The organism is Enterobacter bugandensis (assembly GCF_900324475.1).
Taxonomy (GTDB): domain Bacteria; phylum Pseudomonadota; class Gammaproteobacteria; order Enterobacterales; family Enterobacteriaceae; genus Enterobacter; species Enterobacter bugandensis.
Window position 1 is genome coordinate 3440255 of record NZ_LT992502.1, and the last position, 57671, is coordinate 3497925.

General features: G+C 58.7%; 52 protein-coding genes and 1 pseudogene (2 of these 53 running past the window's edge). 24 read left to right on the plus strand and 29 right to left on the minus strand.

From position 1 onward, the window contains the following. Positions 1-568, plus strand: the end of a protein-coding gene (gene acrD / locus DG357_RS16600) for a multidrug efflux RND transporter permease AcrD (protein ID WP_088205028.1). 2546 nt of this gene lie to the left of the window's left edge; the window shows 568 of its 3114 coding nt (coding positions 2547-3114); its start codon lies beyond the left edge, outside the window; it ends in the stop codon at positions 566-568. 108 nt (positions 569-676) lie between these two features. Here acrD and ypfM read toward each other — a convergent pair whose 3' ends face one another. Next, on the minus strand, positions 677-736 hold the full coding sequence (ypfM, locus tag DG357_RS16605; protein ID WP_015572204.1) for a protein YpfM: 60 nt from the start codon (positions 734-736) through the stop codon (positions 677-679). 387 nt (positions 737-1123) lie between these two features. Here ypfM and DG357_RS16610 point away from each other — a divergent pair, with 387 nt between their 5' ends. The 3 genes from DG357_RS16610 to DG357_RS16620 are packed head-to-tail and all read left to right on the plus strand — an operon-like array spanning position 1124 to position 2833. Beyond that, a complete protein-coding gene (locus DG357_RS16610) occupies positions 1124-1480 on the plus strand; it encodes an ArsC family reductase (RefSeq protein WP_045261161.1) in 357 nt (118 codons plus the stop codon). Positions 1481-1483: 3 nt separating this feature from the next. Further along, positions 1484-2611, plus strand: a complete 1128-nt coding sequence (dapE, locus tag DG357_RS16615; RefSeq protein WP_028014016.1) for a succinyl-diaminopimelate desuccinylase — start codon at positions 1484-1486, stop codon at positions 2609-2611. A gap of 24 nt (positions 2612-2635) precedes the next feature. Continuing rightward, a complete protein-coding gene (locus DG357_RS16620) occupies positions 2636-2833 on the plus strand; it encodes a YpfN family protein (protein WP_013098222.1) in 198 nt (65 codons plus the stop codon). A gap of 38 nt (positions 2834-2871) precedes the next feature. On the opposite strand, the gene ypfH is transcribed toward DG357_RS16620, so the two are convergent. From ypfH to dapA, 6 genes are all read right to left on the minus strand, one after another. Further along, a complete protein-coding gene (gene ypfH / locus DG357_RS16625) occupies positions 2872-3567 on the minus strand; it encodes an esterase (protein ID WP_088205029.1) in 696 nt (231 codons plus the stop codon). 73 nt (positions 3568-3640) lie between these two features. Further along, on the minus strand, positions 3641-5587 hold the full coding sequence (locus DG357_RS16630; RefSeq protein ID WP_088205030.1) for a tRNA(Met) cytidine acetyltransferase TmcA: 1947 nt from the start codon (positions 5585-5587) through the stop codon (positions 3641-3643). After that, positions 5587-6456, minus strand: coding sequence for a KPN_02809 family neutral zinc metallopeptidase (gene ypfJ / locus DG357_RS16635; RefSeq protein WP_088205031.1), 870 nt, complete (start codon positions 6454-6456; stop codon positions 5587-5589). Before ypfJ ends, DG357_RS16630 begins: the two co-directional genes overlap by 1 nt. 120 nt (positions 6457-6576) lie before the next feature. Continuing rightward, the gene (gene purC / locus DG357_RS16640; RefSeq protein ID WP_023332985.1) at positions 6577-7290 is read right to left on the minus strand and encodes a phosphoribosylaminoimidazolesuccinocarboxamide synthase; all 714 of its coding nucleotides are present in this window, start codon (positions 7288-7290) and stop codon (positions 6577-6579) included. 109 nt (positions 7291-7399) lie between these two features. Then, positions 7400-8434 (minus strand): outer membrane protein assembly factor BamC, encoded by a 1035-nt coding sequence (bamC, locus tag DG357_RS16645; protein ID WP_028014020.1) that lies wholly within the window; start codon positions 8432-8434, stop codon positions 7400-7402. Between the two features lie 16 nt (positions 8435-8450). Then, entirely contained in the window at positions 8451-9329 is an 879-nt protein-coding gene (gene dapA / locus DG357_RS16650) for a 4-hydroxy-tetrahydrodipicolinate synthase (RefSeq protein ID WP_028014021.1), read from the minus strand. 145 nt (positions 9330-9474) lie between these two features. Here dapA and DG357_RS16655 point away from each other — a divergent pair, with 145 nt between their 5' ends. The 3 genes and pseudogenes from DG357_RS16655 (at position 9475) to DG357_RS16665 (ending at position 11805) form a co-directional block, all read left to right on the plus strand. Further along, a complete protein-coding gene (locus DG357_RS16655) occupies positions 9475-10044 on the plus strand; it encodes a glycine cleavage system transcriptional repressor (protein ID WP_028014022.1) in 570 nt (189 codons plus the stop codon). Beyond that, positions 10044-10514, plus strand: a complete 471-nt coding sequence (bcp, locus tag DG357_RS16660) for a thioredoxin-dependent thiol peroxidase (protein WP_014171119.1) — start codon at positions 10044-10046, stop codon at positions 10512-10514. Before DG357_RS16655 ends, bcp begins: the two co-directional genes overlap by 1 nt. A 150-nt stretch (positions 10515-10664) precedes the next feature. Beyond that, a pseudogene (locus tag DG357_RS16665) lies at positions 10665-11805 on the plus strand (IS481 family transposase). Positions 11806-11899: 94 nt separating this feature from the next. On the opposite strand, the gene DG357_RS16670 reads toward DG357_RS16665, so the two are convergent. After that, a complete protein-coding gene (locus DG357_RS16670; protein WP_028014023.1) occupies positions 11900-12964 on the minus strand; it encodes an AI-2E family transporter in 1065 nt (354 codons plus the stop codon). A 221-nt stretch (positions 12965-13185) separates the two neighbouring features. Between DG357_RS16670 and bepA the strand changes: the two genes are divergently transcribed. Together bepA and arsC are read left to right on the plus strand one after the other, a co-directional pair. Continuing rightward, on the plus strand, positions 13186-14649 hold the full coding sequence (bepA, locus tag DG357_RS16675; protein WP_041908772.1) for a beta-barrel assembly-enhancing protease: 1464 nt from the start codon (positions 13186-13188) through the stop codon (positions 14647-14649). A 13-nt stretch (positions 14650-14662) separates the two neighbouring features. Continuing rightward, a complete protein-coding gene (gene arsC, locus DG357_RS16680) occupies positions 14663-15019 on the plus strand; it encodes an arsenate reductase (glutaredoxin) (RefSeq protein ID WP_045261165.1) in 357 nt (118 codons plus the stop codon). On the opposite strand, the gene DG357_RS16685 is transcribed toward arsC, so the two are convergent. Next, a complete protein-coding gene (locus DG357_RS16685) occupies positions 15016-15840 on the minus strand; it encodes a hypothetical protein (protein ID WP_088204567.1) in 825 nt (274 codons plus the stop codon). The genes arsC and DG357_RS16685 overlap by 4 nt on opposite strands. Before the next feature lie 147 nt (positions 15841-15987). Between DG357_RS16685 and celB the strand changes: the two genes are divergently transcribed. Genes celB through DG357_RS16700 form a run of 3 tightly spaced genes read left to right on the plus strand, consistent with a single transcriptional unit; the run spans position 15988 to position 19685 of the window. Next, positions 15988-17307: a PTS cellobiose transporter subunit IIC gene (celB, locus tag DG357_RS16690; RefSeq protein ID WP_045261167.1), complete on the plus strand. Its 1320-nt coding sequence runs from the start codon at positions 15988-15990 to the stop codon at positions 17305-17307. A gap of 3 nt (positions 17308-17310) precedes the next feature. Beyond that, the gene (locus DG357_RS16695) at positions 17311-18267 is read left to right on the plus strand and encodes a N(4)-(beta-N-acetylglucosaminyl)-L-asparaginase (protein ID WP_045631012.1); all 957 of its coding nucleotides are present in this window, start codon (positions 17311-17313) and stop codon (positions 18265-18267) included. Further along, positions 18267-19685 carry a leucyl aminopeptidase family protein gene (locus tag DG357_RS16700; protein ID WP_108780340.1) on the plus strand — a complete coding sequence of 473 codons (1419 nt, stop codon included), beginning with the start codon at positions 18267-18269 and terminating at the stop codon, positions 19683-19685. Before DG357_RS16695 ends, DG357_RS16700 begins: the two co-directional genes overlap by 1 nt. A gap of 76 nt (positions 19686-19761) precedes the next feature. Here the strand turns inward: DG357_RS16700 and DG357_RS16705 are convergent, their stop codons facing one another. The 4 genes from DG357_RS16705 to DG357_RS16725 form a co-directional block, all read right to left on the minus strand. After that, the gene (locus tag DG357_RS16705) at positions 19762-20463 is read right to left on the minus strand and encodes a DnaA inactivator Hda (RefSeq protein ID WP_211438414.1); all 702 of its coding nucleotides are present in this window, start codon (positions 20461-20463) and stop codon (positions 19762-19764) included. A 96-nt stretch (positions 20464-20559) separates the two neighbouring features. Beyond that, a complete protein-coding gene (gene uraA / locus DG357_RS16710; protein ID WP_017692944.1) occupies positions 20560-21849 on the minus strand; it encodes a uracil permease in 1290 nt (429 codons plus the stop codon). A gap of 82 nt (positions 21850-21931) precedes the next feature. Further along, positions 21932-22558, minus strand: a complete 627-nt coding sequence (upp, locus tag DG357_RS16715; protein WP_088204565.1) for a uracil phosphoribosyltransferase — start codon at positions 22556-22558, stop codon at positions 21932-21934. A 217-nt stretch (positions 22559-22775) separates the two neighbouring features. Next, complete coding sequence (locus DG357_RS16725) at positions 22776-24206, minus strand: 6-phospho-beta-glucosidase (protein ID WP_041908761.1); 1431 nt, start codon at positions 24204-24206, stop codon at positions 22776-22778. Between the two features lie 266 nt (positions 24207-24472). On the opposite strand from DG357_RS16725, the gene purM reads away from it, so the two are divergent. The 4 genes from purM (at position 24473) to ppx (ending at position 29934) form a co-directional block, all read left to right on the plus strand. Further along, positions 24473-25510 (plus strand): phosphoribosylformylglycinamidine cyclo-ligase, encoded by a 1038-nt coding sequence (gene purM, locus DG357_RS16730; RefSeq protein ID WP_041908759.1) that lies wholly within the window; start codon positions 24473-24475, stop codon positions 25508-25510. Further along, the gene (purN, locus tag DG357_RS16735; protein WP_028014032.1) at positions 25507-26148 is read left to right on the plus strand and encodes a phosphoribosylglycinamide formyltransferase; all 642 of its coding nucleotides are present in this window, start codon (positions 25507-25509) and stop codon (positions 26146-26148) included. Before purM ends, purN begins: the two co-directional genes overlap by 4 nt. Before the next feature lie 183 nt (positions 26149-26331). Then, on the plus strand, positions 26332-28392 hold the full coding sequence (gene ppk1 / locus DG357_RS16740) for a polyphosphate kinase 1 (RefSeq protein WP_028014033.1): 2061 nt from the start codon (positions 26332-26334) through the stop codon (positions 28390-28392). 3 nt (positions 28393-28395) lie between these two features. Then, the gene (gene ppx, locus DG357_RS16745) at positions 28396-29934 is read left to right on the plus strand and encodes an exopolyphosphatase (protein ID WP_028014034.1); all 1539 of its coding nucleotides are present in this window, start codon (positions 28396-28398) and stop codon (positions 29932-29934) included. Between the two features lie 4 nt (positions 29935-29938). On the opposite strand, the gene DG357_RS16750 is transcribed toward ppx, so the two are convergent. Next, the gene (locus tag DG357_RS16750; RefSeq protein WP_088204564.1) at positions 29939-32179 is read right to left on the minus strand and encodes an EAL domain-containing protein; all 2241 of its coding nucleotides are present in this window, start codon (positions 32177-32179) and stop codon (positions 29939-29941) included. Between the two features lie 371 nt (positions 32180-32550). On the opposite strand from DG357_RS16750, the gene DG357_RS16755 reads away from it, so the two are divergent. Continuing rightward, positions 32551-32721 carry a YfgG family protein gene (locus DG357_RS16755; RefSeq protein WP_023337595.1) on the plus strand — a complete coding sequence of 57 codons (171 nt, stop codon included), beginning with the start codon at positions 32551-32553 and terminating at the stop codon, positions 32719-32721. Here DG357_RS16755 and DG357_RS16760 read toward each other — a convergent pair. Beyond that, entirely contained in the window at positions 32718-33608 is an 891-nt protein-coding gene (locus DG357_RS16760) for a LysR family transcriptional regulator (RefSeq protein ID WP_088204563.1), read from the minus strand. The genes DG357_RS16755 and DG357_RS16760 overlap by 4 nt on opposite strands. Positions 33609-33705: 97 nt before the next feature. Here DG357_RS16760 and DG357_RS16765 point away from each other — a divergent pair, with 97 nt between their 5' ends. From DG357_RS16765 to DG357_RS16775, 3 genes are read left to right on the plus strand one after another with little or no spacing between them, the layout of a single operon-like run. Continuing rightward, positions 33706-34935 (plus strand): MFS transporter, encoded by a 1230-nt coding sequence (locus DG357_RS16765; RefSeq protein WP_088204562.1) that lies wholly within the window; start codon positions 33706-33708, stop codon positions 34933-34935. 49 nt (positions 34936-34984) lie between these two features. After that, positions 34985-35452: a DUF6130 family protein gene (locus tag DG357_RS16770; RefSeq protein ID WP_088204561.1), complete on the plus strand. Its 468-nt coding sequence runs from the start codon at positions 34985-34987 to the stop codon at positions 35450-35452. An 11-nt stretch (positions 35453-35463) separates the two neighbouring features. Beyond that, positions 35464-36207: an alpha/beta fold hydrolase gene (locus DG357_RS16775; protein WP_049136743.1), complete on the plus strand. Its 744-nt coding sequence runs from the start codon at positions 35464-35466 to the stop codon at positions 36205-36207. An 89-nt stretch (positions 36208-36296) separates the two neighbouring features. On the opposite strand, the gene iolB is transcribed toward DG357_RS16775, so the two are convergent. The 10 genes from iolB to DG357_RS16825 all read right to left on the minus strand — a co-directional run bounded on the left by iolB (position 36297) and on the right by DG357_RS16825 (position 49418). Further along, positions 36297-37121, minus strand: coding sequence for a 5-deoxy-glucuronate isomerase (iolB, locus tag DG357_RS16780; RefSeq protein ID WP_088204560.1), 825 nt, complete (start codon positions 37119-37121; stop codon positions 36297-36299). 9 nt (positions 37122-37130) lie between these two features. Further along, positions 37131-38021, minus strand: a complete 891-nt coding sequence (gene iolE / locus DG357_RS16785) for a myo-inosose-2 dehydratase (protein WP_088204559.1) — start codon at positions 38019-38021, stop codon at positions 37131-37133. An 11-nt stretch (positions 38022-38032) separates the two neighbouring features. Then, complete coding sequence (locus tag DG357_RS16790) at positions 38033-39937, minus strand: bifunctional 5-dehydro-2-deoxygluconokinase/5-dehydro-2-deoxyphosphogluconate aldolase (RefSeq protein WP_108780342.1); 1905 nt, start codon at positions 39935-39937, stop codon at positions 38033-38035. A 12-nt stretch (positions 39938-39949) separates the two neighbouring features. Then, a complete protein-coding gene (locus DG357_RS16795) occupies positions 39950-41083 on the minus strand; it encodes a Gfo/Idh/MocA family protein (protein WP_088204557.1) in 1134 nt (377 codons plus the stop codon). Positions 41084-41091: 8 nt separating this feature from the next. After that, positions 41092-42120 carry an ABC transporter permease gene (locus DG357_RS16800; protein ID WP_028014045.1) on the minus strand — a complete coding sequence of 343 codons (1029 nt, stop codon included), beginning with the start codon at positions 42118-42120 and terminating at the stop codon, positions 41092-41094. An 11-nt stretch (positions 42121-42131) separates the two neighbouring features. Continuing rightward, on the minus strand, positions 42132-43679 hold the full coding sequence (locus tag DG357_RS16805; RefSeq protein WP_028014046.1) for a sugar ABC transporter ATP-binding protein: 1548 nt from the start codon (positions 43677-43679) through the stop codon (positions 42132-42134). 48 nt (positions 43680-43727) lie between these two features. After that, the gene (locus DG357_RS16810) at positions 43728-44657 is read right to left on the minus strand and encodes a sugar ABC transporter substrate-binding protein (RefSeq protein WP_041908742.1); all 930 of its coding nucleotides are present in this window, start codon (positions 44655-44657) and stop codon (positions 43728-43730) included. A gap of 31 nt (positions 44658-44688) precedes the next feature. Then, on the minus strand, positions 44689-45675 hold the full coding sequence (gene iolG / locus DG357_RS16815; RefSeq protein ID WP_088204556.1) for an inositol 2-dehydrogenase: 987 nt from the start codon (positions 45673-45675) through the stop codon (positions 44689-44691). 300 nt (positions 45676-45975) lie between these two features. Further along, a complete protein-coding gene (gene iolD, locus DG357_RS16820) occupies positions 45976-47901 on the minus strand; it encodes a 3D-(3,5/4)-trihydroxycyclohexane-1,2-dione acylhydrolase (decyclizing) (RefSeq protein ID WP_088204555.1) in 1926 nt (641 codons plus the stop codon). 11 nt (positions 47902-47912) lie between these two features. Continuing rightward, complete coding sequence (locus tag DG357_RS16825; protein ID WP_088204554.1) at positions 47913-49418, minus strand: CoA-acylating methylmalonate-semialdehyde dehydrogenase; 1506 nt, start codon at positions 49416-49418, stop codon at positions 47913-47915. 292 nt (positions 49419-49710) lie between these two features. On the opposite strand from DG357_RS16825, the gene DG357_RS16830 reads away from it, so the two are divergent. Further along, positions 49711-50541: a MurR/RpiR family transcriptional regulator gene (locus DG357_RS16830; RefSeq protein ID WP_008502123.1), complete on the plus strand. Its 831-nt coding sequence runs from the start codon at positions 49711-49713 to the stop codon at positions 50539-50541. A gap of 56 nt (positions 50542-50597) precedes the next feature. Here DG357_RS16830 and guaA read toward each other — a convergent pair whose 3' ends face one another. Then, positions 50598-52175: a glutamine-hydrolyzing GMP synthase gene (guaA, locus tag DG357_RS16835; protein ID WP_003860599.1), complete on the minus strand. Its 1578-nt coding sequence runs from the start codon at positions 52173-52175 to the stop codon at positions 50598-50600. A 66-nt stretch (positions 52176-52241) separates the two neighbouring features. After that, positions 52242-53708 carry an IMP dehydrogenase gene (gene guaB, locus DG357_RS16840; protein WP_014884799.1) on the minus strand — a complete coding sequence of 489 codons (1467 nt, stop codon included), beginning with the start codon at positions 53706-53708 and terminating at the stop codon, positions 52242-52244. 158 nt (positions 53709-53866) lie between these two features. On the opposite strand from guaB, the gene xseA reads away from it, so the two are divergent. The 3 genes from xseA to DG357_RS16855 are packed head-to-tail and all read left to right on the plus strand — an operon-like array spanning position 53867 to position 56669. Then, positions 53867-55240, plus strand: coding sequence for an exodeoxyribonuclease VII large subunit (gene xseA / locus DG357_RS16845; RefSeq protein WP_088204553.1), 1374 nt, complete (start codon positions 53867-53869; stop codon positions 55238-55240). A 58-nt stretch (positions 55241-55298) separates the two neighbouring features. Continuing rightward, positions 55299-56318, plus strand: coding sequence for a M4 family metallopeptidase (locus tag DG357_RS16850; RefSeq protein ID WP_028014052.1), 1020 nt, complete (start codon positions 55299-55301; stop codon positions 56316-56318). Next, positions 56319-56669, plus strand: coding sequence for a protealysin inhibitor emfourin (locus tag DG357_RS16855; protein ID WP_028014053.1), 351 nt, complete (start codon positions 56319-56321; stop codon positions 56667-56669). Here the strand turns inward: DG357_RS16855 and DG357_RS16860 are convergent. After that, positions 56666-56887, minus strand: a complete 222-nt coding sequence (locus DG357_RS16860; protein ID WP_028014054.1) for a zinc ribbon domain-containing protein — start codon at positions 56885-56887, stop codon at positions 56666-56668. The two genes, DG357_RS16855 and DG357_RS16860, sit on opposite strands and share 4 nt — an antisense overlap. A gap of 47 nt (positions 56888-56934) precedes the next feature. Then, positions 56935-57671: the 3' portion of a Gfo/Idh/MocA family oxidoreductase gene (locus DG357_RS16865; protein WP_088204552.1), read on the minus strand. 298 nt of this gene lie beyond the right edge of the window; the window shows 737 of its 1035 coding nt (coding positions 299-1035); its start codon lies beyond the right edge, outside the window; the stop codon is at positions 56935-56937.

Genomic DNA, 57671 nt, shown 5'->3' on the forward strand with positions numbered 1-57671 from the left:
GCCCGCCGGTTTTGGTCTGGAGTGGACGGCCATGTCTTACCAGGAGCGCCTCTCCGGGGCGCAGGCCCCTGCCCTCTATGCGCTTTCTTTGCTGGTGGTCTTCCTCTGCCTTGCCGCGCTGTATGAGAGCTGGTCGGTTCCGTTCTCGGTCATGCTGGTGGTGCCACTTGGGGTTATCGGTGCGCTGCTGGCGACCTGGATGCGCGGCCTGGAGAACGACGTTTACTTCCAGGTGGGGCTACTTACGGTGATCGGCTTGTCGGCGAAAAACGCCATTCTGATCGTTGAGTTTGCCAACGAGATGAATGCCAAAGGCCACGAGCTGATGGCCGCCACGCTGCACGCCTGCCGCCAGCGCCTACGTCCGATCCTGATGACCTCACTGGCGTTTATTTTTGGCGTACTGCCGATGGCAACCAGCACGGGTGCAGGCTCAAGCAGCCAGCATGCGGTGGGTACCGGCGTCATGGGTGGGATGATTGCGGCCACCATCCTGGCGATTTATTTTGTGCCGCTGTTCTTTGTGCTGGTGCGTCGTCGCTTCCCGCTCCGGGAGCGACAGGAATAACCCGCAGTCATAAAAAAGGCGGCTTAATCGGCCGCCTTTTTATTGTGTGATTAATTCACACTATGGTTATTTTACTTATTTTAGTGCTCTTGCAATTCTTACTGAATGTCATTTACGAAGCATGCCTTCGATAAAATCTTTCCAGTTCCCCAGTTCACGTTCAATCATAACAACCTCTCTTATTATTATGCGCATTCTACGAAAACGTATCACCATTGTGAAGACTGTTTAACCAATCGCTGTGATTGTACCCCGCCACCGTTGGGGATTTATGATAAATATGAATGGAGGAGTTTAAATTTTGTGTGACGGCCAGCAATATTTTGAAATAGCCCTACGAACGGGTGAGTTTTATTTTACGCGCTGAGTTTATTCAGAATTTAAACACGGTGGACATCTATGCTTAAATGGTGAAACTATATTCAGCGTACAAGTGTGAGTTGAATTAAGAAGAAGTGTAAATCCAGAGCATTCCTGAGTGTGTTATATTCCACCTAAAGATATATCTTCGAATTTACTGAACGTTTAATCGCCATAAGAGCAAAAGGATTCAACATGGTTGTGATGTACGGCATTAAAAATTGCGACACCATCAAAAAAGCACGCCGCTGGCTGGAAACTAATAACGTCGAGTACCGCTTCCACGATTATCGTGCCGACGGGCTTGATGCAGAATTTCTGCATACCGCCATTAACGAACTGGGATGGGAAGCGCTGCTGAACACCCGCGGCACCACCTGGCGTAAGCTGGACGAATCCGTGCGCGCCAGCATCGTTGACGCCGACAGCGCGGCAAAGTTAATGCTCGACATGCCGGCAATTATCAAACGCCCATTGCTCTGCAAGCCAGGTCAGCCTATGCTGCTGGGTTTCAGTGAAACCCTTTATTCTGACTTTTTCGTAGAGGTGTAGTGTATGTCATGCCCGGTCATTGAGCTGACTCAACAGCTTATTCGCCGTCCCTCCCTTAGCCCGGACGACGCAGGTTGTCAGGCATTAATGATTGAGCGCCTGCGCGCCATCGGTTTTACCGTTGAGCGCATGGATTTTGGCGATACCCAGAACTTCTGGGCGTGGCGTGGCCAGGGCGAAACGCTGGCCTTTGCCGGGCACACTGACGTCGTTCCCGCGGGTGACGCTGATCGCTGGATTAATCCGCCGTTTGAGCCGACCATCCGCGATGGCATGCTCTTCGGCCGCGGCGCGGCAGACATGAAAGGCTCGCTGGCGGCGATGGTTGTGGCGGCAGAGCGCTTTGTGGCTCAGCATCCGAACCACAAAAACCGTCTCGCGTTCTTGATCACCTCCGATGAAGAAGCCAGCGCCCATAACGGTACCGTGAAGGTCGTTGAGGCGCTGATGGCGCGCAATGAACGTCTTGACTACTGTCTGGTCGGCGAGCCGTCCAGTACCGAAGTGGTGGGTGATGTCGTCAAAAATGGTCGCCGCGGCTCGCTGACCTGTAACCTGACCATACATGGGGTTCAGGGGCATGTGGCCTACCCGCATCTGGCCGATAACCCGGTCCACCGCGCCGCGCCAATGCTGAACGAACTGGTAGGCATTGAGTGGGATAAAGGCAACGAGTTCTTCCCGCCGACCAGCATGCAGATCGCCAACGTCAAGGCCGGAACCGGCAGTAACAACGTCATCCCGGGAGATTTCTTCGTCCAGTTCAACTTTCGCTTCAGTACCGAACTGACCGACGAGACGATCAAAGCGCGCGTTGTCGCTCTGCTGGAAAAATACAACCTGCGCTACACCGTTGACTGGTGGCTTTCCGGCCAGCCGTTCCTGACGCAGCGCGGCAAGCTGGTGGATGCGGTGGTGAACGCCATTGAGCACTATAATGAAATTAAGCCGCAGCTGCTGACGACGGGCGGCACCTCAGACGGACGCTTTATCGCCCGCATGGGTGCACAGGTTGTCGAACTGGGTCCGGTTAACGCGACGATTCACAAAATCAACGAGTGTGTGAACGCAGCCGATTTACAACTACTGGCCCGCATGTATCAACGTATTATGGAGCAACTCGTCGCCTGACGAGCGCTCAGAGAGGAATAGCGAATGGATTGGCTTGCAAAGTACTGGTGGATTCTGGTGCTGGTGTTTCTGGTCGGCGTACTGCTGAACGTGATTAAAGACCTTAAGCGCGTTGACCACAAAAAGTTTCTCGCGAATAAGCCGGATCTCCCGCCGCACCGTGATTTTAACGATAAGTGGGACGATGACGACGACTGGCCGAAGAAAGACCAGAAGAAGTAATCGGTCTGTATCCCCTCTCCTGTGGAGAGGGGATAACCTCACATAAATTCAACAATATCATCATCATTCGGCTTACCGCCGCTGAGCGCTTCATCAAAGTAGTGCTTCGGCACGGTATAGCGCAGATGATCGAGCGCAAACTGCATGCTGCGGTCGTCGATCGCGTGGCCCAGATCGTCAACAATATCCAGCGTCACATCCCCGCCCTCACGCACCAGCGCTTCCTGGGCAGCTACCGCATGCGAAAGCTCAATCACCCGATCTTCACCACCGTGAATGAGATGGATGGTGGTCTGCGTGGTCGCGCTTGTCGGTAGCGTTGCATAACGCCCGTTAAAGGCGATGACGCGTGAAGCCAGGCCGGGCTGCGCTTTTACGCTTTCCAGCGACATGATTGACCCCTGCGAGAAGCCAATCAGCGCCGTTGCGTCAGCGCCTACGCCGCTCTGCTGCTGCCAGTAGCGCACGATGTCGATAAACGTGGGCATGATCGCATCAATGCACGCCTGACGGTTCTCCTCCGTCACGCCCTGAACCGGGAACCACTGCCGTCCGTCTGGACCGCACGGCTCCACGCCGCCGATGCTGACGATCAATGCTTCCGGAAAAACGGGCGCAAACCAGCGGCCAATCTGTCCCATATTGACGGCATTATCGCCCACGCCATGAAACAGGAGCAGTAACTGTTTAGCCGGTTTGTCAGGGCTTTGAACAACAAAATGGTCGTGTTTCATGGCGGTCTCCTTAATTGATGAGCAGGATTTTACGCCTCTGCGGGGTAATGACCATGCCACTTTACTGAAGAAGTCATTGAAAAAATTGCCATTGCAAAATGTCGGCTTTCAGCTGCTGGCAGCGGGAATAATCAAGGTTCTCAAGCGCTTGCGCGGTTTCACTCCGCAGTTTAGCCAGCAGCGCTTTTCGCCCTTTCTCCTCCGTCTTACCCTCTATTTTCCCGCGCAGCGCCGGAAGCGGCATGTCTGTAGCTAACACCAGCCGCGTCAGGGCAGCAACCGAGGTTGAAAACGCCCGGTGCGCAAAGGCAAACCCCGCCAGCTCCAGCCAGTCGTCACTATTAAGGGTAGCTTCCCAGGCATCGGTCACCGGGATCTTTTCGCCGTTCCAGGCCGAAAGAACGCGCATATCGCGACACAGGCGCTGGTGCTCCTGCGCGCACAGGCGGTGCCCGGCCTCGCTATGCGGCAGTAAGGCCATCGCCGTGTAGCACCCGCTGCTGGCTTCCCGATGGCTGCCCATTCGCACCAGCACAAAGCCGCACTGCCGCCAGAAACGCCACAGCTCGTCGGTATAGCCAAAGCTTACCGAGAGATAATCTTCACCGCTGGCGCTGCGAATAAGCCGCTGGCCGATGCCTTCCCGTTGACGGTGGGGATGCACCGCAATGCGGCTAATCCGCCGCCCCTTCAGCGTCGCCGCGAGAGGCGACCCGCCGTGCGCCGCCAGTGACTGCGCCACAAGGTTCCCGCGAGGACGACGAAAGCCCGCCCACACCGCGCGGCTCAGTTCGGGGGGCAATCCCCCCTCTTCCACCAGCCAGAGCGCGCCCGCCATATCCGCCCCCGCGTGTGCAACCGCAAAGTGCTGGCCGGGGGCGTCCATCATCCGGCGTAAATCGAGCGGGGACGTCCGGTAGTGCGCGGCACACAGCAGTTCATACACGCTTGCCACGCGCGCCGGGTCGCTCTCCCACATCCGCGGCTCCAGCGACCGTATACGCACGTCACCTTCCGGTTTGCGGTCAATAAGCGCGTCGTCAAACAGCAGCGTATTCGCCACTATCCGCTCAAGCGGACACCCGGCCGCCCAGCGAATGGGGGTGGATAAGGTATAGCGCCGCAGCCCGCTGAACCGGGCGCAGAACTTGAGCAGAAACCCCCTGCCCGTGCCTTCATAACCCTGGACCGTGGTGGTCAGCAACACGCGAGGAAAGCGCGACACCAGCTTGTCCAGCAGCGGGCCGGGGATGGCTGCGGCTTCATCAACAATCAGCCAGTCGGCTTCTGTCGTGGAGGCCAGCAGCGCATCCGGGGCCATAAAGTGAAAACGCTCGCCAGCGAAGCGCGCAATGACATCCGTTGCCCCTTTGGCCGGTGCAGTGACCACCGCACTCCCCTGAATGCTGTTGAGTAGCATCCCAGCGAGGGCTGACTTTCCGCGCCCCCGCGGTGCCGTCACGGCAGCAACGCCCGCAGGCATGGTCAGAAGCGCGTCGAGGATCTCCGCCTGCTCGCGCTGCGGCTCGCCGCTGGCTGGCTGCCAGGCGGGCGAATCCGGCGCAGCGGGAAGAGAGAGAGGACGATGCTGTTGCCAGACGATCGCATCCGCATCAGCGGCAAGCGTCCGGCAAAAATGGTGAACGAAGCGCGGGGTGGCGATGGGTTCCGCGCTGTCGCTCCAGCGCACGGAATCGCCGTCAGGCTTGTCGGCCCAGTCAGCGAGAGGCGGCACCAGCAGCACCAGCAGGCTTCCGGCGCGCAGCGTCCCGCTGAGTGCGGCAAAGGCTGAGACATCAAACCCGGCACGCGCGTCAAAAACGGCGTGCAGATATTCGCGTCCCAGCAGCCCGCTAACGGCTTTTGAGGGATTCTCCTCCAGCCACAGCCAGTCTCCCGGCAAGGCATCACGCAGGCCAGCCGCCTGGCTCAACGTCCATTGTTCATCGCCAGTGAGCACCACCAGACGGCGGTGCCCGGTACGCTCAAGCTCGCGCGTCAGATGTTCAAACGACACCATCACATGGCTTTGCCGAAGGTATTACACTGGGCCGGATCGCCGCTGTCAAAGCCGCGCTTGAACCAGCTGTAGCGCTGCTGTGACGTACCGTGAGTGAAACTGTCCGGCACGACATGACCCTGGCTCTGCTGCTGCAAACGGTCGTCGCCGATGGCCTCAGCCGCGTTTAATGCCTCTTCAAGATCCCCGGATTCCAGCACGCCCTGCTGCTGCATGCTGTGGCCCCAGACGCCCGCGAAGCAGTCCGCCTGCAGTTCCATTTTGACGGAAAGGCGGTTCACTTCGGCCTGAGACGCGTTCTGCTGAAGCTGGCGCACTTTGGGCTCAATCCCCAGCAGCTTTTGCACGTGATGGCCGACTTCATGCGCGATAACGTAGCCCTGGGCAAAATCACCGTCAGCGCCAAGCTTGCGTTTCATGTCATCGTAAAAAGAGAGATCGATATAGACGGTGCCGTCTGCCGGGCAATAGAACGGCCCCATAACAGATTGCCCGGTACCGCATCCGGTGCGGGTTGCGCCCCGGTACATCACCAGCTTTGGCTGCTGGTAGGTGCGCCCCATCTTCTCGAACTGCTGACTCCAGGTGTCTTCAGTTGTGGCGAGAATAACGGAGGTAAATTTGGCCGCTTCATCTTCATTCGGGCTGATGGAGCGCTGAGATTGCTGTTGCTGCTGCAGCGGCTGACCGGTCATCAGACCGGTGAGGTCGACCCCGTAGTAACCTGCGACCAGCACCACAATCAGCAGGATGATACCGCCCTTGCCGCTGGGTAAGCGGAAGCCGGGCCCGCCCATTGAAGGACCGCCGCCACCATCACTGCGTCTGTCTTCTACATTGTCACTTTCACGACGCCCTTGCCAGCGCATAACCACCTCGAACTATTCCATTAATAATAGCTATGATCGTAGGCGGTTAACGGCAAGATTACCATAGGAAACAAAGGTAAGACGCCAAAGGATGCGAACATCCTTTGGCAACTGAGGGACTTAGTCGAGCTTAACGCCTAAACGGTGAGCTACCGCCTCGTAGGCTTCAATCAGGCCACCCAGGCTCTGACGGAAACGGTCTTTGTCCATTTTATCCAGGGTTTCTTTATCCCACAGGCGGCTGCCGTCCGGGGAGAACTCGTCGCCCAGCACCACTTCACCTTTGAACAGACCAAACTCCAGCTTGAAGTCGACGAGGATCAGGCCCGCGTCATCAAACAGCTTTTTCAGCACGTCGTTGGCTTTGTAGGTCAGTTCCTGCATGCGCGCCAGGTTCTCTTTGCTCACCCAGCCGAAGGTTTCGCAGTAGGATTCGTTGACCATTGGGTCGTGCATGGCATCGTTTTTCAGGAACAGGTCGAACAGCGGTGGATTCAGCTCGATACCTTCTTCAATGCCCAGACGCTTCACCAGGGAGCCTGCCGCACGGTTACGAATCACGCACTCAACCGGAACCATATCCAGTTTTTTCACCAGACATTCCGTATCGGACAGCAACGCTTCCATCTGGGTCGGGATACCCGCTTCGGCCAGTTTGGTCATAATGAAGTGGTTGAACTTGTTGTTCACCATGCCTTTACGATCGAACTGCTCAATGCGGGCGCCATCCCCTGCTGACGTATCATTGCGGAACTCGAGCACCAACAGATCCGGGTTCTCCGTGCTGTATACGGTCTTCGCTTTGCCACGATACAACTCAGCTTGCTTCTGCATCTTCATTACTCCTGGTGTGATAATTTGCGTTCAAAACGGGGTATATTATGCCACGCACACGTTTGCGTAGCACGAAAATAAAAAGGGCGGGATTAACCCGCCCTCGTATTTATTTGCTGAATGCTGCCTGGAAGACAGCGACCAGCGCATCGTTCTGCGCCTGGGTCAGCGTGTGACCTTTTGGATCGATAAACTGCAGGCTGCTGCGGTTATCGAGATCACCTACCTGAATCTTGTAATCACCGGAGGCAAGCTGAGGATCTTTGGCGCCCAGCTCCTGCCACGCGCTGTCGGACAGCGGCTTATAGGTCGCCGTCATGCTGCCGGTTGAACGGGTGCTGTCGGTCACTTTCATGCCCACTTTTTCCAGCGTCGCTGGCAGGCGCTGCCAGGTCTGGTTAAACGGTGCACGCACCACCAGCATTGGCAGGCCGGTGTCATCCGCGCCGCTCTGAACGTCGTAAGTGACGCCGTTACGGTTCTGCGCGGCGTTGGCGGCATCGGTAGCAGTCTTATCCAGACCTGCGGCGATCACGTTCAGCATTTCAGTGCTGTAACGCTGCATAGAGGCGGCATCCGCAACCGGTTTACCCGCCTGCTCCAGGTTCAACAGCTTAACGTTAACTGCCTGCTGGTAACCCTGTGGTTTCACGGAGACCTGATAGCGTCCACGGTACTGCTGATCTTCATCAAGACGGTTCCACTCGATCCAGTCGGTGGTTAACGTCTGGCTGGCGTCATCGCGCTTATCAATGGTGTAATTCTTCGCCTGAATAACGCTGACGACCTGTGGCCACAGATTGCTTCCACGCGCGCTTTCAACCAGCAGAGACGCCGTGTCACCGGTGAACTGGGTACGCGCCCCGCTTACCAGCGCCAGAGGCTGTGCTGGCGGACGAATATCAAGCGCTTTACCAACCAGGCCGCTGCCGTTGGTCACGGGAATATTATAATCGCCGTTTTGAATCGGCAGGATCATACCAGCCGGTGCATGAAGTTCAGCAAGCGGGGTCGCATCCAGATAGGATTCATCACCGCTCACCTGGCGCTTGTAGCGCGAGTCTGAACTACAGGCAGCGAGCAGCATAACAAGCGAAACACTCGCAACCTTCGCCAGGCGCGACTTCTGTACTGAATAAGCCATCAAATCTCCCTAAACTTTACAGCAAACCGGCATGCTTCAGCGCTGCCCTGACGATGTCGCGACCGTGGTCGGTAATCGGTGTCATTGGCAAACGCAGCGTATCGGATGCTACAAGCCCCAATTCCTTACACGCCCATTTCACTGGGATCGGATTGGGTTCGACAAATAATTTATTGTGCAACGGCATCAGACGCTGATTAATGACACGCGCTTCATTATAGTGACCGGCTGCGGCCAGTTTGCACATTTCAGCCATATCGCGCGCCGCAACGTTCGCCGTTACGGAGATCACGCCATGACCACCAAGCTGCATAAAGTCCAGCGAGGTCGCATCATCACCACTCAACAGGATAAAGTCGTCTGAAACCAGCTCTTTGATCTGATGAACGCGGCTTAAGTTCCCTGTCGCCTCTTTAATACCGATAATATTTTTTACTTCCGAGAGACGACCAACGGTTTCCGGCAGCATATCGCAGCCGGTACGGGACGGCACATTATACAGAATTTGTGGCAAGTCAGTATGTTCAGCGATGGCTTTGAAGTGCTGGAACAAACCTTCCTGAGTAGGACGGTTGTAGTAAGGGGTGACCGTCAGACAACCCACGATGCCGCTGTCGTTAAAACGTTTGGTCAGGCTGATCGCTTCTGCGGTCGCATTAGCACCTGTCCCCGCAATGACCGGAATACGTCCGTCAGCCAGTTCCAGGGTCAGCATAACCACATCGCCGTGCTCTTCGTGGCTCAGCGTTGCAGATTCACCGGTAGTCCCTACCGAAACGATCGCCGAGGTTCCATTGGCGACATGGTAATCAATCAGCTTTTTCATGCTGGACCGGCAGACATTACCTTTTTCATCCATCGGTGTAACAAGCGCGACAATACTTCCCGTGAACATGAGCCATCCTCTGTGCGAACAAGAGCCTCAATGGTACGTTTGGAACTGTAATAAAAGCAAGCGACCTGAGGCCCTCTGGCGGTTGTATGCACGTTTTTTTTATGCTTTCCTTAGGAAGACTTAACCATGCAAAGGAAGAACAGGTTTGACAACCTCATCACAACATTACCTGGTTATCACCGCGCTGGGTGCCGACAGGCCGGGTATCGTGAACACCATCACCCGTCACGTGAGCAGCTGCGGCTGTAACATCGAAGACAGCCGCCTGGCGATGCTCGGCGAAGAGTTCACGTTTATCATGCTGCTGTCCGGAACATGGAATGCCATTACCCTTATCGAATCCACTTTGCCGCTGAAAGGCGCGGAGCTGGATTTGCTGATCGTCATGAAGCGCACCACCGCGCGCCCGCGTCCGGCCATGCCCGCGACCGTCTGGGTGCAGGTTGAAGTCCCTGATTCTCCGCATCTGATTGAGCGCTTTACCGCGCTGTTCGACAGCCATCAGATGAACATTGCCGAACTCGTCTCCCGCACGCAGCCGGGCGACGAAAGCACCGTTCCCACGCTCTTTATTCAAATTACCGCACACAGCCCTGCCTCGCAGGATGCGTCAAATATCGAGCAAGCGTTCAAAGCCCTCTGTACAGAATTAAACGCGCAGGGCAGTATAAGCGTCGTCAATTATTCGCAGCACGAACAGGATGGAGTTGAGTAATGAATCCACTGAAAGCCGGTGACATCGCACCGAAATTTAGCTTACCGGATCAAGACGGTGAGCAAGTAAATTTGACCGACTTCCAGGGACAGCGTGTTCTGGTCTATTTCTACCCGAAAGCCATGACCCCCGGCTGCACCGTACAGGCCTGCGGCTTACGCGACAACATGGACGAGTTGAAGAAAGTCGGCGTGGAAGTGCTGGGAATCAGCACGGATAAACCAGAAAAGCTGTCACGATTTGCGGAAAAAGAGCTGCTGAACTTCACGCTGCTTTCCGACGAAGACCACCAGGTCTGCGAGCAGTTCGGCGTCTGGGGTGAAAAGACCTTTATGGGTAAAACCTACGACGGCATTCACCGCATCAGCTTCCTGATTGACGCTGACGGTAAAGTTGAACATGTGTTTGACGACTTCAAAACCAGCAACCACCACGACGTGGTGTTGAACTGGCTGAAACAAAGCGCCTGATAAACACTAAAAACGGCAACCCAGGTTGCCGTTTTTAGTGTTTTCCCCCTCTCCCACGGGGTGTACGGTCCGGGGACATAGTGAACACTTGTTCGGGGACATGGTAGACACTTACAACTGAGGCATAAGAACCCGTTTATGGAGTCGCTTATGCCCTGGGATGCGAGAGATACCATGTCATTACGTACCGAGTTTGTACTGTTCGCCTCGCAGGACGGGGCGAACATCCGTTTCCTCTGCCGTCAGTTCGGCATTTCTCCTGCCACCGGCTACAAGTGGCTTCAGCGCTGGGCTGAGGAAGGTGCCTCCGGTCTTCAGGACCGCTCCCGCGCACCTCATCATTCCCCGAACCGCTCATCTGACGACATCACGGCCCTGCTGCGCATGGCGCATGACCGTCATCAACGCTGGGGCGCCCGCAAGATTAAGCGCTGGCTTGAAGACCAGGGGCACCGTATGCCCGCCTTCAGCACCGTCCATAATCTGATGGCCCGTCACGGTCTGCTGCCGGGCGCATCACCGGGCGTTCCGGCTACGGGACGCTTCGAACATGACGCGCCGAACCGGCTCTGGCAGATGGATTTTAAGGGTCACTTTCCCTTTGGCGGTGGCCGCTGCCATCCGCTCACCCTGCTGGACGACCACTCCCGTTTTTCCCTGTGCCTGGCGCACTGTACCGATGAACGGCGCGAGACCGTGCAGCAGCAGCTGGTCAGCGCGTTTGAACGCTACGGCCTGCCGGACAGGATGACGATGGACAACGGCTCACCGTGGGGCGACACCACCGGCACCTGGACGGCGCTGGAGCTGTGGCTGATGCGCCACGGTATCCGGGTGGGCACTCCCGGCCTTATCATCCGCAGACGCAGGGCAAGCTGGAGCGTTTTCACCGCAGCCTGAAGGCGGAAGTGCTGCAGGGAAAATGGTTCGCGGACAGCGGAGAGCTGCAACGCGCTTTCGATCACTGGCGCACGGTGTACAACCTTGAACCCCGCACGAGGCGCTGGATATGGCGGTACCGGCCTCGCGTTATCAGCCGTCTGCCCGGCAGTACAGCGGCAGCGTAACGCCACCTGAGTACGATGAAGGGGTGAAGGTCAGGAAAGTGGATGTCAGCGGAAAGCTGAGCATACAGGGTGTCAGTCTGAGCGCAGGCAAGGCGTTCAGGGGAGAACGGGTCGGGCTGAGGGAGACGCAGGATGACGGCTGCTATGAAGTGTGGTGGTACAGCACGAAAGTGGGGGTGATCGACCTGAAGAAAAAGTCGATCACCATGGGTAAAGGATGTTAAAAAGTGTTCACCATGTCCCCGAACACCTGTCTACCATGTCCCCGGACTGTACACGGGGAGAGGGTCGGGGTGAGGGCATCAGGCCGCACAAAAACTACTTCTCTTCCACCGCAGGCACATCCGGCCACGCGTGCACCACCGCTTTAATCAGCGTCGCCAGCGGAATGGCAAAGAACACGCCCCAGAACCCCCACAGCCCGCCGAAAATCACCACCGACAGGATAATCACCAGCGGATGCAGGTTCACGGCCTCGGAGAACAGCACCGGCACCAGCAGGTTACCGTCCAGCCCCTGAATGATGAGATATACCGCAAAGCAGCTCCAGAACTCGGTACCCAGCCCAAACTGGAACAGCGCAACGCCCACCACCGGAATGGTTACCACAAACGCGCCGATATACGGGATCAGAACCGAAAATCCGACCAGCACCGCCAGCAGCAGCGAGTAGTTCAGGCCGAAGATCAGGAAGCCAATCCAGGTGGCGACCCCCACGACTATCATCTCCAGCACCTTGCCGCGAATGTAGTTGGTGATCTGCTGGTTCATCTCCTGCCAGACCTGCCCGGCCAGCCCGCGATTGCGCGGCAGCACCCGGCGTACCGCGTTCAGCATCTGCTCTTTGTCCTTGACCAGGAAGAACACCATTAGCGGCACGAGCACAAGATAGACGGCCAGCGTCAGCAGACCCACCAGCGAGGCCAGAGAGTATTTCACCACCGAATCGCCCATCGTCATGATGCGGGCGCGCATGTTTTCGGCCATCGCATCTATGATCCCCGCATCCATCAGCGCGGGGTAACGACGCGGCAGCGTGGCGGCGAAATCAGACAGCTTATTCAACATGCCGGGCATATCGCGGATCAGGTAGATCCCCTGCTGCCAGGCAACCGGCATCACCACAAATGCCATCAGCAGCAGAATACCGACAAACAGCACCAGCACGATACTCGTTGCCCAGCGGCGCGAACAGCCGATATGTTCCAGGCGCGCCGTTGGCCACTCCAGCAGGTATGCGAGCACAATCGCCACCAGCAGAGGGGCGAGCAGGCCGCTGAAGAAGAACAGAATACCGAACCCGGCAACCAGAATAACCAGCAAAGCAATGGCTTCCGGGTCACTGAACCGACGCCGATACCACTGCATTAACATTTCGAGCATACAACCCTTCCCTGAATCGATTGGCGGGAGTGAGACGGTGAATTGTATCTAACTGTCACAAAAAAGACTTTCGCTTTTTGTATCCCTGTCACAATCCGCAAAAGCCTGATGAATGGGATTTTCTTCATGCGGTAACACGGCTACACTCGCAGGGCAGCAGAGATGAACGATATGCCGGTTCATCGGTCAAATTAGCACCTCCAACATACAGGACAGTGGTTATGTTCAGGCAGTTGAGAAAAACACTGGTTGCAACACTGATTGCCGCAGTGACGGTCGGTCAGGTGTTGCCCGCTTTCGCTGACTCGTCCGATTCATTGCCGGACATGGGCACCACGGCAGGAAGCACGCTCTCTATCGGGCAAGAGATGCAGATGGGTGATTACTATGTGCGCCAGCTGCGCGGCAGCGCCCCGCTGATCAACGACCCTTTGCTGGTGCAGTACATTAACGGGCTGGGGATGCGCCTGGTGGCGCACGCCGACTCGGTAAAAACGCCCTTCCACTTCTATTTGATTAATAACGACGAAATCAACGCCTTCGCCTTCTTCGGCGGAAACGTGGTGCTGCATTCGGCGTTATTCCGTTACTCAGACAACGAAAGCCAGCTGGCTTCGGTAATGGCGCACGAAATTTCGCACGTTACCCAGCGCCACCTCGCGCGTGCAATGGAAGACCAGAAACGTAACGCCCCGCTCACCTGGGTGGGCGCACTGGGCTCTATTCTGCTGGCGATGGCCAGCCCGCAGGCCGGGATGGCGGCCCTGACCGGTACGCTTGCGGGAACGCGTCAGGGGATGATCAGCTTCACCCAGCAAAACGAGCAGGAAGCTGACCGCATCGGCATTCAGGTTTTACAGCGCTCCGGCTTTGACCCGCAGGCCATGCCGAGCTTCCTGGAAAAACTGCTCGACCAGGCACGGTATTCTTCCCGTCCGCCGGAAATTTTGCTCACCCACCCGCTGCCGGAAAGCCGTCTCTCGGATGCACGCAACCGTGCCAACCAGATGCGCCCGGTGGTCGTGCAGTCTTCGCAGGACTTCTACATGGCGAAAGTAAGAACGCTCGGCATGTACAACTCCGGACGTAACCAGCTCACCAGCGATCTACTGGATACCCTGGCGAAAGGCAACGTGCGGGAAAAAAATGCCGCGCAGTATGGTCAGGCGCTACAGGCGATGGAAGCCAGTAAATACGACGAGGCGCGTAAAGCGCTGCAGCCGCTGCTGGCAGCCGACCCGAACAATCCGTGGTATCTCGATCTCTCGACGGATATCGATCTGGGGCAGAAAAAAGCCACTGATGCGATTAACCGCCTGAAAGGGGCGAAAGACATTCGGACCAACCCGGTGCTGCAGCTTAACCTGGCGAACGCTTACTTGCAGGGCGGTCAGCCTGCGCAGGCCGTAACCATTCTGAACCGCTACACGTTTAACAATAAAGACGACCAGAACGGCTGGGAGCTGCTCGCTCAGGCGCAGGGGCAACTGGGTAACCGCGATCAGGAACTGGCGGCGCGTGCTGAAGGGCTGGCGCTGGCGGGCCGTCTCGATCAGGCTATTTCCCTGCTCAGCAGCGCCAGCTCGCAGGTGAAGCTCGGCAGCCTGCAGCAGGCCCGCTACGACGCGCGTATCGACCAGCTGCGCGGCCTGCAACAACGCTTTAAGCCGTACGAGAAGATGTAATAAAGGAGAAGTCATGACAGACGCGGTAAAAATTTACCATAACCCTCGCTGCTCCAAGAGCCGCGATACCCTCAGCCTGCTGAAATCTAACGGCATCGACCCGGAAGTGGTGCTGTATCTGGAGACGCCGCCGGACGCGCAGACGATCCGCGAGCTGCTGAACATGCTGGGGATGGGCAGCGCGCGCGAACTGATGCGTCAGAAAGAGGATCTGTATAAATCGCTTAATCTGGATGACAGCCGCCTCACCGAGGCTGAGCTGGTACAGGCGATGGTCGACAATCCAAAGCTGATTGAGCGCCCGATTGTGGTGGCGAACGGCAAGGCGCGCATTGGCCGTCCGCCGGAAGATGTGCTCGACATCCTCTAGTCCTTACGCCGCAGCGCTTCCAGAAACGCCTGCGGCGTACTCTCTCCCAGCTTTTTCTGCGTTTTGCCCCGGTTATAGAACTCGCACAGCGCGATCAACACCTCTCCCGCCGGTTCATCATTCACGCGAGGAATAACATCGCCTAATGGCACCGCTACCTGAAGCGCGTTGTGTTTTTGGAGATGCGTTTTTACAGCCACATCTTTTGCAGCCTCCGTCAGCTCAAAACCAAAAGTCTCAATAGATTGTATATCAGCCGGACAGTCATCAAGCAGCGCCCGCGTCCAGGTATTGAGCAACTGGGGCGACAGTCCTGCATAGAGCCGGGCATAACACCAACCGCTCACTGGTTCGCGCGCCCAGAGCAGGTGTTGTTCACCCCCATCGTCCATGTGCAGGGATAAAGGCAGATGATGGAGCATCAGCGTATGCGGCCGCATGCCAGCCTTCAGCGCTTTTATTCCCTGCAACGGCCCCCCTTTTAGCTTCGCGGAGGCCGGTTTGAGATAGCGATTCAGCGTTGCCCTTGAAACGCGGATCCCCAGCACGTCGTTAACCATCTGCAGCAGTTCATCTAACGGCGCCCCTGAGATGTCGCGCAGCGCATTCACCAGCGCCACCTGCTCCTGTCTCAACGCTTTGTGTATCACTTTTGGCGTGGTGTGGTTATCCGAAACCTGGTCGCGGTTGCGCCAGCGCCTGACGGTCGTGACCGAGATCCCCAGCTCAACGGCAAGCTCTCTGTCGCTTTTATCTGACTGTTGCAGATAGCGGCGGATGCGCGGCGTGGTGGTCGCATTGGCGTGAAGTTTAATTTCCATCGCAACAATTCCGTTAACTAATCATATGAGATTTATATAATACAGGCGATTGCTTTGTGACCGGTTTCACCTTTCGCTCGCCGCGCTTCACTGATAATCCACAGACATAACATAAACAACACCCCTCAATCTTGTACGGAGTTCACAATGAACAATGTTCTGGGATTTCTTGAAGCAAAACTGATGCCCCTGGCGGCGAAAACGGCCCAGCAGCGTCATCTCGGGGCCATTCGCGGTGCCTACGTGTCATTCATGCCGTTTATTATCGTCGGCTCCATTCTGCTGGTTATCTCCTCCTTCCCTAACCAGGCCTATCAGCAGTTTATGTCTCAGGCCTTTGGTGAGAGCTGGAGCGCGATTATTGAAATTCCATTCAACGCGGTGTTCTCCACCATGTCGCTGTTCATCAGCTTCCTGGTCGCCTTCCGCCTGGCGGAACACTACGGCGAGGACCGCATCTCCTGCGGCATTCTGGCACTGGTCGCGTTTCTGATCCTGACGCCGTTTATTAAGGTGGCGGAAAACGGCGGTATTACCGTGATGCCGGTGGAGTGGATTGGCAGCAAAGGATTGTTCGTGGCGATGATCGGTTCGCTGCTCTGGACGGAGCTGTTCTGCTGGCTGAAGCGCAAAAATCTGGTCATTAAAATGCCGGACGGCGTGCCTCCTGCGGTGCAGGAGTCGTTCGCGGCGCTGATCCCCGCCCTGCTGGTGATGATTCTGGTGCTGGGTATCCGCATCGTCTTCGAAAACACTCACTACAACACCATCCACCAGTTTATTTATGAAGTGGTTGCTACCCCGGTGCGCCACTACGGCACATCCTATTTCGGTGCGCTGATGACCGTCTTCAGCATCACCATTCTCTGGTCAGTGGGCATTAACTCCGGCTCGATGATTAACGGCATCATTCGTCCACTGTGGATGGAAAACCAGACCGACAACATCGCCGCGATCCAGGCGGGGACGACGCCGCCGCACATTATCACGGAACAGTTTTTTGACATGATCTGGATGGGCGGCGCGGGTGCCACGCTGTCGCTGGTAATTGCGATGCTGATTTTCGCGCGCAGTAAAAACATGCGCGAAGTGGCGCGCCTCGGCGCCGGGGCGTCGGTGTTTAACATCAACGAGCCGATTCTGTTTGGCCTGCCGGTGATCATGAACCCGATCATGCTTATTCCGTTCAACCTGGTGCCGCTGGTGCTGGTCACCGTGCAGTATGCGGCGATGAAGATTGGCGCGGTCGCTGTCACCACCGGGGTGTTTATTCCCTGGACGCTGCCGCCGGTGATCAGCGGTTTTATCGTCACCGGACACCTGAGCGGCAGCGTGATGCAGCTAATCAACCTGCTGATTGGCGCCATGCTGTACCTGCCTTTCATGCGTATCGTGGACAAACAGTACCGCGCGGCGGAAATTGCCACCGTTACGCAAACCGACACCACCCTTGCAAAACAGGAGTAAAGCATGTGGGGAATTATCGCAACCTGGCGAATGGCGCTTGAAGGGGTAACGGAATCTGCGTCTGCCCTGGCGGCGGGAAAACCGGTCGCTACGGCGGTGGTTGATGCCGTCGCCGCCGTCGAAGACTTTCCGTTTTATAAATCCGTCGGCTACGGCGGGCTGCCGACCGAAAACGGCGAAGTCGAGCTGGACGCGGCATTCATGGACGGCGACACGCTGGCGTTCGGTGCCGTGGGGAACCTGGTGGATATCGCCAACCCGGTGCGCGTGGCGCACGCGCTCAGCCGCCAGCGCTACAACAGCCTGCTGGTCGGCCAGGGCGCGCGTGAATGGGCGCTAAGTCAGGGCTTTGCTGACAAAAGCATGCTCACCGAACGGGCTATGCAGCACTACCGCAAACGCTGCCGCGAGACGCTGGATAAGGGCTTAAGCCCGTACGACGGACACGACACCGTCGGCATTATCGGCCTCGATAAGCAGGGGTCGATGAGCGTTGCCACCTCCACCAGCGGCCTCTTTATGAAAAAACGCGGCCGCATTGGGGATTCGCCGATTATCGGCTCCGGCTTTTACTGCGACAGCGAAACCGGCGCGGCCACCGCTACGGGCGTCGGTGAAGATCTGATGAAGGGCTGCACGAGCTACGAAATCGTTCGTCGCATGGCGCAGGGTATGACGCCGCAGCAGGCGGCAGACTCCGTGGTGTTCGAGCTGGAAGACAAGCTGATGTCGCGCTTCGGTCGCGTGGGCGATCTCTCCGTGGTGTGCATGAACAACAGGGGCGAATTTGGCGCCGCCACTAACATCAAAACCTTCTCGTTTGTGGTGGCGACGGCCCGTCAGCCCCTCACCGTTTTTCGTACCGAGCGCCAGCGGGAGAAAACGCACTATCACGCCGTGGACGAAGAGTGGATGCAGGCCTACGCCGCGCGGATCCGCGCACCGATTGAGGAGTCATGATGATCGCGTATCAGTTTATCACCGCGCTTTCTGACGCGAAGCCGCGAAGCCATTTAATCACCCGCGTCTCCTGTGCGCAGTTGCCGCAAACCGCGCTTGTTGCGGAAATGCGTGACTCTGACGGCATCGCGGACACCCGCTTTGGCTGCGCGCCCTTTGCGCGCATCACCCTGCTGCCGGATGCGCTCTGGCATGACGCGCTCACTGAAGGCCTGCTTGCCGCCCTGCGACCGCTGTTTGCCTCTCCCGTCAGCGCAGATATCGTGCTGGACGTGACGGATATCGACGAGGTGGTGCTGGCGCAGGTGCTGCGTTTTCTCTTTAATCAGGCGCACAGGCTGAGCGATTTACAGCTGAAAAAAACCAGTGAGTGCGTTCGTATTAAGCACATCACCGCCCTCTGCCTGCCGGAACAGCAGGCAAAGCTGGAAACAATTTTCCGCCAGCAGCAGGCCATCGCTCACGGCATGGTCGCAGCGCGTCGCCTGGCGGATATACCGTCCGATCGCTGTACGCCGCAGTTTATGGTCGAAGAGGCGCAAAAACTGTGTGCCGCCTACCCTGCCCTGCGCTGCGAGGTACTGAACGAAAAGGCTATTGTTGAGCAGGGTCTTGGGCTGCTGAACGCCGTCGGCAAAGGGGCGACCTGCCCGCCACGTCTGCTGGCTATTCATTACGACGGCGTTTCTGACGGCCCGGTGCGCTGCTACGTAGGTAAAGGCATTACCTTCGATACCGGCGGCCTGTGGCTGAAGGAAGGCGCAGGCATGTACACCATGAAATACGACATGTGCGGTGCGGCCAACGTGCTGGGGCTGATGCTGACCGTAGCAGAGCTGGCGCTGCCCGTACGCATCATGGGCGTGCTGGCGCTGGCGGAAAACGCCATCGGACCGGACGCCATGCAGCCCGGCTCGGTAGCAACGGCCTGCAACGGCATGACGGTTGAAATCAACAACACCGATGCCGAAGGCCGACTGGTGCTGGCGGACGCCATCGCCTGGGCCAGCCAGCGCCATCCGCAGGCGCGCTATATCATTGATATGGCGACCTTAACCGGTGCGGTGGTGAAAGCGCTGGGGTATGAGCTGAGCGGGCTGATGACGCAGGATGAACCGCTGCGCGCCGCGTTGACGCAGGCGGGAAAACGGAGCGGTGACGAAGTGTGGTCCCTGCCGCTGGACGCGCGGCTGAAAAAGCAGACCGACAGCGCGATTGCCGATCTGTGCAACACGCCAACCAACAACGCGGCAATCAGCGCGTCGGCGGCGTGGCTGCTGCACCATTTTTGTCCGCAGACGATCCCGTGGGCGCATCTGGACATCAGCGGCACGGCGCTGTGGCGCGAGAACGGCAGGAGCGTGGCGTCGGGAAGGCCGATTCCGCTGCTGGTGGAGCACTTGCTGGGGGATCTTTAGCCCGGTGGCGCTGCGCTTACCGGGCCTACGGGCGCCATATGCAGGCCGGGTAAGGCTCAGGCGCCACCCGGCATAACTACAGCTTAAGAATATCTTTCACAAACGGAATGGTCAGCTTGCGCTGGGCGGTAATGGAGGCGCGATCGAGCTGATCGAGCGTATCAAACAGGGTACGCATCTCACGGTCCAGACGCTTGAGCAGGAAACGGCCCACGTCTTCCGGCAGCTCAAAGCCGCGCTGCTTTGCTCGCAGCTGTAACGCCTGCAGCTTATCTTCATCTGATAGCGGCTGGAGCTTGTAGATTTGTCCCCAGTCCAGACGAGACGCCAGATCCGGCAGCCCAAGATTAAGCTGGCGCGGCGGACGATCGCCGGTGATCAGCAGCCGGGTTTTGCCCGACTCCAGAATGCGGTTGTAGAGGTTAAAGATCGCCATTTCCCACGGCTCGTCCCCCGCCACGCATTCGATATTATCGATGCAAACCAGCGAGAGATGTTCCATGCCCTCAAGCACTTCAGGCACAAACCAGGTACGTTTATCCAGCGGCACGTAGCCGACCGCATCGCCGCGCGCCGAAAGCTCGGCACAGGCCGCATGCAGCAGGTGACTGCGCCCCGCGCCTTCGCGTGACCAGATATAGATGTATCCGCTGTGATCCTGACGCAGCACGTTTTGCAGTGCAGCCAGTAAAGAGGGGTTATCACCCGGCCAGAAACTCGCAAAAGTTTCGTCGTCAGGGAGATAGAGTGGCAGAGAGAGCTGTGCCGGTCCGTTCAGAAATACCTCAACCAGAGATCTTACATAAAATCGGCGATGAGTTTAACACGGAACCCGCCAGGAGAGAACCGGGCGATCCTTCGCCCAGTTAATGGATCAGTGTGGGGCTTTTTCGCTTTCGTCAGCGTCCAGCACCACCTCTTCCGGACGGATCACCGAGATCAGCTTGAAAATCAGGCTCAGGCCCACGCCCACGATGGTCGCCAGCGCCATGCCCTTCAGCTCGGCCGCACCGATGTGCACCTTCGCGCCGCTCACGCCGATGATCAGGATAACGGAGGTCAGGATCAGGTTTTGCGCCTTGCTGTAATCCACTTTGGATTCAATCAGAACGCGAATACCGGAGGCACCGATCACGCCGTACAACAGCAGAGAAACGCCGCCCATCACCGGCACAGGAATGATCTGGATCGCTGCCGCCAGCTTGCCCACGCAGGAGAGCAGAATGGCGATGATCGCCGCGCCGCCGATAACCCAGGTACTGTAGACGCGGGTAATCGCCATCACGCCGATGTTTTCACCGTAGGTGGTGTTTGGCGTGGAGCCGAAGAAACCGGAGATGATGGTGGAGAAACCGTTGGCAAACATGGAGCGGTGCAGACCCGGGTCGCGGATCAGGTCGCGCTTCACGATGTTCGCCGTCACCACCAGGTGGCCAACGTGCTCCGCAATTACCACCAGCGCGGCAGGCAGAATGGTGAAAATGGCGAACCATTCAAAGCGTGGGGTGTAGAAAGTTGGCAGCGCGAACCAGTGCGCCTCGGCAATCGGGGTGGTATCCACAACGCCCATGACGAAGGAGAGCGCGTAGCCCGCCAGCACGCCGATCAGGATCGGGATAATCGCCATAAAACCGCGGAACAGCACGGAGCCAAATACCGTCACGCCCAGCGTCACCAGTGAGATGATAATGGTTTTGGAGTCCGGTGACTGGCCGTCCGCAGGCAGCAGGCCGGCCATATTCGCCGCCACGCCCGCCAGCTCCAGGCCGATAACGGCAACGATGGCGCCCATCGCCGCAGGCGGGAACATCACGTCCAGCCAGCCGGTACCGGCTTTCTTCACAATGAAGGAGACCAGGCAGAACAGCACGCCACACATGATAAAGCCGCCCAGCGCGACCTCATAACCCAGCGGCAGCAGCAACAGCACCGGCGAGATAAAAGCAAAGCTCGACCCCAGATACGCCGGGATTTTGCCTTTACAGATAAAGAGGTACAGCAGCGTACCGATGCCGTTGAACAGCAGCACGGTTGCCGGGTTAATGTGAAACAGGATTGGCACCAGCACGGTTGCGCCAAACATAGCGAACAGGTGCTGCAAACTAAGCGGGATAGTCTGTAAAAGCGGCGGTCTTTCACTCACCCCGATAGCACGGCGCGTCATAGTGTTTTCCTCTGTGTAGTATTGTTGGTTTTTATTCAAAAAAAAGCCGACTATCAAAGTCGGCTTATTTATCGTTATTCGATTATTTCGTACCAAAGATCTTATCGCCGGCATCGCCGAGCCCCGGGATGATGTACCCGTGCTCGTTCAGCCCCTGGTCGATAGAGGCGGTGTACAGCTCAACGTCCGGGTGCGCTTTTTCCAGCGCCGAGATCCCTTCCGGAGCAGCAACCAGAACCAGCACCTTAATGCTGCTGCAGCCCGCTTTTTTCAGCAGATCGATGGTGGCGATCATTGAACCGCCGGTCGCCAGCATTGGGTCAACCACCAGCGCCATGCGCTCGTCGATGTTAGAGACCAGCTTCTGGAAGTAAGGTACCGGCTCCAGCGTCTCTTCGTTACGGTAGATACCGACCACGCTAATGCGCGCGCTCGGTACGTGCTCCAGCACGCCTTCCATCATGCCAAGACCGGCACGCAGGATAGGCACTACGGTAATTTTCTTACCTTTGATCTGCTCAACCTGCACCGGGCCGTTCCAGCCTTCGATGGTCACTTTTTCTGTTTCCAGATCGGAGGTTGCTTCGTAGGTCAGCAGGCTGCCCACTTCAGAAGCCAGTTCGCGAAAACGCTTCGTGCTGATGTCATGCTCACGCATCAGGCCCAACTTGTGTTTAACGAGTGGGTGTTTCACTTCCACAATCTTCATTCTCTTTCTCCTCTGAGGTGGCATCCGCAAAAAAATCGCGGGATTATACCGCTTTTTTCGGATTGCGCCATACCCAACTTGCTTGACGTATATCAATCAAAAACAAAAAAACCGGAGGCTGGGCTCCGGCTTGGGTGCGGGGTCTTGCCCGGTGGCGCTGCGCTTACGCGGGCCTACGTGTATTGTAGGTCGGGTAAGCGTTAGCGCCACCCGACAATTAGAGGTTATCGCCGTTGCTCGCAATCACCTGCTTATACCAGTCGAACGATTTCTTCTTGCTGCGGTTCAGGGTGCCGTTACCTTCGTTATCTTTATCGACAAAGATAAAACCGTAGCGTTTTTTCATTTCGCCCGTACCGGCAGACACCAGGTCGATACAGCCCCACGGGGTATAGCCCATCAGATCCACGCCGTCTTCCACCACCGCTTTTTTCATCTCGCGGATGTGTGCGGAAAGGTAATCGATGCGGTACTGGTCGTTCACCGTGCCGTCGCTCTCCTGCACGTCGATCGCGCCAAAGCCGTTCTCAACGATAAACAGCGGCAGCTGGTAGTGATCCCAGAACCAGTTCAGAGAGTAGCGCAGCCCGACCGGATCAATCTGCCAGCCCCAGTCGGATTTCTGCACGTACGGGTTGGAGACCAGGCTCTTGCTTTCGTCGTAGTCCAGCGCCGGGTTATCTGCCGTCGCTTTGGTGGCGAAAGACATGTAGTAGCTGAACCCGATGTAATCCACGCAGCCCTGTTTCAGCGCGGCTTTATCTTCTTCGGTGATATCCAGCGCGAAGCCGCGACGCTCGAAGTAGTTGAGCAGATGCTGCGGATATTTGCCGCGCACGTGAACGTCGGTAAACCAGTAGCGACGGTGCATGGCGTTCATCGCCATCATCATGTCGTCCGGCGCACAGGTCAGCGGGTAGATGGGGCACATGGCAATCATGCAGCCGATCTGCAGCGACGGGTTAATCTCGCGCCCCGCCTTCACCGCCAGGGCGCTGGCCACCAGCTCGTAGTGCGCCGCCTGGAACATCACCGGCTCGCGGTCTTCACCCGGCGCGTACTTCAGCCCGGAGTTGGTAAATGGCGCAAAGTCTTCGTGGAAGTTGGCCTGGTTGTTGATCTCGTTAAAGGTCATCCAGTACTTCACCTTGTGCTGGTAACGCTCAAAAACGACCTTTGCAAAACGCACGAAGAAGTCGATCAGCTTACGGTTGCGCCAGCCGCCGTATTCCGTCACCAGGTGAAACGGCATCTCAAAGTGGGAAAGCGTGATAACCGGTTCGATGCCGTACTTCAGGCATTCGTCGAACAGATCGTCATAGAATTTCAGGCCCGCCTCGTTCGGCTCCAGCTCGTCGCCTTTCGGGAAGATACGCGTCCAGGCGATAGAGGTACGGAAGCATTTGAACCCCATCTCGGCAAAGAGTTTGATGTCTTCTTTATAACGGTGGTAGAAATCGATAGCCTCATGGTTAGGGTAGTTTTTCCCCTCCAGCACGCCGTTGGTGATTTCACGCGGCACGCCGTGGGCGCCCGCGGTCATGACGTCGGCAACGCTTACGCCCTTACCGCCCTCTTTCCAGCCGCCCTCAAGCTGGTGCGCCGCAACGGCCCCACCCCACAGAAAATCTGCTTTGAATCCTGACATTCGCTTTCCCTCATTCTGCGTTATTTTCTGCAAAAACAATTACAGAAACCGGTTTCAGTTCGATGATGTGCAAAGGGGATATTCGTTGCAAGCAGATCGCCGAAACCGGTTTCATTTTCGTGAACGGAGTCAAGTTTGGCTGCATTTACGGGCTATACAGAAAAAAAGATCCCCACGTCCAGAATAGGCTCGCAAACGTTTGCCTGGACTGTTAGAATTGCGCCGATTTTTCTTACTAGCTATGCAATCGCGTGGGGATTTAAGCCGTGACCAACAAAACTTCTCTCAGCTACAAAGATGCCGGTGTTGATATTGACGCAGGTAATGCGCTGGTTGACCGAATCAAAGGTGTGGTGAAGAAAACCCGCCGCCCGGAAGTGATGGGTGGTCTGGGTGGATTCGGCGCACTGTGCGCGCTGCCGCAAAAATATCGTGAACCTGTTCTGGTCTCGGGTACTGACGGCGTAGGCACCAAGCTGCGCCTGGCGATGGATTTAAAACGTCACGACACGATCGGTATCGATCTGGTTGCGATGTGTGTGAACGACCTGGTGGTTCAGGGCGCAGAGCCGCTGTTCTTCCTCGATTACTACGCGACCGGCAAACTGGATGTGGATACCGCAGCCAGCGTCATTAACGGTATCGCCGAAGGCTGTCTGCAGTCCGGCTGTGCGCTGGTGGGCGGTGAAACCGCTGAAATGCCGGGCATGTACCACGGCGAAGATTATGACGTCGCGGGCTTCTGCGTCGGCGTAGTAGAAAAATCAGAAATTATCGACGGCAGCAAAGTGGCCGATGGCGATGTGCTGATCGCGCTGGCCTCCAGCGGCCCGCACTCTAACGGCTACTCTCTGGTGCGTAAAATCCTCGAAGTAAGCGGCTGCGATCCGCTGACCACCGAGCTGGACGGTAAACCGCTGGCCGACCACCTGCTGGCCCCAACCCGCATCTACGTGAAAAACGTGCTGGAGCTTATCGAGAACGTTGACGTTCACGCTATTGCTCACCTGACCGGCGGCGGCTTCTGGGAAAACATCCCGCGCGTGCTGCCGGACAACACCCAGGCGGTGATCGACGAATCCTCATGGCAGTGGCCAGCCGTCTTTAACTGGCTGCAGAATGCAGGCAACGTGAGCTCTCACGAAATGTACCGCACCTTTAACTGCGGCGTGGGCATGGTTATCGCCCTGCCGGCAAGCGAAGCGGATAAAGCGGTTAAGCTGCTGACCGAGAAAGGTGAAAACGCGTGGAAAATCGGTACGATTAAAGCCTCCGATTCCGAACAGCGTGTGGTCATTGAATGAAAAACATCGTGGTGCTTATTTCCGGCAACGGAAGCAATTTGCAGGCCATCATAGACGCCTGCAAACAGAAGAAAATCAATGGCACCATTCGGGCAGTTTTCAGCAACAAGGCCGACGCGTTCGGCCTTGAGCGCGCGCGGGAAGCGAACATTCCCGCTCACGCGCTGGAAGCCAGCCAGTTCGCCGGACGTGAAGCCTTTGACCGCGAGCTGGTGCAGGAGATTGACGCCTACGCGCCCGACCTTGTGGTGCTGGCGGGCTATATGCGTATTCTGAGCCCGGCCTTCGTCGAACACTACGCCGGTCGACTGCTGAATATTCACCCTTCCCTGCTGCCAAAATATCCCGGCCTGCATACCCATCGTCAGGTGCTGGAAAACGGTGACGAGGAGCACGGTACCTCCGTCCATTTCGTGACCGACGAGCTGGACGGTGGCCCGGTGATCCTGCAGGCGAAAGTCCCGGTCTTTGACGGCGACAACGAAGACGACGTGACCGAACGCGTGCAGACGCAGGAGCACGCCATTTACCCGCTGGTGGTAAGCTGGTTTGTCGACGGGCGTCTGGAGATGCGCGACGGCGCAGCCTGGCTGGACGGCGTGAAGTTGCCCCCGCAGGGTTATGCGGCCGAAGAGTAGTTTGCTATGTCGGGTGGCGCTTCGCTTACCCGATATTCCCTCCCCCAACCCGCTAAATTCCTCAACAAAAAAAATAACTGTCATACTTTTCTGGCACTGTTGGACATATCGTGGAAATGCTCGCCATAATAAGGACGAGACGGATTTACCACGTCCTGTGATTGAACTGGAGTGTGAGCTGTAATGGGTCAGGAAAAGTTATATATCGAGAAAGAGCTAAGCTGGTTAGCATTTAACGAACGTGTACTCCAGGAAGCGGCAGACAAAAGTAACCCGCTGATCGAACGCATGCGTTTTTTAGGCATTTATTCCAACAACCTGGATGAGTTCTACAAGGTTCGCTTTGCCGAGCTGAAAAGACGCATCATCATCAGCGAAGAACAGGGCTTAAACTCGCACTCGCGGCATCTGCTGGGCAAAATCCAGTCCCGCGTGCTGAAAGCCGATCAGGAATTTGACGGCCTGTATAACGAACTGCTGCTGGAGATGGCGCGCAATCAAATCTTCCTGATTAACGAACGTCAGCTTTCCGTTAACCAACAAAACTGGCTGCGCCACTACTTTAAACAGTACCTGCGCCAGCACATTACCCCGATTCTCATCAACCGCGAAACCGATCTGGTGCAATTCCTGAAGGATGACTACACCTACCTGGCGGTGGAAATTATTCGCGGTGAATCCATCCGTTATGCCCTGCTGGAGATCCCGTCCGACAAGGTGCCGCGCTTCGTGAACCTGCCGCCGGAAACCCCGCGCAGACGCAAGCCGATGATCCTGCTGGATAACATCCTGCGCTACTGTCTGGACGACATTTTCAAAGGCTTCTTCGATTACGATGCGTTAAACGCCTACTCGATGAAGATGACCCGTGACGCCGAATATGACCTGGTGCACGAGATGGAGGCCAGCCTGATGGAGCTGATGTCCTCCAGCCTGAAACAGCGCCTGACGGCTGAGCCGGTGCGCTTTGTCTATCAGCGCGACATGCCGGACGCCATGGTGGAGATGCTGCGTGAGAAGCTGACCATTTCGCGCTATGACTCCATTGTGCCGGGGGGCCGTTACCACAACTTTAAAGACTTCATTGGCTTCCCGAACGTTGGCAAAGCCAATCTGGTGAACAAACCGCTGCCGCGCCTGCGTCATATCTGGTTCGATAAGTTCCGCAACGGATTCGACGCTATCCGCGAGCGCGACGTGCTGCTCTACTACCCGTACCACACCTTTGAACACGTGCTGGAGCTGCTGCGTCAGGCCTCGTTCGACCCGAACGTGCTGGCGATCAAAATCAACATCTACCGCGTGGCAAAAGATTCCCGCATCATCGACGCGATGATCCACGCGGCACACAACGGCAAAAAAGTCACCGTGGTGGTTGAGCTGCAGGCGCGCTTCGACGAAGAGGCGAACATTCACTGGGCGCGCCGCCTGACGGAAGCGGGCGTGCACGTGATCTTCTCCGCGCCGGGTCTGAAAATTCACGCCAAACTGTTTCTGATCTCGCGTAAAGAGGGTGATGACGTGGTGCGCTATGCCCACATCGGCACCGGGAACTTTAACGAAAAAACTGCGCGGATTTATACCGACTACTCGCTCTTAACCGCTGACGCCCGCATTACCAACGAAGTGCGCCGGGTCTTTAACTTTATCGAAAACCCGTACCGCCCGGTGAGCTTCGACTATCTGCTGGTCTCACCGCAGAACTCGCGCCGCCTGCTGTACGATATGATCGATAAAGAGATCGCCAATGCCCAGAAAGGCTTGTCGTCCGGCATCACGCTGAAGCTTAACAACCTGGTCGATAAAGGGCTGGTGGACAGGCTGTATGCGGCGTCCAGCTCCGGCGTGCCGGTTAACCTGCTGATCCGCGGCATGTGCTCGCTTATTCCGGAACTGGAAGGCATCAGCGACAATATTCGCGTTATCAGCATCGTTGACCGCTACCTGGAGCACGATAGGGTCTATATTTTCGATAATGCGGGCGATAAGCAGGTCTATCTCTCTTCGGCAGACTGGATGACGCGCAATATTGACTATCGAATTGAAGTCGCGACGCCGCTGCTGGATCCGCGTCTGAAACAGCGTATCCTCGACATTATCGAGATCCTGTTCAGCGATACGGTGAAGGCGCGCTATATCGACAAAGAACTCAGTAACCGCTACGTACCGCGCGGCAACCGCCGTAAAGTGCGGTCACAGCTGGCGATTTACGACTATATCAAATCACTCGAGCAACCCGATTAACCTATGCCGATAAATGATAAGACCCCACGCCCGCAGGAATACGCCGCGGTCGATCTTGGCTCTAACAGTTTTCACATGGTCATCGCCCGTGAGGTGGATGGCGCGCTGCAGATCATCGGTCGTCTGAAGCAGCGCGTACACCTGGCGGATGGGCTTGATGAGCGCAGCATGCTCAGCGAAGAGGCGATGGAGCGCGGTTTAAACTGCCTGTCGCTGTTTGCCGAACGCCTGCAGGGCTTCTCGCCCTCCAGCGTTTGCATCGTGGGCACCCACACGCTGCGCCAGGCGCTGAACGCGCCGGAGTTCCTCAAGCGGGCCGAAAAAGTGATCCCCTACCCGATTGAGATCATCTCCGGAAACGAGGAGGCGCGTCTGATTTTCATGGGCGTTGAACATACCCAGCCGGAAAAAGGGCGCAAGCTGGTGATCGACATCGGCGGTGGTTCTACGGAGCTGGTGATCGGCGAAGACTTTGAGCCGCGCCTGGTGGAGAGCCGTCGCATGGGCTGCGTCAGCTTCGCGCAGATGTACTTCCCCGGCGGCACCATTACCCGTGAAAACTTCCAGCGGGCGAAAATGGCTGCGATCCAGAAGCTGGAGAATCTGGCCTGGCAGTACCGCATTCAGGGCTGGAACGTGGCGCTGGGCGCGTCGGGCACCATCAAGGCGGCGCATGAAGTGCTGCTGGCGATGGGTGAAAAAGACGGTTTTATCACGCCTGAACGCCTGACCCTGCTGACCGAAGAAGTGCTGAAGCATAAAAGTTTTGACGCCCTAAGCCTGCCGGGGCTTTCCGACGAGCGTAAGGCAGTCTTCGTGCCGGGCCTGGCTATTCTCTGCGGCGTGTTTGACGCCCTGGCGATTAAAGAGCTGCGCCTTTCCGACGGCGCGCTGCGTGAGGGGGTGCTGTATGAGATGGAGGGCCGCTTCCGCCATCAGGACATTCGCAGCCGCACCGCGCAGAGCCTGGCCAACCAGTACAACATCGACCGCGAGCAGGCGAAGCGCGTCCTGGAAACCACGGTGCAGATGTACGAGCAGTGGCAGGAGCAGAACCCCAAGCTGGCGCACCCGCAGCTTGCCGCGCTGCTGAAATGGGCCGCGATGCTGCACGAGGTAGGGCTGAACATCAACCACAGCGGGATGCACCGCCATTCAGCGTATATTCTGCAAAACAGCGATCTGCCCGGCTTCAATCAGGAGCAGCAAACCATGATGGCGACCCTGGTGCGCTATCACCGTAAAGCCATCAAGCTCGACGATCTGCCGCGCTTCACGCTGTTTAAGAAAAAGCAGTTCCTGCCGCTTATTCAGCTGCTGCGCCTGGGCGTGCTGCTGAACAATCAGCGTCAGGCCACCACCACACCGCCGACGCTGAAGCTGAAAACCGACGATCACCACTGGACGCTGAGCTTCCCGCACGACTGGTTCAGCCAGAACGCGCTGGTCCTGCTGGACCTGGAAAAAGAGCAGCAGTACTGGGAAGCGGTCACCGGCTGGATGCTCAAAATCGAGGAAGATAGCGCCGACGTCGCCGCGTAACGGCTCAGGCGTCCGCCGTGGACGCCTCTGCTTCCAGCAGTGACTCAAGCGGTGCCGGTCTGCCAATCAGATAGCCCTGCACATAATCAATGCCTAGCGCGTGCACCGCGCTACGTATCTCTTCGGTCTCGACATATTCCGCCACCACCAGCATCTTCTTCATGCGAGCCAGATGACAGATAGAGGCCACAATCTGGTAATCCAGACTGTTGTTGACGATATTGCGGATGAAATCGCCGTCGATTTTGAGAATGTCCGCATCCACGCTTTTCAGCCGCGCATAGCTCGCATAGCCGGTACCAAAATCATCGATCGCAATGCGTACCCCCATTTTCTGCAGCTGCCGAAGGATGTGGAGCCCCTGCTCCGCGTTGCAGAAGGTGCTGCACTCCGTCACTTCAAAGATCAGCTGCCACGGCTCAATGGCATATTTCGCCAGCAGGCGACTCACCTCAAGCGGGAACTGCACCCGACACACCGTTGAAGGGGCCAGATTAATGGCAAAGCGCTGGCCGGGCAGCCGTTCGCGATGCGCGGCGAGGAAGCGCAGCGTATGCTCCAGCACCCACAAATCCACCCGCGAAGAGAGGCCAAACTCCTGGGCTATCGGCAGGAATTGTTCAGGGGAGATCAACAGCCCGTTTGCATCAGTCATCCGCAGCAAGACCTCATGATACCTATCGCCACGCAGGCCGCGTACGGGCTGAACGAGCAGCGTGAATGCGTTGTTATCCAGCGCACGCTGCAGGCGACTCATCACCACGACTTTATCCTTCAGGCTGCGCTGCAGATGGACGGCGCCGCGCTGCTGAAGATTTTCCGGGTGGTTAGAGGAGAGCGACAGATCGGCCACCACCCCCAGCTCACCCAGCACCAGATAGAGGTGGTTAACCGGCGAACGCACATAGCAGTAGCTCACCCCCACCTGCGGCTGCAGCGGCATGCCGTCCCAGACAAAGCGGAACTGCTTGATGTGCTCGTCCAGGGTTTCAATCCGCTGCTGGTGCGATTCGGCATTTAGGCGAACCGCCATGTCACAGCCCGTCAGGTGATAGACCTGCTCATTGGGCTGGAGCGTGCCGTTAACCCATTGCGCCAGCTGCTGTTTGTACTGAATGCGCAGTAACACGCCATAGTTACGGCCCAGAATTTCAAGCTCCGGAACGCGGAGTAAACAGAGCGCCGACCACGGGTTTTTTGCCAGATCTCGCGAAAGCGCCCGCAGGTTAGGCATATGCAGAACCGGGTCGAGCAGCGCCAGCCTGCGGGAGCGTTTGTTCACCGCCCGCTGCCGGGTCGCCAGCATCGACATGTAAATCACCACAAACGAGAAGACCAGATAGCTGGAAGAGGTGATTGCCAGCTGAATGTCGTACCCCTGGTTCACGGGGATATAGCGGTAAAAATAGTGAATAGACACCAGCAGTATCGGGATCCAGATAAGCGAAATCAGCTTATAGCCAAAGCGCATCGCCCCCCAGAGCATCACCGGCATCAGCAGCGACAGGGTGTAGTTAGTGGTGAAAATCGAACTGTTTTCATTCATCGGCAGCAGCAGGAGCGAAAGCAGCCCGGCAAGCGCAATGGCCCAAATCAGAAACTCAGCGCGCGTCACCTTTTTGTCTATCTGGGTACGGATCTGCGAGATGAGGCTTTTGAGATAGCGCGGATGACGAATCAGACGGATCAGCAGATAACTTAACGGCACGCCCGTCAGACCGCTGACCAGCAAGGCCTGATAGTTGATCAGCGTGCGAATGTTGAGGGGGTTAAGCCCTGCCAGGCTCTGGCGACTCTCATACACGCCCAGATACACCGCAAACTGGAACAACAGCAGAAACAGCGTCGCGGGGCAGAAGGCCTGCCAGAAGATGCGCTGCGCCATCAACCGTACGTCGCCATACGCCGTCATATTGCGTCTGGGCGCAAACACCCGGTAGCCGCCCCAGCTAAGCACTATAGGGACAATAAAATGGAGCACGCCGGCGACGGTTTCAAACATCCCGACCGACGGGTAATAGCGGATAAACAGCGACAACACGATCCCGGGAAGGGCTTCCAGACCAAAAAACATCATCAGCGAAAGCAAAAACGAGAGCGGTAAATAATAAAGTGCCGCTATCCCGTCGCCCAGGTGCGTGAACGTATTCGCCACGCTCAGTACGGGAAGTAAAACCACCGGTAAAATAAGCGGCAATACCCACCAGCGGTGTTGATTCTTTTTCAGGAAAGCAAAAATGTTCATAGATGCCCGGTTAAACCCCTTTTTCTCCAGAAGGAAAATAATGACAGGCATCCAACCTGACCTGGCGCAGCCCGGCGACGTGCGGGGCGAACGGTATGGAGGAGGGATTTTAAATATCAGGGCCGGGAATCCGTTGACATAAATCAAACTATTTTACGCAAATAAGCTTTGCACCGCTTTTTTTTGAAATAATTTTCTTCATATTATCAATATGGTAAATGCAAATATTAATTTCAATAACAATAATTAATGTAAACGTTGACGGTTATTTACACATGACGGAATTGACCCTCTCTTTCCGCTGTGCCTTAATATCCCCGTCGCCCAGAAGGGCATGCCCAGGAAAAAGAAGAGTGAGTCAGGCCACGCGTATGCGCAAACGACACCGTTTTAACACCCGGATGACCCGCATTATACTGCTCATCAGCTTTCTGTTTTTCTTTGGCCGCTTCGTTTACTCTTCCATCGGCGCCTGGTATCACCATCAGGACAAAATCCAGTCGCAGCAGTCCAGCCTGAACGTCGACGCCGCTGACCGCTAGCCCTGCGATGGGTTTTGCACCAGCCGAATAATCCCCGCGATCCCTTTGCTGAGGATCTTGTCCTGCCGCATCACGATGGCGAGCTGTCGCTGCAGCACGGGCGTGAGCGACATGACGCAGAGCCCTTCACGGTCAGCATCATGCTCAACCGCCATTCGCGGAACGATACTGTAGCCGAGCCCCACTCGAACCATACGCTTAATCGCCTCAATGCTGCCAAGCTGCATCACCGGCGCGATCGCTAACCCATTGGCCGCAAACCAGCCATCAATGAGCGCCCGGGTACCGCTGCCAGACTCAAAGGCGATCAGCGGCTGAGCATGGAGCGCCTCCGGGGTTAACTCCCTGAAAGCATCCTGCTGTTCCCGCGACGCGATAAAAACAAACTCCTCGTCCATCACCGGCATAACGTCCAGCGCTCTGCCGCTGACCGGCAGCGTCAACAGCCCCATATCGAGACGGTTCTCTTCGATGGCCCTGACGATGTCGAGGGTGTTGCCCGTTGTTACGCCCACCCGCAGGAGCGGATAGTCGCGGCGCAGCTGCTCCAGCAGGGGCGGCAGAAGATGGATACAGGCCGTCGCCCCCGTGCCAAGGGTAATGGTCCCGCTGACATCGTGGCTGAACGCGCTCACGGACCGCAGGGTTTCGTCCACAACCTGCTGAATGCGCTCTCCGTGCACCAGCAGTGACTCTCCGGCCGCTGTGGCCTTAATGCCCCGCCCGGTACGCTCCACCAGCCGCGTTTGCAGAAACTGCTCCAGCTGACGTATTTGCAGACTAACGGCGGGCTGGGAAATGCCCAGCAGATCCGCCGCCGCCGAAAAGCTGCCGCGCTGGATCACCAGACGGAACGTCGCGAGATAGCCAAGGTTAAGCGTCGTCATTCAAAGTTTCTCTTATACAGCGCATAAGGTTGCAGGCCTGCCAGCACAATACCGCGCTCGCTATGCTCAGGACAACTGCATAACGGAATGAAAAACAATGGAAACACCTGCCCTGCCTCGTCGCCTTGCCCTTACTGCCGGATGTAATCAGCTTATCAACTGGGGGATCTCGTTTTATCTGCCCGGCACCTTTGCGCGGGCCATTTCAGCCGACCGGGGATGGTCAGCGTCGCAGATTTACCTCGGCCTGACGCTGGCGATGCTGGTGATGGCGGCGGTCTCCCCTTTTGTCGCCCGCCTGCTGGCACGCTTTGGCGGGCAGAAAGTGGTGATGGTCGGAACGCTGCTGATCGCCGCAAGCTGCGCCGGTATGGCGTATACCCGGACGCTGTCTGGCTGGTACGGCGCCTGGCTACTGTGCGGCATCGGGATGCGTCTGTCGCTGTATGACGCACTGTTCGCCGCGCTGGTTAATCTATATGGTCAGCAGGCACGCGGGACGATCTCACGTATTACGCTGATGGGCGGGCTGGCGTCTGCCGTCTTCTGGCCGCTGGGCGATGGCCTGCTTCACATCATGAGCTGGCAGGACGCGTTACGCATTTATGCCCTGCTTGGCCTGCTGAGCGCAGTGCTGATCCGCACGCTTCCCCGGCAGCGGCTGACGGAAAACACAAAGGCCATCGCGCCGCCCCTGCGCAACGAGCGGCGTAACGCCTGGCTTTATGCGGCCTTCATCGCCCTTATCACCTTTGTCTCTAACGGCACCTCCACCCATCTGCCGGAGTTTATTGCCCACTTTGGCCTTCCGGTCGCCATCGGCATGCTGTGGGGGATCGGCCAGACGGGCGCGCGCTCGCTGGAGGTGCTGGCAGGCGGCCGCTTAACCCCCTTCAAACTCACGCTCTTCACCGCCCTCGCCATGCCGCTGTGTTTTCTTGTGGGAATAAGCAGCACCCTGTTTGTCTGGTGCGCGGCCGGGTTTGTGCTGGGCTACGGTGCCATCAACGGGCTGGTCACCATAGTAAAAGCCACGCTGCCACTGGAGCTGTTTAGCACGGAAAGCTATGCCCGCCGCACGGGTATGCTGCTTATCCCGGGCCAGCTGATGGCCGCAGCCGCACCGTTTGCCTATGCGTGGCTGAACAAAACGCTGGGGATCGCGGGTGCAATGGGAGTGTCGACGGGGTTAACGCTGGTGATTGCCAGGCTGTCGATAGCGATCGTGCGCCATCCCGGTAGGCAAACTGTATCGCACTGTATCCCGCGCGACGCGCTGACAAACGGGTACAAAACGCCCCCTCCGGCAAATATCTCCGATACATAAAAATGGTTTTCTTTCCCTGTCGTCATTCAGAACTGATGAGGAGAGAACCATGATTCGTCGTTACGCAATTTTACCCCTGTTCGTCCTGGCCTCTGTAACACATGCCCAGGCCACGCCGCTGGACAACCTGAGCGCCGCGGACGTTAACGGCCCCGCCGCCGTTGCCCCGCTGGCGCAGCCGCAACCGCCTGCAAAACTGATCGTCGATCCGCCGCTTGCCGGGCCACTGAGCAAAGGCGCGGTGTTTATCCAGTACCGGGCCGAAAACCTGCGCATCGAGCCGGTATTCGGCCCCGAGGCGCTCAAGGTGACCCCGCGCATCGGGCACATTCACGTGGTGGTGGACGGCGCGCCGTGGCACTGGGCTGACGCCAGCGGCGAGCCGGTGATCCTTGTGGGGCTGCCCGCCGGCAAGCACAAGGTAACGATCATCCTGGCTGACCCGACGCACAAGCCGCTCGACCACAAAACCATTGAATTCACCGTCCCGCCCCACGCGGCGATCCACCATTTTTAAGGAGTCTGATCATGAAAGCACTGTCTGTACTGACGGCGGGCCTGCTGGCGCTTTCTGCCAGCGCCTTCGCGGAAAATAAAACCAGCGTCGTGCTGGTGCACGGCGCGTTTGCCGACGGGAGCAGCTGGAATAAGGTGATAACCCTTCTGCAGAAACAACACGCAGAGGTCATTGCCGTCCAGCTCCCGCTCACCTCGCTTAAGGATGATGTTGCCGCCACAAAACGGGCCATCGCCCGGGCGCACGGCGACGTGGTGCTGGTAGGCCACTCCTGGGGCGGCACCGTGATTAGCGAGGCGGGCAACGATGCACGGGTAAAATCGCTGGTCTATGTGGCGGCGTTCGCGCCGGATTCCGGCCAGTCGACAGCGGATCTGGCAGGTAGCTTCCCTCCGCCGCCGGGCAGCGCGGGCATCGCTAAAACGGCGGACGGCTATTTATACCTGCCGACGGAAGCCGTCAGGAAGGACTTCGCGCCTGACGTGAAGCCGGGTGAACAAAACGCTATCGCGGCCACGCAGGGGCCGATTAAAGCCGATGCGTTTGGTGAAAAGGTGACTCACGCGGCGTGGCATGATAAACCGAGCTGGTTTGTGGTCAGCAAGCATGACCGGATGATCAACCCCGACCTGGAACGTGCGATGGCGAAGGCGATACATGCGAAAACCACCGAGGTGGCCGCGAGCCACGTGTCGATGGTGAGTCAGCCGGAGGCCATCGCCCGGACGATTGAGCAGGCGAGGCGGACGCACTGAGGACAATTCGCCCGGCGGCGCTACGCTTGCACGAACCTACGATTTCGTAGGCCGGGTAAGCGCAGCGCCTCCCGACAAGAAAGGCCGTCTCAGCCCCCCCTCTCTGCGGGATAATCGCGATTAATCCACGCGTGGTCCTCTTCCCAGGTGAACATCCATTTGCGCACCGGACCGGCCATCACGTTGAGGTAGTAGCTGTCATACCCCGCTATCGTCGCCACCGGGTGATACCCCTTCGGCACCATCACCACGTCACGGTTGTAGACCGCCATACACTCATCCAGCGTTCTGTCGTCAGTGTAGACGCGCTGCATGCAGAACCCCTGCTCCGGGTTGAGGCGATGATAGTAGGTCTCCTCCAGGTAGGTCTCCTGCGGCGGGTTATCCGTGTCATGCTTGTGGCTCGGGTACGAGCTGGTACAGCCCTCGTTAGTCCAGACCTCCACCACCAGCAGGCTGTCGGCGGGCTTGTCTTCCGGCAGGATGTTGTGCACGTAGCGCTGGTTGTGCCCCTTGCCGCGCGCTTCAGCGTCGATATCCTGCGGGGCAATCAGCCGCGTCGGGTACGAGCCCTTGCCCGGCGCGGCGCAGACCGCCAGCTCCAGCGCCGTCAGCGCCTTCACCTGCACCGTCTCCTGCGGGGTGACGTATACCGCCCACGGTTTGATGCGCTCGAAGGGGCTCATCCGCTCGCCGATATCGTTAAACTGCGCGGAAGGAGTGGTGATAGAGGCGCGCCCGGCGACCAGCACCAGGCAGCGTTCTTCCCTGACGGCGGGCAGCGTCAGCGTCTGCCCCTCCTGCAGCTCATACGCCTCAAACCCGACGTACCCCCACCCTGCGCGTTCCGGGGTGACGGACTGAGTGCGCCCCTCCGCGTTCGGCTGCTGCCAGCGTGATAACAGACGTGACATGTCACCTCCTCAAATAAGCCCGGCGTCGCGCGCCAGGCGGCTCAGGTTGTTATACCCCAGACGAGCGTAGGTCAGCGGATGGGCAATCGCCGGATCCTGCTCGGCCTCCACCACCAGCCAGCCGCGATAGTCCTGCGCCTTCAGCAGACTCATGATCGGCGGGTAATCGACGCAGCCGTCGCCCGGCACGGTAAACACGCCGCTCAGCACCGCATCGAGGAAGCTGGTTTTGCGGTTTTTCACGTCCGCCAGCACGTCGGCGCGCACGTCTTTGCAGTGAACGTGGTTGATGCGCGACGCCCAGCGCTGCGCCACCGCCAGCGGATCGGCCCCGGCAAAGGTCAGGTGACCGGTGTCCAGCAGCAGTCCCACCGCCTCTCCGGTGTGGGTCATCAGGTTGTCCACGTCGTCGGCGGACTCAATCACCGTGCCCATATGATGATGGTAAGCAATCTGGACTCCCTGCTGCTGCGTGTAGCGGGCAAATTCGGTGAGCTTCTCGCCGTACTCCTTCCAGCGCGCCTGAGGGAAGCGCGGACGCAGATGCACCGGGGTCTGCTGCTCGCCGTGAATGCAGCCGCTCACTTCCGCAAAGACCAGCACCTTCGCCCCCAGCTCGCGCAGCAGCGTCAGGTGCGGCTGCACGGCGGCGATCTCCGCCTCCACGCTGCGCTCCAGCAGGCGGCCGGAGTACCAGCCGGAGACCAGCTGCAGGTCGTGGCGCTGCAAAATCGGGCCAAGCAGGCGCGCTTCGCGCGGGAATTTGTTGCCCAGCTCGAAACCAGCAAAACCGGCCTCTTTCCCTTCGCTCAGGCAGGTCTCCAGCGAGGTTTCCGCGCCGAGGGAAGGCAGATCGTCGTTCGTCCACGTCAGCGGGTTAATGCCTAATTGCACATTCATTGTTATCTCCATTATGCGTGTCCGCGCTCGCGCCACCAGGCGATAAGCTGCAGGTAGTTGTCCCGGATGCGCGCTACCAGCTGCGCATCGTCAATATCGTGCTTCAGCCACGCGCGGGAGGCGTCGCCAAACAGCGTGCGCCCCACGGCGAAGCCTTTAACCAGCGGCTGCCCCGCTGCGGCCTTGAAGCCCGCGCGCAGCTGTTCCGCCGGAGCGTCCAGACCGAGGATCACCACCCCGCGGCAGTGCGGGTCCCGGCGTTCGATAATCTCGCCGAGCGCCGTCCAGCCGTCGGCGGAAAGCGGCGGCAGCTTCCACCAGTCCGGGTAAATGCCCAGGTTGTAGAAGCGGGAAATGGCGCGCAGGTAGAGCTCGTCGCTGCGCGGCATGCTGGCGGGCAGGATCACCTCCAGCAGCAGCTCGTGCCCGGACCGGCAGCAGGCGTGGTACACCTCAGCGATTTTCTGCTCCTGCTCCAGGCGCAGGCCGTGGGCGTCTTCCGGGTGGAAGAAGACCAGGCACTTCACCACGTGCTCCTGCGGCCAGCTGATAAGCTGGGTGCCGATATTGCCGTGCTCCATCTCCAGCGGCCGGGAGCCCGGCAGCTCAATGGGGCGACCAATCCACCACCCTTCCCCGGTGATCGCGTTCAGCGCGTCCTGACCAAAGGTGCCGTCGCACAGCAGGCCGGCTTTGCCCTCCAGCCCGGCGCGGCTCGCCGCCTCGCGGCTGGCCTGCAGGATCAGCTGCTTCAGCGCCGGAATGCGCTTAAGCGACGCACCGCACTGCATCGCCATATCCTCAAGCTGGCTGCGGTGATCGAAGGCCATCACGCACAGCTCCGGCCACTCGCGGCGGCGCGTGGTGACCCGGTGCAGATGATTAAGACGCGGGTCAAGATCCGGGCGCGGCACAACCGCAGCGCGGGAGAGATAGTCATCCAGCTCGATTTTGCTCGGCATCGCCGGGGCGCAGCCGTGGCGCGAGACCACCAGCGCGCCGCAGGCATTGGCGTAGCGGCACGCCTGCTCCCAGCCCTCGTCGTTCAGGTAGCCGCGCAGCAGGCCGGACATAAACGCGTCCCCCGCCCCGAGAACGTTCAGCACCTCCACGCGCACGCCGGTCACCGTCAGGCCGTCGTCCAGCCGGGACGGAATGGCGTCGGTATAGACCGAGCAGCCCAGCGCGCCGCGCTTGCAGACCAGCGTTGCGTGACTCACGTCGCGCACCTGCCCCAGCGCCTGCAGGGTATCCGTGCTGCCGCCCGCAATGTGGAACTCCTCTTCGGTGCCGACAATGACGTCGAAAAGGTGCAGTACCTCCTGCAGCTCGCGGGTGACCTGGTCGGCGGCGATAAAGCGCGTTTCGCCGTCGCCTAAGGAGGTGAGCCCCCACAGCACCGGACGGTAGTCGATGTCCAGCACCGTGCGCACGCCGTGACGGCGGGCATAGCCCAGCGCCGTCAGCACCGCCTCGCGGGTCTGCGGATGAGAAAGATGGGTCCCGGTGATGGCAAGACAACGTGCCGAGGCAATGTAGCTTTCGTCCACATCGCTGGCGGTAATCGCCATATCCGCGCAGTTATCGCGATAAAAAATCAGAGGAAAGGTGTCCCGGTCTTTAATGCCGAGTAGCACCAGCGCCGTGAGGCGCTCTTTATCGGTAATCAGATGGCTGGTATCGCAGCCTACCTGGTTGAGCTCTTCGCGCAGGAAGCGGCCCATATGTTCATCGCCGACGCGCGCCAGCATCGACGAGCGCAGGCCCTGGCGCGCGGTGCCGTACGCCACGTTGCCGGAGGATCCGCCAAGGTATTTGGCGAAGCTCGACACGTCCTCCAGGCGGGCACCAATCTGCTGACTATAGAGGTCTACCGCCACGCGGCCCATGCATATCACATCAAACTGCTTTTCCACGTTGATACCTCATCAGACAATGTCGTTCACGTTCAGCCAGCGGCCTTCCCGGTGCGAGAGCGCAATCGCGTCCAGCACGCGCGACACCTTCCAGCCCTCTTCGAAGTCCGGCCACATCGGCGCGTCGGCGGCAATCCCGTCCACCAGATCGCGCACCTCCACCGTTTTTTGATCGTTAAAGCCAATTCCGTGGCCTGCGCCCATGCAGAACGCGGCGTAGTCCGGGTGCGCCGGGCCGACGAGCAGCGTGCGGAACCCCTGACGGTTCACCGGATCGTCATGCAGATAGAGCTTTAGCTCCGCCATGCGCTCCTGAGTGAAGCTGATGGCGCCCTTCGTCCCGGTGATCACGTACGAGAGCCCCATCTTGCGGCCGCAGGCGACGCGGGAGGTTTCAATGACACCCTGCGCCCCGCCCGCGAAGCGCACCATCGCGTGGGCCTGATCCTCGTTTTCCACCGCAATCATCTCTGACGATCCGGCCTTCGCCGGGCGCGCCGGGACCACGATCTTCAGATCGCCGCAGACCTGCTCGATATCGCCCACCAGGTACTGAGCCATATTGACGATATGCGCCGCGAGGTCGCCCAGCGCGCCCAGCCCGGCGGTCTCTTTAAAGCAGTGCCAGTGGATGGGCGACAGCGGGTCGGCCATATAGTCTTCGTTGTGGGTGCCGTAGAAGTGGATCACCTCGCCAATCTCGCCGCGGGCGATAATCTCCTTCGCCAGCTGCGCCGTCGGGTTCTTCATGTAGTTGAACCCCACCAGCGTTTTCACCCCGGCCCGCTTCGCGGCGTCGACCATCTCGCGCGCATCATGGGCGTTGAGCGCCAGAGGCTTCTCCGAGTAGACGTGTTTGCCGTGGCGGATCGCCTCCAGCGCCATCTCTTTATGCAGGTGGTTGGGTGAGCAAATATCCACCACGTCAATGGCCGGGTCGGCCACCAGTGCCCGCCAGTCTCCCGTTGAACGGTTAAAGCCAAACGCCTGCGCGCGCTCTGCCGCCAGCTCCGGCGTGACTTCCGCCACCATCTCGCGCACCAGCCTGCCGCGCAGGTTGAACACCGTCGGGGCCTGGGCATAGGCGATAGCGTGCGCCTTGCCGATATACCCGGTGCCAATCAATCCAATACGAACCTCTTTCATCACGATCCTCACAGTGCGCCGCGACGGCTCTTGGCGTAGGTATCAAACGCCACCGCCAGAACGATAATTAACCCGGTGATAATCTGCTGGTAGTAAGCCGAGACGTTCATCAGCACCAGACCGTTAATCAGAATACCCATGATGATGGAGCCGATAATGGTGCCGCCGATGCGCCCGTAGCCGCCCATCAGCGAGGTACCGCCAATCACCACCGAGGCGATGACGCGCAGCTCAAAGGAGATCCCGGCCACCGCCTCGGCGCTCCCCAGACGCGCGCTCAGGATGAAGCCCGCCAGCCCGGCCAGACAGCCGATCAGCACGTAGACGCTGACGAGCACGCGCTTGACGTTCACCCCTGCCAGGCGCGCCGCCTCCGGGTTGCCGCCGATGGCGTAGACGAAGCGGCCCCAGCGGGTTTTATGCAGCGCCAGATAGCCGCCGACGGCGACGATGGCGAAGATCCAGATCGGAATGGAGATGCCGAGCAACTCCCCGCGTCCCCACCAGCGGTAGCCAGGGTCGAAACCGGCAATCGGCGCGCCGTCGTTGATCACCAGGGTCAGGCCGCGCCAGATGGTCATCCCGCCGAGGGTGACGATAAACGGCGGCAGACGCAGGCGGGTGACGCCCAGGCCGTGCAGGAAGCCAATCGCCGTGCCCATCGCCAGACAAATCCCCAGCCCGATCAGCCAGCTCATGCCGCCCCAGGCGTTCGGGTCGACGGTGGTGAAGTTATCGCCCTTAATGACGTACGCCGCGGTCATGGCGCACACCGCCAGAATGGAGCCCACGGAGAGGTCGATCCCGGCGGTCAGAATGACGAAGGTCATCCCCACGGCCATGATCCCGTAGATGGAGACTTCGGTCAGGATGTTGAAAATGTTGCGTTCAGAGAAAAAGTTACTGTTCTGCGACTGGAAGAAGATCAGCAGCAGGATCATGAAAATCAACACCCCGAAGCGCTCGAAGAAGGCGATGGGATCGATGCGTCCGGCGCGTTTGACCGGGGCCTGCGTTTTAGAAATCATCTGCGTCATGAGAAACTCCGTTATGCCGCGTTCAGGGCGTTGTGGTTGATGGCCATCATCGTCATCAGCCGTTCTTCGTTAGCGTCGTCACCGTGGATCTCGCCGGTCACCCGGCCTTCGCTGAGGGTGATGATCCGGTCAGACACCGCCATCACTTCAGGCAGATCGGAGGAGATCACGATCACCGCCACGCCCTTTTTCGCCATGTCAAACAGCACCTGGTGCACTTCCGATTTGGTCCCCACGTCGATGCCGCGCGTCGGCTCATCGACGATCAGCACCCGCGGGTTGAGCGCCATGCAGCGCGCGAGGATCACCTTCTGCTGGTTACCGCCGGAGAGCTTGCGCACCTCCTGCGCGCTGTTGACCATTTTGATCTGCAGGGCCTGCCGGTAGGACTCAATCAGATCGTCCTCTTTACGGGTGTTCACAAACCAGCGCCACTGCAGCAGCGAGGAGAGGCACGAGAGCGACAGGTTGTCGCGAATCGACAGTCCCAGCACCGCCCCCTCTTTTTTACGGTCTTCGGGCACCAGCGCCACGCCCTGGTCGAGGGCATACAGCGGGTCGCGCGGCTGGTACGGCACGCCGTCCAGCTCAAAGCTCCCGGAGGTAAAGGCGTCTGCGCCAAACAGGCAGCGGGCCACCTCGGTGCGTCCCGCGCCCACCAGCCCGGCAATCCCTAAGACCTCCCCGGCATGGACGTGGAAGCTGATGTCGTGCAGGGCGATGCCGTGCGGATCCAGCGGCGGCTTTTCGCGGCTCAGCCCCTTCACCGCCAGGCGGACGGGTTTGTCTTGATGATGGGTTTCGCTGGCGGGGCGACGGTTAAAGGCCACGTCGCGCCCGACCATCAGGCGGATCAGCTGTTCGACGTTGGTCTCCGCCACCGCGCCGGTGCCGGTGAAGCGGCCGTCCTGAAATACGGTGAAGCGATCGCAGAGCTGAAAAACTTCGTGCAGGCGGTGGGTAACGTAAATAATGCTCACGCCGCGGTTTTTAAGCTCCCGCACCACGCGGTGCAGGCTTTCCACCTCGCTGTCGCTCAGCGCGGCGGAAGGTTCGTCCATGATGATCAGGCGAGCGTTGAGGGTCAGCGCCCTGGCTATCTCCACCATCTGCTGCTGGGCGACGCTCAGACGGGCGACAGGCGTGGTCGGCGCAACGTTTAGCTGCAGGTAATCGAGAATGACCTGCGCCTCCTGATTTACCGCCCTTTCGTCGACGATCAGGTTCCGTTTACGCGGCTCGCGCCCGAGAAACATGTTTTCCGCGACGGTCATGTTGGGCAGCAGGTTGAATTCCTGATAGATGGTGATAATGCCCTTGTTCTGCCGTTCCACCGGGGAGTCGTCCACCGGCAGCATTTCGCCGTTGAACCAGATATCCCCGCGGGTTTGCGGCTGCGCGCCCGCAAGCGCCTTCAGCAGCGTGGATTTTCCCGCTCCGTTTTCCCCCAGCAGGGCGTGGATCTCCCCCGCGCCGACGGTCAGCTGGGCGCTGCTTAGCGCCCAGACGCCGGAAAAGCTTTTTGCCAGGTCGGTCACTTTCAGTAAGGGTTGCGACATCGGTCTGCTCCTCCTCATGTTGAGCCGCCAGAGGCGGCTCGGGACATATCAGTTACCGGCCTCACCGATACGCTCAGCCTGCTGCAGGTTCTCTTTGGTGATAAGCGTTGGCGGGTAGTCGGCCCCGGTGATGGCTTTCTTCTCGCGCACGTTGGCCACCAGCTGGCTCATCGCCGTCTGCACCGCAAAGCCCGGACGCTGATCCGCCGTTACCGCCAGCCAGCCGTCGCGCACGCGGGCCAGCGCTTCCGGCACCGCATCAAAGCCGGTCACGAGGATTTCACCCGGCTTCACGCCCTGGCTCTGCAGGGCTTCAATCGCACCCAGCGCCATATCGTCGTTGGCGGAGAGGATCACCTGCGGGCGTTTCGGTAGCGAAGGCAGCACGCTTTCGACGATGCGCATCCCTTCGGAACGCATCCAGTTGCCGGTCTGATCGGCGACGATCTTGTACTTATCCCCGCCCGCCTTCAGGCTGTCGCGGATCCCTTTGGTGCGTTCAATATTGGAAGAGGAACCCGGCTGGCCGGTGAGCAGGATGATCTCTGCCCCGTCGGGGAATTTGGTTTTGACGAAGTCGCCAATCGCCTGGCCGCCTTTGTAGTTGTTGGCGCCAAAGTGGGGCACTTTCTTCTGGCTGTCGACGGAGCGGTCAAGGGTGACCACCGGCAGCTTTGCATCCTGAATTTCATCCACCGCGCTGGAGACCGCGTTCACGTCGTTCGGGGAGACGATAAAGCCCTGCGCCCCGCGGGTGATTGCGTTTTCCAGGTCAGCCACCTGCTTGGGTGAACTGCCCTGCCCGTCCAGTACCTGAAGCTTCACGCCCATCTCTTTCGCGGCTTTCACCGCCGTACGCTGCATGTGAACCTCAAACGGCATGGCCAGGTTTGGCGTACTGAAAACAATCTGCTCGTTTTCGGCGAGGGCGGCCCCGGACGTCATGGCGATGAGGGCGGCTAAGATCAGTTTTTTCATTATTATGTCTCTCTGTGTAGGGTTGTTGTGTTTAGAGGACGATCTCGCGCTGGCTACGCAGCGACTCCAGCGCTTTATCCGCGAGGTACAGCGCACGTTCACCATCATCGCCGCTGCAGTCAGGCACCGCTTCGCCGCGCAGGACCGCAACAAAGTGTTCCCATTCCGCGGCGTAAGCGGATTTGTAGCGCTGCAGGAAGAAGTGTTCCGGCAGCGCGCTGGTGCAGCCCTGTTTGCCGTAGTGCTGCACCTGGTTTTCCAGAATATTGCCGGCGCACAGCAGCCCTTCGGAGCCGTGCAGCTCCAGGCGCTGGTCGTAGCCGTAAGAGGAGCGGCGGCTATTGACGATGGTCGCCATCGCGCCGGAGGCATATTTCAGAACGATAAACGCGGTATCGATATCCCCCGCCTCGCCAATCGCCGGGTCCACCAGGTTACTGCCCTGGGCATACACCGACACCGGCTCTTCGCCCATGATGAAACGGGCCATGTCGAAGTCGTGAATGGTCATATCGCGGAACATGCCGCCGGAGACGCGCACGTACTCCGCGGGCGGCGGAGACGGGTCGCGGGAGATGATCAGCAACGATTCCGGCTTGCCGATGCGCCCGGCCTGGGCATCGGTTTTCACGCGGCGGAACTGCGGGTCAAAGCGGCGGTTAAAGCCGATGAACAGCGGCACGTCGTACTCTTTAACCACTTTCAGGCAGTCGCGCACGCGGGCGAGGTCGAGGTGTACCGGCTTTTCGCAGAAGATAGCCTTGCCGTGGCGGGCGGCCATTTCAATCAGATCCGCGTGGGTGTCGGTGGCGGAGGCGATCAGCACGGCGTGAACGTTAGGGTCGGTCATCGCCTCACTCACGCTCTGCTGGCGGGCCTGATACTGTGCGGCGAGACGGGTGGCAAATTCCTGATTCGGGTCAACCACGGACCAGAGCGTGGTCGCGCCGTGGCTGGCGATGTTAGCTGCATGTACCTGGCCAATTCGGCCAGCGCCCAGTAAAGCAATGTTAAACATAACGGCTCCCGGTGTTGATGAATGCTGTGAACTAACGACCCTATAAATAAAACATTTATTTCATTTTTATAAATAGTGAAAATTATGTTTTTGAGTGCGGGTTAACACTTTTGAGATGTATGAGATAATTTTTGTTATCAATCTCACAACATGAAAGAAGGTACTGCTCACCCCTCACCCCGGCCCTCTCCCCAAAGGAGCGAGGGAGAAAAGAGTGCACCACCCCATCCCCTCTCCACTTTTGGGAGAGGGTTAGGGTGAGGGGAAAATGAAATGAAAATTTCGTTAAGACAGGAAAACTCAATACTGACGGGCTTTTTTCACCTGCGCCTGCGTTTGCTCCGCGGCCTCACGCACGGCAGACGACTCTGCCACCTGCGCGTCACCGGTTCGCCACCACGAGGCGTAGTCATGGGTCATGGTCTTCGGCAATACCTTGATGTCCAGCAGCGTCGGGCCCGGATGGGCGCGTGACGCCTCAAGCGCCGCCAGCAGGCTCTGCTCGTCGTTCACCCGCCACGCGCGACAGCCGTAGCTTTCCGCGTTTTGCGCAAAATCGACTTTCACCAGCTGCCCGTCAAGCCGCCCGGTTTCCGGGCTGCGATGGCGGTTTTCCGTGCCGAAGCTGCCCATCCCGTGCCCCATCTGCAGGTTGTTAATGCAGCCGAAGCTGGCGTTATCAAACAGCAGAACGGTGACCTTAATGCCCTCCTGCACGGCGGTTTGCAGCTCGGAGTGCAGCATCATGTAGGAGCCATCCCCCACCATGGCGTAAACCGGCTGCCCGGGGCGGGCGAGCTTCGCGCCGATGGCCGCCGCAATCTCGTAGCCCATGCAGGAGTAGCCGTACTCCAGGTGATAGCTGTCCGGCGTTTTGACCTGCCAGAGGCGCTGTAAATCTCCCGGCAGCGAACCGGCCGCGCCCACCACGATGGCGTTATCTTCCACATGCTGATTGATCAGCCCCAGCACCCGCGTCTGGGTCAGGCGGGTGTTGAGCGTCTCGCCGTATTCCGTCAGCTGCGCGTCCAGATGCCCCGCCACTTCGGGCGCGTCGTCCGGATGCCACTGGCGATCCCACAAGCGGCGGCACTCATCGCGCCACGCGGATTTCGCCTGGGCGATCGCCTCTCCCCAGCCGCTGCGGTAATCGCCGAGCGCGTGGGTTAAGGCCTGGAGCCCGGTTTGGGCATCGGCAATCAGCGCGGTGGCGTCCAGCTTCAGGGCGTCAAACTCGGCCACGTTCAGCAGCAGGAATTCGACGTCCGGGTGGGAAAAGAGCGCCTTGGAGCCGGTGGTAAAGTCGGTCAGGCGCGTGCCGACGCCAATCACTAAGTCAGCCTGTGGCGCGAGCTGGTTGGCGGCCATTCCGCCCGTCACTCCTACGCCGCCGAGGTTAAGTGGGTGGTCACTTACCAGCGCCCCCTTCCCGGCCTGCGTTTCGGCAAACGGCAGCTGCAGCGTCTCGACAAATTCGCGAAACGCCTCATGCGCGCCGGAGTAACGCACGCCGCCGCCGCACACCACCAGCGGACGGCGCTTGCGGGCGATCAGCGCCCGCGCCTGCGCCAGTCGCTGCGGATCGGGCGGACGGCGTTCGATGTGGTGCACCCGACGCGCGAAGAAGCTTAGCGGGTAGTCCCACGCTTCCCCTTGCACGTCCTGCGGCAGACAGAGGGTCACCGCTCCGGTATCTGCGGGGTCAGTAAGCGTTCGCATCGCGCTTAGCATGGCGCTCATGAGCTGCTCGGGGCGGTTGATGCGGTCCCAGTAGCGGGAAACCGGACGGAAGCAGTCGTTGGTGCTGATGCTGAGATCGTGATACTGCTCGATCTGCTGCAGCACCGGGTCCGGCTGGCGGCTGGCGTAGATATCACCCGGCAGCAGTAAAAGCGGGATGCGGTTCGCCGTGGCGGTGGCCGCTGCCGTGACCATATTGGCGGCGCCCGGCCCGACTGAGGAGGTGACGGCAAAAATGCGCTGGCGGCGGTGCTGTTTGGCGAATCCCGTCGCCATGTGGGCAATGCCCTGCTCGTTGCACCCCTGCATGATTTTCAGATGACCGGGATCCTGCTCCAGCGCCTGGCCAATACCCAGCACGTTGCCGTGCCCAAAGATCGTCGCCACGCCCTCCACAAAGGGCGTTTCGTTGCCGTCAACGCTGACATACTGTTGATTCAGGAACCGGACCAGCGCCTGGGCCATGGTCATACGTTCGGTTTGCATAATACCTCCTGTCAGCCCAGCGTCGGCATGGAGAAGGCAGCGCCTGTCTCCTGCTGCATTTCCGGCCAGCGCGCGGTGATGGTTTTCATTCGGGTGTAGAAACGCACGCCGTCGTTGCCGTGCACGTTGAGCGCGCCAAAGATGGAACGCTTCCAGCCACCGAAACTGTGGAACGCCATCGGCACCGGGATCGGCACGTTGACCCCCACCATGCCCGCCTGCACCTCTTCGCAGAAGCGGCGCGCGCAGCCGCCGTCACGGGTGAAGATCGCCGAGCCATTACCATATTCATGGCGGTTAATGAGGTCCACCGCGCTGGCGTAATCTGCTACGCGCACCACAGAAAGCACCGGGCCAAAAATCTCTTCTTTATAGATGGTCATCTCGGGTGTGACGCTATCGAACAGCGTCGGCCCGACGAAGTAGCCCTGCTCGTGGCCCTTCACGCTGAAGCCGCGCCCGTCCACGCGCAGTTTCGCCCCCTGCGCTTCCCCGCTGTCGATATAGCCCAGCACCTTGCTGCGGTGCGCGGAGGAGATAAGCGGCCCCATTTCGTTTTCCGGCGTCTGGTCCAGCCCCGGCCCGACGCGTAGCGCTTCAATCTGTTTTTCCAGCCGGGTGCAGAGGTCATCGGCGGTTTTATCCCCCACCGCCAGCACCACTGAAAGCGCCATGCAGCGTTCCCCCGCCGCGCCGTAGGCCGCGCCCATGATGGCGTTGGTCGCCATCTCCATGTCGGCATCCGGCATTAAAATGCAGTGGTTTTTCGCGCCGCCCAGCGCCTGACAGCGCTTACCGTGGGAGGAGGCGGTCTGGTAAATGTATTCGGCAATCGGCGTGGAGCCGACAAAGCTCACCGCCTGCACGCGCGGGTCGGTCAGGAGCACGTCAACGGACTCTTTATCCCCCTGCACCACGTTGAAGACGCCGTCCGGCAGGCCTGCCTCTTTTAGCAGCTGTGCCAGCGCGAGCGCGAGAGAAGGGTCTTTTTCCGACGGCTTCAGCACGAAGGTATTCCCGGTCGCCAGCGCAATGGGGAACATCCACATCGGCACCATCGCCGGGAAGTTAAACGGCGTGATCCCGGCGCAGACGCCGAGCGGCTGCATCAGCGAGTGGCTGTCGACGCCGGTACCGACGTTCGCAGAGTGTTCACCCTTTTGCAGATGCGGGATACCGCAGGCAAATTCCACCACTTCCAGGCCGCGGGTCAGTTCGCCCACCGCGTCGGAGAAAACCTTGCCGTGCTCTTCGCTGATGATGCGGGCCAGGCGCGTCATGTTCTCTTCCAGCAGCGCCTTGAAGCGGAACATCACGCGCGCGCGCTTAAGCGGAGCCTGGCGCGCCCACGCGGGAAACGCCTGCTGCGCGGCGGCAATCGCCTGCTCCGTTTCCTGCGCCGTACTCATCACCACCTGGCGGATCTGCTCGCCGGTGGCCGGGTTGAAGATCGCCTGAACGCGCTGGCCTGAACCGGTGACACATTCGCCGTGAATAAAATTCGCTACCGTCTCCATCCTTAACCTCTCGCTGTTGATACGTGACTGTTACCTGAACGCTGTGTACAGGACACTATATATGAAACAAATATTCCATTTTAAGTTGAAATAAAATAAATGATGATTATTGTGATCAAGGATGGATTTTTATGTTTACAGCCAGCAACACTGACGCTGCGTGCGCTATTAAGGGATTTCGGGCGAGGAAATGACTGAAGCTTCTGTTTCATTTTTGCTGCCAGATGGATGGCCGACATTTAAAAGACGCGGTTTTGCGTTTAGAATCATCAGACTGTATTTGGGGGATAACATGACGACAGCAACCAGCCTGAACGAACTGCAGCAGCAAATCCGCGATCGCTACGATAGCCTGAGCAAGAGGCTGCAGCAGGTCTCCCGCTACGTGCTGGATAACACCAACAGCGTGGCCTTTGATACGGTTGCCGTCATTGCCGAGCGCGCCGACGTGCCGCCTTCGACGCTGATCCGCTTTGCTAACGCCTTTGACTTCACCGGCTTCAACGAAATGAAACAGCTGTTTCGCATGAACCTGGTGGAGGAGACGGCCAGCTACAGCGACCGCGCGCGGCTGTTCCGCGAAATGGAGAGCGAGGCCGTGCCGGAAACGCCGCTCGATATTCTGCAGGAGTTCGCCCGCTCGAACGCGCAGGCGCTACAGCAGCTGGCCGCCCGCGCCGAGCCGGAAATGTTGGAGCGCGCGGTACAGCTGCTGGCCGACGCCGACACTATCTACATCGCCGGACTGCGCCGCTCGTTTAGCGTCGCGGCCTACCTCACCTACGCCCTGAGCCACCTGGAGTGCCGCCCTATCCTGCTCGACGGCATGGGCGGGATGCTGCGCGAGCAAATCAGCCGCATTAAGGCGCGCGACATCGTGGTGTCGATCAGCTTCTCGCCATACGCGGAAGAGACGGTGATGGTCAGCGAAACCGCCGCCAGCGTCGGCGCCCGGCAGATCGTGATTACGGACAGCCAGATAAGCCCGCTGGCAACGTTCAGCGATCTCTGCTTTGTGGTGAAGGAGGCGCAGGTGGATGCGTTCCGGTCTCAGTCGGCAACGCTGTGCCTGGTGCAGTCGCTGGTGGTGGCGCTGGCGTATCGGTTGGGCGAAGGGAAATAAGGCAATAAAAAACCCCCTGCGCAGGCAGAGGGTTTGGGTGTTAATTCAGAGGGAAATCATTCCCACTCAATCGTAGCCGGTGGCTTACCGCTGATGTCATACACCACGCGGGAAATACCGTTCACTTCGTTGATGATGCGGTTAGACACGCGGCCTAAGAAGTCATACGGCAGGTGCGCCCAGTGTGCGGTCATGAAGTCGATGGTTTCCACCGCACGCAGGGAAACAACCCAGTCGTACTTACGGCCATCGCCCATGACGCCGACGGAGCGAACCGGCAGGAACACGGTGAACGCCTGGCTTACCTTGTTGTACAGGTCAGCTTTGTGCAGTTCTTCGATGAAGATCGCGTCCGCGCGACGCAGCAGGTCGCAGTACTCTTTCTTCACTTCGCCCAGCACGCGCACGCCCAGACCCGGCCCCGGGAACGGGTGACGGTAGAGCATGTCGTACGGCAGACCCAGTTCCAGACCGATCTTACGCACTTCGTCTTTGAACAGCTCGCGCAGCGGTTCAACCAGGCCCATCTTCATCTCTTTCGGCAGGCCGCCCACGTTGTGGTGAGATTTGATGACGTGCGCTTTACCGGTTGCGGAGGCCGCAGACTCGATCACGTCCGGGTAGATGGTACCCTGCGCCAGCCACTTCACGTCTTCCAGCTTCAGCGCTTCTTCGTCGAATACTTCCACGAAGACGCGACCGATGATTTTACGTTTCGCTTCCGGATCGTTCTCGCCTTTCAGCGCGTCCAGGAAGCGCTGCTCGCCTTCCACGTGAACGATGTTCAGACCGAAGTGGTCGCCGAACATGTCCATGACCTGCTTCGCTTCGTTCAGACGCAGCAGACCGTTGTCCACGAAGACGCAGGTCAGGTTTTTGCCGATGGCACGGTGCAGCAGCATCGCGGTGACGGAGGAGTCCACGCCGCCGGAGAGGCCGAGGATCACTTTGTCATCGCCAACCTGCTGGCGGATACGCTCAACGGCGTCATCGATGATTTTTGCCGGGGTCCACAGGGCTTCACACTGGCAGATGTCACGCACGAAGCGCTCCAGCATGCGCATACCCTGACGGGTGTGGGTCACTTCCGGGTGGAACTGCACGCCGTAGAAGCGTTTTTCTTCGTTCGCCATGATGGCGAACGGGCAGCTTTCGGTGCTGGCTACGGTCACGAAGTCGGATGGGATGGCGGTAACCTTGTCGCCATGGCTCATCCACACGTCCAGCAGCGGCTTGCCGTCTGCGGTCAGGGAGTCTTCGATACCGCGCACCAGCGCGCTGTCGGTGACAACTTCAACCTGCGCGTAGCCAAACTCACGCTCGTTAGAGCCTTCTACGTGACCGCCCAGCTGCATCGCCATGGTCTGCATGCCGTAGCAGACGCCGAATACCGGCACGCCCGCTTCGAACACGTACTGCGGCGCGCGCGGGCTGTTCTCTTCGGTGGTGCTTTCCGGGCCGCCGGACAGGATGATGCCGCTTGGATTGAATTCGCGAATCTGTGCTTCCGTGACATCCCACGCCCACAGCTCACAGTAAACGCCCAGTTCACGCACGCGGCGCGCGACCAACTGAGTGTACTGAGAACCGAAGTCCAGGATGAGAATGCGATGTTTATGAATGTTTTCCGTCATTGACGCTAATTCCGAGGCAAGTGAAACAAAACAAAGCGCCCGGCAGAAGCCGGGCGCGGAAACTTATCAGGAGCCCAGACGGTAGTTCGGGGACTCTTTGGTGATCGTCACGTCGTGAACGTGGCTCTCCTGGATACCCGCACCGCTGATGCGTACGAATTCCGCTTTGGTACGCAGCAGGTCAATGGTACCACAGCCGGTCAGACCCATACAGGAACGCAGGCCGCCCATCTGCTGGTGAATGATCTCTTTCAGACGGCCTTTATAGGCCACGCGGCCTTCGATACCTTCCGGTACCAGTTTGTCAGCAGCGTTATCGGTCTGGAAGTAACGGTCAGAGGAACCTTTGGACATCGCGCCCAGGGAGCCCATTCCACGGTAAGATTTGTAAGAACGGCCCTGGTAGAGTTCGATTTCGCCCGGGGATTCTTCGGTACCAGCGAGCATGGAGCCAACCATTACGGCAGCAGCGCCCGCGGCGATGGCTTTAGCAATGTCGCCAGAGAAGCGGATACCGCCGTCAGCGATAACCGGAATACCGGTGCCTTCCAGCGCTTCAACCGCGTCAGAAACCGCGGTGATCTGTGGAACGCCCACGCCGGTCACGATACGGGTGGTACAGATGGAGCCAGGGCCGATACCCACTTTCACCGCGCTGCAGCCGGCGTCAGCCAGCGCGCGAGCGCCTGCGCCCGTCGCCACGTTGCCGCCAATGATCTGCAGGTCAGGGTATTTTGCACGGGTGTCGCGAATACGCTGCAGCACGCCTTCGGAGTGGCCGTGAGAGGAGTCAATCAGCAGGACATCAACGCCCGCCGCCACCAGCGCGTCAACGCGCTCTTCGTTACCTGCACCCGCGCCTACGGCAGCGCCGACGCGCAGACGGCCATGCTCGTCTTTACAGGCGTTCGGTTTACGCTCTGCTTTCTGGAAATCTTTAACGGTGATCATGCCGCGCAGGTGGAAGTTCGCATCCACAACCAGCGCTTTCTCAACGCGTTTTTCGTGCATTTTCGCCAGCACCACGTCGCGAGTTTCGCCTTCGCGGACGGTCACCAGACGCTCTTTTGGCGTCATGTAGACGCTGACAGGCTGGTTCAGGTCAGTCACAAAGCGCACGTCACGACCGGTGATGATGCCCACCAGTTCATTGTCTTCGGTCACTACCGGGTAGCCGGCAAAGCCGTTACGTTCGGTCAGGGCTTTCACTTCGTGCAGGGTAGTGGTTGGCAGAACGGTCTGAGGGTCGGACACGATGCCGGACTCATGCTTCTTCACGCGGCGAACTTCTTCCGCCTGACGCTCGATAGACATGTTTTTGTGGATAAAGCCAATGCCGCCTTCCTGTGCCAGGGCGATAGCCAGGCGCGCTTCAGTCACGGTGTCCATTGCCGCGGAGAGCATAGGAATGTTCAGACGAATGGTTTTCGTCAACTGCGTGCTGAGGTCGGCAGTATTCGGCAGAACGGTGGAATGAGCGGGAACGAGGAGGACGTCGTCAAACGTCAGTGCTTCTTTAGCGATACGTAGCATGGGCAATATCTCTGACCTGGGTGGTTAAATATTGCCGTGGCATTATACAGAGCGTAACCGATTGCATCTACACTTTTTTGAAAAAATGCTTGCGAATGCCTCTCAGCAGGTTACTATCGACTGAATAACTTGCTGATTTAGAATTTGATCCCGCTCACATGTTATCCTCTCAATCCCCCTCAATTTATACTGTCAGCCGCCTTAATCAGACGGTGCGTTTGCTGCTTGAGCAGGAAATGGGGCAGGTCTGGATCAGCGGTGAAATCTCAAACTTCACGCAGCCGTCTTCCGGACACTGGTACTTTACCTTAAAAGACGATACCGCCCAGGTGCGCTGCGCGATGTTCCGTAACAGCAACCGCCGCGTGCCGTTCCGTCCGCAGCACGGCCAGCAGGTTCTGGTTCGCGCCAATATCACCCTGTATGAGCCGCGCGGCGATTATCAAATCATCGTTGAAAGCATGCAGCCCGCGGGCGAAGGTCTGCTGCAGCAAAAGTATGAACAGTTAAAGGCGAAGCTCTCCGAAGAGGGACTTTTCGACCAACAGTTCAAAAAGCCGCTGCCCTCACCTGCCCACTGCGTGGGTGTCATCACCTCGAAAACCGGTGCCGCCCTGCACGACATTTTGCACGTACTGAAGCGTCGCGATCCTTCCCTGCCCGTCATTATCTACCCGACCGCCGTTCAGGGTGACGATGCGCCAGGCCAGATTGTACGCGCCATTGAACTGGCAAATGCGCGTAAGGAGTGTGACGTGTTGATCGTCGGGCGCGGCGGCGGCTCGCTGGAAGACCTGTGGAGCTTTAACGACGAGCGCGTGGCGCGGGCAATCTTTGCAAGCGAGATCCCCGTGGTGAGCGCCGTCGGGCATGAAACGGACGTGACAATCGCGGATTTTATTGCGGATCTGCGTGCGCCTACGCCGTCCGCGGCGGCGGAAGTGGTGAGCCGTAACCAGCTGGAGCTGCTGCGTCAGCTTCAGAACGGCCAGCAGCGTCTTGAAATGGCGATGGACTACTTCCTTGCCAACCGTACCCGCCGCTTTACCCAGCTTCATCACCGTCTTCAGCAGCAGCACCCGCAGCTTCGTCTGGCGCGTCAGCAGACCGTGCTGGAACGCCTGCGTCAGCGCATGAACTTTGCGCTTGATAATCAGCTTAAGCGCGCGGTGACGCGCCAGCAGCGTGTGACCCAGCGCCTGAACCAGCAGAATCCGCAGCCGAAAATCTATCGTGCGCAAACGCGCATTCAGCAGCTGGAATATCGTCTGGCGGAGACTCTCCGGGCGCGCCTGAGCACCACACGTGAGCGTTTTGGCAACGCGGTGACCCATCTGGAAGCCGTCAGCCCCCTCTCCACGCTGGCGCGCGGCTATAGCGTAACGACAGCAGCGGACGGCAAAGTGCTGAAGCAAACCAAACAGGTGAACACCGGTGACGTTCTTACCACCCGCCTGTCTGATGGCTGGGTGGAAAGCGAAGTGAAATCAATTAAACCGGTGAAAAAGACGCGTCAGCGCAAAACCGGATAATTCTTCGCCGGTTACTTACTATACTGCTGCTATTCCCTTTTTTAATAAGGAGAGCAGCATGTCCCATCTTCGTAGCGTTATTCCCCCTTATATTCTTCGTCGTATTATCGAAAGCGGTTCCGAACCGCAGCAGCGCTATGCCCGTCAGACCTTAACCCACGTCCAGACGCTGATGGCGCATATGCCGGGCAAACCCGCCGCGCCGCACGTGAATAAAGCCGGTCAGCTTGAGCGCGATATCTACGATGCGAAACAGACCCAGGAGCTGCCGGGTACCCAGGTGCGTTACGAGGGCCAGCCGTCGAATGGCGATGTGGCCGTGGATGAGGCGTACGATTATTTGGGTATCACCCATGATTTCTTCTGGAAAGAATATCAGCGTGATTCGCTCGATAATAAGGGGCTGATTTTGACCGGCACCGTTCACTATGGCCGGGAATATCAGAACGCCTTCTGGAACGGTCAGCAGATGGTGTTTGGCGACGGCGACGGGGAGATCTTTAACCGCTTTACGATTGCCATCGACGTGGTGGCACACGAGCTGAGCCACGGCGTCACCGAGACCGAAGCCGGGCTAATTTATTTCGAACAGTCAGGCGCGCTGAATGAGTCCCTGTCAGACGTGTTTGGTTCTCTGGTGAAACAGTACCATCTCAAGCAAACCGCCGATAAAGCAGACTGGTTGATTGGTGAAGGGCTGCTGGCCGCGGGCATTAACGGCAAAGGGCTGCGCTCCATGTCTGAACCCGGCACCGCCTACGACGATCCCCTGCTCGGCAAAGACCCGCAGCCCGCGCACATGAAAGATTTCATCAAAACGCGCGAGGATAACGGCGGCGTCCATCTTAACTCCGGCATCCCCAACCGGGCGTTTTACCTGGCCGCGACGGCGATCGGCGGTTACGCCTGGGAAAAAGCCGGTTATGCCTGGTACGACACGGTTTGCGATCGCAATCTGGCGCAAGATGCGGATTTTGATGCCTTCGCAAAACTGACGATAGCGCACGGAGAGAAACGTTCCGGTAGCGACGTCGGGGCGGCGATAAAACAGGCCTGGGAACAGGTGGGAGTGCTGTAAATGCAGGTTCCGGAACTGACGGATGACGCCGTGGTTGAGCTGGCCCGGGAAGGCGGCGTCGCTTTTATTCCTAAGCTGAGCGGCCAGCGTACCATCGCGCTCTCCTCGCTTAATGAGGCCCAGCGCCAGCGCCTGGTGAGCATCCTGGAGCAGGCCTTTCCACGCGGTCAGCCGCCGGGTCAGACGTCGTCACCCGGCAGCGGTGACCAGCGCTATTTCCGCATCCAGATTATCTGGACCGGCCAAAATCAGGCGCACTATGCCGATATCATCGTGCTGGTACCCGAGCAGGAAGCGCCCGAGTCGCTGGTCGAGCTGTGGAAAAAAGGCGAAGACTGCGTGTGCGATTAATCTTCGGCCGGAACAAACTCCACGCGCTTTTTAGAAATTAAGCCGTGGCCGTTCTGGCAGAAATAGTCCACCGCCCCGCAGGCCTTTAAGACCTGGAGTGGCTGATGGCACTCCGGGCAGCGGGCTTCGAGCGCAATATCTTTATTACAGCTGTCGCAGTGCGCCGCTCCGTTCAGGGGTTCAAGCTGTGCCTGGCAATCCGGGCAGGTAATGGTCATGGTGTCTCCTTCAGGGCGTTCAGGTCTGCGATAATTTTACCACGTCTTCAGTGCGGGCCACGCAACTGTTGCTGCAAGGTCAGCAGCAGCGCCACCTCATCGATCCTGCGGCGCGTTGTGCGGCTCACCTCCTGTGGATCGCGCTCAAACAGACTGTTTGCGCCAAGAATATGACAGGCAAGACAGCGTTCGTAGATCGTGCCGGGGATATGCCAGCGCTGAATAGTCTTACCTTTAACTAGCTCCAGCACATCTTCCGCGCCGCGTCGGTCGTAGTTGATAATGCGGCCGTCGCGTAAATAGAGACGCAGGCCCTTTTGCCCGCCCGCGGGTCCCGCGTATTTATTAAGCCAGATATCCACCGGCACGCCGCTGATGGTTCCCTGCAAGTGCGCCTCGCCTTCTGCGGTGGTCAGGTCACCCTTTGCGATATCGTGGCCCAGGCGGTCTTTAGCCGTTACCATCTGCAGCGTCATATCGTCCTGACCGCCCAGATAGCGCAGCGTTTCACGCAGCATCGCCAGCACGTGCGTTCCGATATCCAGAATCACGCCGTCCGGGTGGCGAAGCGTTCTGGTATCCGGTTCTCCGGTCGCGAAATTGAGCGCGATGGGTTCCCCTGCGGCGTTATATCCGCTCGGCTCCTGCAAAAAACCTTCGATTCTGGCAATGTCAGATACATGGCCGACCAGCGACTGCTCCACTGTTTCGATGCGCGCCATCCAGTGGTCGAGCGCCAGCACGCGGGACGCCACGCCGGGCGTTGCCAGCAGCGCGTTGAGTT

Coding starts and splice junctions, on each gene's coding strand:
- DG357_RS16610 (WP_045261161.1), top strand. CDS start 1,124: ATGGTTGTGATGTACGGCATTAAAAATTGCGACACCATCAAAAAAGCA.
- dapE (WP_028014016.1), top strand. CDS start 1,484: ATGTCATGCCCGGTCATTGAGCTGACTCAACAGCTTATTCGCCGTCCC.
- DG357_RS16620 (WP_013098222.1), top strand. CDS start 2,636: ATGGATTGGCTTGCAAAGTACTGGTGGATTCTGGTGCTGGTGTTTCTG.
- ypfH (WP_088205029.1), bottom strand. CDS start 3,567: ATGAAACACGACCATTTTGTTGTTCAAAGCCCTGACAAACCGGCTAAA.
- DG357_RS16630 (WP_088205030.1), bottom strand. CDS start 5,587: ATGGTGTCGTTTGAACATCTGACGCGCGAGCTTGAGCGTACCGGGCAC.
- ypfJ (WP_088205031.1), bottom strand. CDS start 6,456: ATGCGCTGGCAAGGGCGTCGTGAAAGTGACAATGTAGAAGACAGACGC.
- purC (WP_023332985.1), bottom strand. CDS start 7,290: ATGCAGAAGCAAGCTGAGTTGTATCGTGGCAAAGCGAAGACCGTATAC.
- bamC (WP_028014020.1), bottom strand. CDS start 8,434: ATGGCTTATTCAGTACAGAAGTCGCGCCTGGCGAAGGTTGCGAGTGTT.
- dapA (WP_028014021.1), bottom strand. CDS start 9,329: ATGTTCACGGGAAGTATTGTCGCGCTTGTTACACCGATGGATGAAAAA.
- bcp (WP_014171119.1), top strand. CDS start 10,044: ATGAATCCACTGAAAGCCGGTGACATCGCACCGAAATTTAGCTTACCG.
- DG357_RS16670 (WP_028014023.1), bottom strand. CDS start 12,964: ATGCTCGAAATGTTAATGCAGTGGTATCGGCGTCGGTTCAGTGACCCG.
- bepA (WP_041908772.1), top strand. CDS start 13,186: ATGTTCAGGCAGTTGAGAAAAACACTGGTTGCAACACTGATTGCCGCA.
- arsC (WP_045261165.1), top strand. CDS start 14,663: ATGACAGACGCGGTAAAAATTTACCATAACCCTCGCTGCTCCAAGAGC.
- DG357_RS16685 (WP_088204567.1), bottom strand. CDS start 15,840: ATGGAAATTAAACTTCACGCCAATGCGACCACCACGCCGCGCATCCGC.
- celB (WP_045261167.1), top strand. CDS start 15,988: ATGAACAATGTTCTGGGATTTCTTGAAGCAAAACTGATGCCCCTGGCG.
- DG357_RS16695 (WP_045631012.1), top strand. CDS start 17,311: ATGTGGGGAATTATCGCAACCTGGCGAATGGCGCTTGAAGGGGTAACG.
- DG357_RS16700 (WP_108780340.1), top strand. CDS start 18,267: ATGATCGCGTATCAGTTTATCACCGCGCTTTCTGACGCGAAGCCGCGA.
- uraA (WP_017692944.1), bottom strand. CDS start 21,849: ATGACGCGCCGTGCTATCGGGGTGAGTGAAAGACCGCCGCTTTTACAG.
- upp (WP_088204565.1), bottom strand. CDS start 22,558: ATGAAGATTGTGGAAGTGAAACACCCACTCGTTAAACACAAGTTGGGC.
- DG357_RS16725 (WP_041908761.1), bottom strand. CDS start 24,206: ATGTCAGGATTCAAAGCAGATTTTCTGTGGGGTGGGGCCGTTGCGGCG.
- purN (WP_028014032.1), top strand. CDS start 25,507: ATGAAAAACATCGTGGTGCTTATTTCCGGCAACGGAAGCAATTTGCAG.
- ppk1 (WP_028014033.1), top strand. CDS start 26,332: ATGGGTCAGGAAAAGTTATATATCGAGAAAGAGCTAAGCTGGTTAGCA.
- ppx (WP_028014034.1), top strand. CDS start 28,396: ATGCCGATAAATGATAAGACCCCACGCCCGCAGGAATACGCCGCGGTC.
- DG357_RS16750 (WP_088204564.1), bottom strand. CDS start 32,179: ATGAACATTTTTGCTTTCCTGAAAAAGAATCAACACCGCTGGTGGGTA.
- DG357_RS16755 (WP_023337595.1), top strand. CDS start 32,551: ATGCGCAAACGACACCGTTTTAACACCCGGATGACCCGCATTATACTG.
- DG357_RS16760 (WP_088204563.1), bottom strand. CDS start 33,608: ATGACGACGCTTAACCTTGGCTATCTCGCGACGTTCCGTCTGGTGATC.
- DG357_RS16765 (WP_088204562.1), top strand. CDS start 33,706: ATGGAAACACCTGCCCTGCCTCGTCGCCTTGCCCTTACTGCCGGATGT.
- DG357_RS16770 (WP_088204561.1), top strand. CDS start 34,985: ATGATTCGTCGTTACGCAATTTTACCCCTGTTCGTCCTGGCCTCTGTA.
- DG357_RS16775 (WP_049136743.1), top strand. CDS start 35,464: ATGAAAGCACTGTCTGTACTGACGGCGGGCCTGCTGGCGCTTTCTGCC.
- iolB (WP_088204560.1), bottom strand. CDS start 37,121: ATGTCACGTCTGTTATCACGCTGGCAGCAGCCGAACGCGGAGGGGCGC.
- iolE (WP_088204559.1), bottom strand. CDS start 38,021: ATGAATGTGCAATTAGGCATTAACCCGCTGACGTGGACGAACGACGAT.
- DG357_RS16795 (WP_088204557.1), bottom strand. CDS start 41,083: ATGAAAGAGGTTCGTATTGGATTGATTGGCACCGGGTATATCGGCAAG.
- DG357_RS16800 (WP_028014045.1), bottom strand. CDS start 42,120: ATGACGCAGATGATTTCTAAAACGCAGGCCCCGGTCAAACGCGCCGGA.
- DG357_RS16805 (WP_028014046.1), bottom strand. CDS start 43,679: ATGTCGCAACCCTTACTGAAAGTGACCGACCTGGCAAAAAGCTTTTCC.
- DG357_RS16810 (WP_041908742.1), bottom strand. CDS start 44,657: ATGAAAAAACTGATCTTAGCCGCCCTCATCGCCATGACGTCCGGGGCC.
- iolG (WP_088204556.1), bottom strand. CDS start 45,675: ATGTTTAACATTGCTTTACTGGGCGCTGGCCGAATTGGCCAGGTACAT.
- iolD (WP_088204555.1), bottom strand. CDS start 47,901: ATGCAAACCGAACGTATGACCATGGCCCAGGCGCTGGTCCGGTTCCTG.
- DG357_RS16825 (WP_088204554.1), bottom strand. CDS start 49,418: ATGGAGACGGTAGCGAATTTTATTCACGGCGAATGTGTCACCGGTTCA.
- DG357_RS16830 (WP_008502123.1), top strand. CDS start 49,711: ATGACGACAGCAACCAGCCTGAACGAACTGCAGCAGCAAATCCGCGAT.
- guaA (WP_003860599.1), bottom strand. CDS start 52,175: ATGACGGAAAACATTCATAAACATCGCATTCTCATCCTGGACTTCGGT.
- guaB (WP_014884799.1), bottom strand. CDS start 53,708: ATGCTACGTATCGCTAAAGAAGCACTGACGTTTGACGACGTCCTCCTC.
- xseA (WP_088204553.1), top strand. CDS start 53,867: ATGTTATCCTCTCAATCCCCCTCAATTTATACTGTCAGCCGCCTTAAT.
- DG357_RS16850 (WP_028014052.1), top strand. CDS start 55,299: ATGTCCCATCTTCGTAGCGTTATTCCCCCTTATATTCTTCGTCGTATT.
- DG357_RS16855 (WP_028014053.1), top strand. CDS start 56,319: ATGCAGGTTCCGGAACTGACGGATGACGCCGTGGTTGAGCTGGCCCGG.
- DG357_RS16860 (WP_028014054.1), bottom strand. CDS start 56,887: ATGACCATTACCTGCCCGGATTGCCAGGCACAGCTTGAACCCCTGAAC.